Origin of the sequence: Roseobacter sp. CCS2, from assembly GCF_000169435.1 — a bacterium.
Taxonomy (GTDB): Bacteria; Pseudomonadota; Alphaproteobacteria; order Rhodobacterales; family Rhodobacteraceae; genus Yoonia.
Map to the genome: position 1 here is coordinate 911,084 of NZ_AAYB01000001.1, position 55,340 is coordinate 966,423.

The following is a 55,340-nucleotide window of genomic DNA, read 5'->3' on the forward strand; positions in this document are numbered from 1 at the left end:
TTGCCTGAGTCGCCGCTTTCAAAACTCCATCATGTGCTTGATCTTGAAAAGCAGGCACTCATGGGGGCGAATTTTGAACCGCTTGCGCAGCTCTTGCAGCAAAAAGAAGAACTACTGACGCAACTGGCCCCGATGAAACCTGCCAAGGATGTATTGCGCGGGGTAAAGCAGAAAATGGACGAGAATCAAACTTTGCTGGGTGCGGCAATCAAAGGTGTTGCCGCGGCAGGTGAACGCCTTGAGGCGCTCAATAACGTCCAGAAAACACTAAGTGTCTATGATCCATCAGGTCGTGTCGAACTGGTGAGTAAGCATAGCAATCACCTTGAAAAGAAGGCGTAATTTCACTCAAATTCTTTGTATTTGATGTGATCGGATTAACGGGTTGTTCAGGCTGGTTTGGTTATCTGTCGGCATCGCCAAAAGGGCGCATCGACACAATGTGATCGGTGGTTTTCGTCAGAATGACGCTTCAAACCGCAGGAAATCTGCGGGTTTTCCAACCAACCCGGTGCAAAGCGCCATACACAAAGGACCATAAAACATGGCCAGTATTCTGACTAACAATAGCGCGATGGTCGCGCTGCAAACACTGAAATCCATCAACAACGACCTGTCCAAAACCCAATCGATGATCTCAACGGGTAAAGAAGTCGCGTCAGCCAAGGACAACTCGGCCGTCTGGGCGATCTCCAAGGTGATGGAGTCCGATGTCAAAGGTTTCAAGGCGATCTCTGAAAGCCTGTCTTTGGGTGAATCTTCTGTTGCAGTTGCCCGAAATGGCGCTGAAACCGTGACTGACCTTCTCAACGACATGAAAGAGAAAATTGTCGCGTCGCAGGGTGAAAACGTCGACCGAACCAAGTTGCAGGCAGACGTTGACGCGATCACTGATCAAATCGCATCTGTTGTTGGCGCTGCTCAGTTCAACGGACTGAACATGTTGTCGGGCACCGACAGCGTGAACATCCTGTCATCACTTGATCGCGGCAGCGATGGCACCGTGTCTTCATCTAACATTACCGTTGCAAGACAAGACTTGAGCACTGACGCAGGTGTCTTTGGCACAGGTACAGACCTGGCTGCAAACGTTGCGACGACCCTGGGTGGCAACATTGCCGCAGATGGTACAGGCGACGCGTTCTCAAATGGCGCAAACGTGCTGGGGGCTACAGTTGCCGGTACAGTGACCATTGGTGAGACGTACAATGTTCAGGTCGCTGGTGAAACGGTCAGCTTCACGACTACCGCCGCAACAACAGCAAACCTTGCCGAAGGCCTTACAGCAGCACTCAATACTGCTGGTATCGAGGATATCACAGCTTCGTTTACTGGCTCTGTGATCAGCATTAGTTCGACATCAAAGTTTGATGATGTTGAGGTCAACACCAGCGGTAACGGTGCTGCAACGTTCGCGCTGCAAGCGAACAACGTTACAGCAGCGGTTGGCACAACGGCGTCGCAGACCATTGGTTCCCGTGCATCCGAAATTGCATTCTCAGCCACGGCTGGTGTCGCTGACGGCGACGGGTATCGTGCAACGATCGGTGGCGTGAACTTCGACTATGTCGCCGGTCCAGGTGAGATTTTTGAAGATGTCGCACGCGGCCTCAAGACCGTCATTGATGGTGCCGGTGTTGAAAACATCTCAACCAACGTAAAGCAGGATGAGACCACCGGTGCGTGGGTTCTGCAGATTGACAATGATGGTGCTGTCCAATCGCTGGTAGAAGCAGGTGCCGCTGGCGGTACTGCGACAGGTGGTCTTGTTGGCCTTGATAAGCTGGACGTGACGACAGACGAGGGGACTGAGGCTGCTTTGGCCAACATCGAAACCTACATCAATACCACCATTGATGCTGCAGCTGACTTTGGTTCCAGCCAAGGCCGGATTGAAACACAGTCTGACTTCATTTCGAAGCTAACAGATTCGTTGAAGTCCGGTATCGGCGCATTGGTTGATGCCGATCTGGAAGAAACTTCGGCACGTTTGCAGGCGCTTCAGGTGCAACAGCAGTTGGGCGTGCAATCTCTGTCGATTGCAAACCAGGCACCGCAGACGATTTTGTCGCTGTTCCGGTAAACTTAAGCGGTGGCGCCAAACCCTTGGCGCCACCCTTCTCAAGGTCGCGATAAAATCGGGCCTCGTTCCACATTGCGCCGGAAAGGACCCACGCGTGAACGTTACTGAACAAGCAAGGCAAGCCTATGCCCCGACTCAAGTCGCGGTACGCACCACCCGATCGGTCGAAGCACAGCTGATTACGCAGATCACGTCTCGTCTGCAACGGCTGAGCAAGATGCCCACCCCGGATTTTCCAAAACTCATGGCCGCAATCCACGACAATCGCCGGATGTGGACCACAATGGCCGTTGATGTCGCCGACAAAGGCAACGCCCTACCAAAGGAGCTGCGCGCGCAGATTTTCTATCTGGCCGAATTTACTGATCATCACAGCCAGCAGGTTATTCGCGGCAAAGCCGATCCGGCTGCGCTGATTGATATCAATATGGCGGTCCTCAAGGGCTTAAACGGGCAGGACGCATCCTGATGTCCGGTCTTGTCCTCAAGCTCAACCCCAGAGAGCGGGTACTGGTCAACGGTGCTGTCATCGAAAATGGTGATCGCCGCAGTCGTTTGTCAATTCTGACGCCTAACGCAAACATCTTACGTTTGCGCGACGCTATTCGCCCTGACGAGGTGAACACACCTGTCAGACGCGTCTGCTACATTGCACAACTGGTTTTGTCAGGTGATGTCGCGGAGGATGATGCCAAACATCAAATCCTGCGCGGAATTGAGCAGCTTAGCCAAGCACTGCGTGACGATGACAGTCGGACCCACCTTGATAGCGCAACAGACGCTGTTGCGCGGCTCGACTTTTATCGCACACTCAAGGCTTTGCGAAACTTGCTGCCGCGCGAAGCCCGTTTACTGGGGACAGCCGCACAATGAGTTTCCAACCAGTGCTTCCTTTGCAAGGCTATATCGGCTGGCGCTTTCTTGAGCGCACGGCCGAGGCCCAGCAAACGGCATTCTCCAACAGCGCACCGATCCAGCGCGCGACCGACTATTTTCGTGAAAACATCGGTGATGTTCGCACGGCCAGCGACCTGGTCAATGATCGGCAGCTTTTGTCGATCGCACTTGGTGCCTTTGGCTTGGACGATGACATCAACAATCGCGCCTTTATTCAAAAAATCCTGGAAGATGGTACTGTGGCGCAGGATGCTCTTGCCAATCGTCTGGCGGACAATCGATATGCTGATTTTAGCGCGGCCTTTGGATTTGGCGATAGCCCCATACCGCGCACTGTTCTGGGCCGCTTTCCGACTGAAATTATTGACCGCTTTGAAGCCCAACAATTCGCCCGTGCGATCGGAGAGCAAAACAACGATATGCGCCTTGCAAGCAACGTAAATTCTGGCGTTGCAGACATTGTTGCAGGCAATGCGACCAACACCGGGCGATGGTTTTCCATCATGGGAAATGCCCCACTGCGCGAGGTTTTTCAGACCGCACTCGGTCTGCCGAACAGTCTTGCAGGTATTGATATCGACAAGCAGCGCGAAGTTTTCCAAGAACGCGCCCTTTCTGTTTTTGGCACCGATGACGTTGCACAGATCGCAACACCCAAACAAGAAGAAAAACTGATCCGTTTGTTCCTGATCCGATCTGAAGCAAATGATCTGGCTGCCAGTTCTGCTGGAACAACCGCTTTGACCCTCTTGCAATCCGCGCCACGCCTGTTCGCCTAAAAGCCAGCGCCGGCCTGCGCATCAGGTCGCATAGGTGAGGACGCAATCGCCTGACGCAGTTTCGCAAAATGCGCCATCGTGCCGCGTGTATCTTTGATTGTCAGAAAATCTTCCAGTGCTGGTTGCGCAGCGATCGCAGCATCCAGCAACGGGTCAGATCCTGATACATAAAGACCCGCTTGCACCATCATTTCTGATCGGACGTATGTGCCTAGCAAGCTTCGTGCTTTGGCGATGATTTCATTTTCTTTCTCGTTGGCTGCGTCGGGCAACGCACGCGACACAGATCGCACCACATCCACAGCTGGGAACCGTCCACGTTCCGCAATTTCGCGATCTAGCACGATATGGCCGTCCAACACCCCGCGCAGCATATCAGCCACAGGTTCATCCATGTCAGAGCCCGCCACCAAAACCGAAAACACAGCCGTGATATCCCCTGACGCACCTGCCCCGGGTCCGGCTCGTTCACACAGGCGTGCGATAGCAGGCCCGGTTGAGGCAGGGTATCCTCGTAAATTTGCGCTTTCGCCGCTGGCCACGGCCAATTCGCGATGCGCCTCGCAAAAGCGGGTCACTGAATCGATCAAGAGCAACACATGTAGCCCGGCATCACGAAACGATTCGGCCACAACCATCGCTGATAGCGCGCAACGCCGGCGGACCTGTGGCCCGGTGTCTGAGGTCGCGGCAACCACGACCGCCCGCCCCATCCCATCCGCGCCGAGCACATCCTGCACAAAATGCCCTACTTCGCGGCCGCGTTCGCCAACCAAGGCAATAACAATCACATCCGCCTGTACCCCGCGCGCCAGATCGGCAAGCAGTGTTGATTTACCAACGCCGGAGCCCGCGAAAAGCCCGACGCGCTGACCACGAACCAATGGAAGTAGCGTGTTAAATACAGCCAGACCTGTTTCCAACCGCGCGCCCAAGCCGCGCCGTTCGTGCGACGATGGCGGTGACCTATTCAGGTCACCGTTCTGCGCACCCGGTAACAAAGGCTGGCCATCCAGCGGCCTGCCGTCGGGGTCAATAACCCGTCCGATCCAACCTGTATGCGGAGCGAATATCGGCGCGCGCTGAAACACAACTGGATCATTGATTGACACCCCATCGGTCGCGCCATCGACCAACAAATGCGCACCCACCTGATCAAGTTTAACCACCTCAGCCATGCGTTTGCCCGCTGCTGTGTGCAGTGTCGCCCGGTCACCCACCCGCGTTTCGCCTTGTGTACAAGCCGAATGGACTGTCCCCGCGGACACCCCAATCACCCGTCCTGCGGTATGAATATAGCTTAGCTGATCAACCGCGCGCCGCATCTGATCGAGAAGATTTTCTTGCATTAACGTCATCCATTCAAATGCCACACACTTCTTTTTAAGGAATCACCCTTAATCCTTCGTTGAAAGCAACCGAGGGAGAATCCCCGATGTATAATTCTTTGGATTTATTCCAAACCGCAGGCGCAATGGCGCGCCACGCTGGCACCAGACAGGCGGTCGTGGCGCGCAATATCGCCAATGCAGATACGCCTGACTTTCAGGCGCAGGCAATAGCGCCTTTCAAAGATGTTTATCAGGACAACGGTGGTGCAATGATGCGCGCCACCCGCCCCAGCCACATCAGTGGCGCCGACGCACAGCCAAATATCCGCATGCAGCAAGCCACGGTTGGGGATCCATCCCCCAATGGCAATACGGTCTCAATCGAGGATGAGATGCTGCACAGTGTTGACGTGGCCCGCGAACATAGTCGCGCACTGATGGTTTATCGACATGCAATGACGGTGCTGCGCACCAGCCTTGGCAGAAGTTAAGGAGACGATATGACTGATTTTAGCGATGCCATTTCTGTCGCGACCAGCGGGATGAAAGCACAGGCCAGCAGGTTGCGCCATGTCTCTGAAAATATTGCGAACACGGACACGCCGGGATACCGGCGCAAGGCGATCACATTTGAGGAATTGGTGACCCAAGGCCGCACAACCGGCGCGGTTGAAACCGGTCCATTGCGCTTGGATCAGACTGAGCTCAAGCGTGTTTATGACCCGTCTCATCCGCTGGCCGACGATACCGGCCACTATAATGGATCTAACGTGAACCTGTTGATCGAGATTGCGGACGCCCGAGAAGCGCAACGCAGCTATGAAGCTAACCTCAAAATGTTCGATCAGGTGCGACAGATGTCGTCTGCCCTGAACGATTTACTTCGCAGATAAGGAATAGACACCATGGATATCAGTGCACTTGTTGCCCAGAATTACGCGGCAAGCAAAACCGCGACAGCGCCTGACGCAGGGGGTGCCAGCAGCGCCTTTGGGACGGCCGCAAACAGCTTTATGACTACGCTGCAGGCCAGTGAAAACACCGCAATGCAGGCGATGACAAGCGGGGCTGACCCGCACGCCTTGGTCGAAGCCTTGGCCCAGACCGAACTGGCCGTCCAAACCGCGGTCACCGTGCGGGACCGCGTGGTTGAGGCATATCAGGAAATTCTGCGGATGCCTGTCTGATGTCTGAAACGCTGTTCTATGACACGCTGCGACAAGGGCTTTGGGTCGCGTTTGTGATCTCAATACCTATTTTGTCAGTGGCGCTCGCCTCTGGCTTGTTGGTTGGTTTGTTTCAGGCGCTGACATCAATACAGGAAATGACCCTAACTTTCGTGCCCAAACTGGCCGCAATCATCGCGGTCTTCTGGATCACGATGGCATTTATGTCTGAAAAACTGGTCGCACTGTTTCAGAACACTTTGATCCCGATCATTGCCGGGGGGGGCTGATGGACAACGCCTCTTACACCGCGCTGACGCGTCAATCAGGTTTGCTAAATGAAATGCAGACGCTGGCGAACAACATCGCCAATGCCTCGACCACCGGCTTTCGGGCCGAGGGGATCATTTTCGCTGAGCATGTAAAAACCATCGGGCCAGACGCCCCATCGCTATCTATGGCCACGGCAAATGTGCGCAATACCGTGATGACGCAAGGCGCATTGGCACAAACCGGCGGTACCTTTGATCTAGCGATCGAGGGTGACGGGTTCTTTCTAGTTGAAACACCGGGTGGGCCGCGATTGACCCGTGCGGGTGCTTTTGGCCCAAATGAAAACGGTGATCTGGTCACAGCTGACGGATACGCCGTGCTTGATGCCGGCGGCGCGCCAGTCTTTGTGCCACAGGGTCTTGGTCCTGTCGGGATCGGACCGGACGGAACCATAAGCGCTGGCGGACAACCGATTGGCCAAGTTGGGTTGGTGATCCCAACCGACCCGCTGCAAATGGTCCGGGAAGGTAGCGTGATGTTCGACGCACGCGGCGGGTTTGAGGCGGCGCCTGACGGGCGCATGTTGCAAGGGTTTCTTGAAGGATCGAACGTGAACCCGATTCTGCAAATCGGGCGCATGATCGAAGTGCAGCGCGCCTATGAACTGGGCCAAAGTTTTTTAGACAAAGAGGATGAACGCATTCGAAGCGTCATTCAGGCCATCCGCACATAAAGGAGACGACATATGCGCGCACTCAAGATTGCAGCGGCAGGCATGACTGCCCAACAAATGCGGGTCGAGGTGATTTCAAACAACCTCGCCAATATGAACACAACCGGGTACAACCCCCGGCGTGCCGAATTTGCCGACCTGCATTACCAGCAACTGGTACGACCCGGCACAATCAACGCATCTGATGGCACGGTATTGCCGACCGGCATTCAACTGGGGCTAGGCGTGCGCCCAAGTGCGATTTCGGTGATGCTCAGCCAGGGTGCGTTGGGTGCAACAGGCGGCGATCTGGACCTCGCGATTGAAGGGGACGGCTATCTTGAGGTCACGCTACCATCGGGCGCGTCGGCCTATACTCGCGACGGGGCGCTCAAGCTGACGGGCGATGGTTTGATCGTCACATCCGATGGCTATCCAGTCGTGCCCGACCTGACAGTGCCACGCGACACCCGGTCACTATCAATCAACGCCGAAGGCGAGGTATTTGGTTACTTCATTGATGAAATCCAGCCTCAACTTTTGGGGCAGTTCAGCCTGGCAGGTTTTACCAATGCCAAGGGACTTGAGGCGATAGGATCAAACCTATTTTTGGAAACACCGGCCTCTGGCCCATCAGTCGTCGGAACACCGGGCGAAGATGGATTGGGCGTGTTGCGACAAGGCTACCTTGAAGACAGCTCAGTCGATCCGGTTCGAGAGGTGACAGACCTGATTGAAGCGCAACGCGGATATGAACTGAATTCCAAAGTGATCACCGCCGCCGATCAGATGCTAAGTGCGATGGTGCAGTTACGATGATCCGTGCACTGCTTGCCCTATTGCTGAGCGTATCTCCGGCAGCCGCTGAAACCGTCGTTGCGGCGCGCACAATACGGGCGCAATCGGTGATCACGGTTGATGATATCATCATTAACGAAGAAACAACCGCCGCCGCCATTGACGCCGCGAGAGCCATCATCGGCATGGAGGCGCGCGTCGCCCTTTTTGTGGGGCGCCCCATACTGCCGGGTGATGTTGGCCAGCCGGCAGTCGTTGAACGCAACCAGATTATCCCATTGCTGTTTGAAAAGAATGGCTTGGTCATTTCGACCGATGGGCGCGCCTTGGGTCGGGCCGGGCCGGGCGAGGTGATCCGCGTGATGAATGTCGGATCACGCGCAACGGTTTCGGCTATGATTGGCAATGATGGGGCAGCCTATGTGCAAAGGTAAATTTTTCGCAGTCGTTCTTATGCTGCTGGTGACTGGTTGCGGCGTCAGTGACATTGGCACACCACCCCGCTTTTCGCCACCAGCGCAAAACACCGAACGTGCAGCAATGCTGAACCCCAGTATGCCCACGCCAATTGCCGCCAGCGCGCTTGGACCTTCCTCACATGCGTCGTTGTGGACAGGCGCGCGCGGGTCATTGTTGGGCGATCGCCGCGCGATGCAACGCGGCGACATTATGACAGTTGTGATCGAAATTGATGACAGGGCTGAAATATCAAACTCGAGCGACAGGTCGCGCTCTGCCTCGCAGCAGGCGGGTGTGCCGCAATTGTTTGGCATCCCGCAGCGTATTAACAGAGCTTTGCCAGAGGGTGCATCCTCGGCTGCAATTGTCGATCTCAATTCACAAAGCTCTGCATCTGGCGACGGTTCGGTGCGGCGAAACGAGCGGCTGACACTGCGGGTGGCTGTGACCATCACAGATGTGCTGCCCAATGGGGTGCTCGCCATTGTCGGTCAACAAGAAGTGCGCGTGAATTTTGAATTGCGCGAACTGATTGTCACCGGTTACGTCCGGCCAGAGGATATTACACGTCAAAATGAAATCACCTACGACAAGATCGCGTCTGCGCGCATCTCGTACGGTGGGCGCGGCCAGATCACGAACATGCAGCAACCCCGTCTTGGTCACCAAGTCCTTGAATCTGTACTCCCATTTTAAACAAAGGCGGGGCTTGCGATGAAAGCTTTTCTTCTTCCTGTGATATTATTGCTGGCTGGCACAGGTGCCGGGGTCGGCGCTGGGCTGTTTCTGACACCAGAACCGGTCGAAGACGCCGCAGTTGATACGCATGATTGCCCGACGCCGGACACCACCATGGATGCCACGGCGGTGACCGCAGCAGTCGAAGTGACCCCAGAGCGCGAATATGCAAAGCTGAACAACCAATTTATCATCCCCGTGATTGAGGACGAAAAGGTCGCAGCGTTGGTTGTGATGTCGCTCAACCTGGAAGTTACAGTGGGCAGCCGAACTGCTGTTTTTGCGGCAGAACCAAAACTGCGTGATCGTTTTCTTCAGGTCATGTTTGATCACGCCAACAACGGCGGGTTTTCCGGTAATTTCACAACTGGAACAAAAATGCGGGCACTACGCAATGAACTGCTGCGCGTGGCCCAAGATATCAGCGGTCCCCGGATCACCGATGTTCTGGTGATTGATCTGGTCCGTCAGGATTCGTAAAGCGCCTTGCGCGCTACGGCTATCCGGGCAGTCGCCTGCGATGTCTGATACAGCCGTTGTGCTGCCTGATCCTTGCCAAACGACCGACGTAACTTAGCAGTCAGCTCTTCTTTTTCCGCCAACACTCTGGCCAGTTCCGCATTGATGATAGTGCGGCGCTGATCAATCCAAAGCTGCCAATTCAAGTCTGCGATAGCCACAGACGCCGCATCACCCCCATCTTGGGGCGTATCAAGGCGTTGTTTGCGCTGATGGGCAAGATCTTGAAGGGTTTGACGCAAATCATTCTCTTTCGACAATACGACCGCAAGGTTGGCCCGATCTGCCTGCAGACGCAATTGCGTGATCTGCTGCAGGTGCTGTGTCTTGCTCATCGTCGCGCCGCCTTCTTGCGAATACCTTCGGCAAATCGGATCGCTGCCGCCACTGCGCGATAGTGATGCTGCGAAATCTCTTGCCCCAACGTCACCTCTGCATGAAGCGCACGTGCTGTTGGCGGGTCAGAGTGCATCGGAACGGCACTTTCGGCTGCAATTTCACGAATACGCGCTGCAACCTCATCCACGCCTTTGGCAACACAAATAGGTGCCATGGCCTGTGACCGATCCCATTTCAGCGCGATTGCATAATGTGTCGGGTTCACGATGACAACGTCGGCTGTGGGCACATCCAGCAACATCTTGTTTGTCGCAATGTCGTGCCCGCGCTGGCGTCGTTGTTGCTTGATGAAGGGATCGCCTTCGGACTGCTTCAGTTCGTCCATCATTTCCTTACGGCTCATCCGGTTTTTCCGGGTATGTTCGGCGCGCTGCCACAGAAAATCGATTGTGCCCAAAGCCAGCGATATCAGTAAAACAATGCCCATCAGCGCCAACAGCATATGGCCCAATTCAGCGATGATCAGCCGCGGAGGCAACTGCATGCTGCCGATGATCCGCTCAATCTGGCCAACCAAAAAGAACCCAAGCACAACACAGTAGATTGTCAATTTGGTGCTACTTTTTGCGAATTCAAACAGGCCTTGTCGTCCAAACTTGTTTTTGACGCCAGAGATCGGCGATATCCGGTTCAGCTTGGGCACAAGCTTGCTTCCGGTAAATAAGAACCCCCGCTGCAAAATAACACTGACGATTGCAAGCACCGCCGGGACGGCAAACCAAGGCGCGACGCCCCAGGCAACTTCGCGCAATATCCCGCCGTGCAGCGCCGTGCCGCCACCAGCAAAGGCGAGAGAAGACAGGTCATTGGACTGTTCCAGCAAGATCGATAACGATGTGGATAGATCAAGCAAGGCGACGGGGCCAATTGTCAGCATCGCCAGCAGCAACCCCGCATATGCCGCGGCTGTTGTCAGGTCCGCAGATCGTGCGATTTCGCCCTTTTTACGCGCATCATCAAGCTTTTTCTGGCTTGGCTCATATTGCTTGTCGCTGTCTTCTTCTTCCTGCCCACTCATGGCCAGACACCAAAAGGCATCCCCATGAAATCTGAAAACGCCGCCACCCAGATCGCCAGCATGATCGGTGCTGTCAGGAAGAATAGAAAAAGACCACCAGCCGTCAGCGCGGGCGCACCGACGAAGGATACCATCAGCTGCGGCATCGCCCGGTTGATGACCCCTAGGACAACATTGTAAATCAAGGATGCGATCAGAAAAGGTGCGGCCAACATAAAGCCAAAACCAAAGGTGCGCCCCACTTCGGCCACCCCGACCTCTGCCACCAGACTACGTTCTAACCCTGCACCGAAAGGCACCAGCGTATAGGTATGGATCATATAGCTGGCCGCTTGAATGTGCAGACCCGACAAAGCCGCAAGCGCTGTGCCTGACACAACAAGCATGTGACCAATCGCTGGCTGAGGGTCAACAGCCGCGGTACCCCCAAAAATCTGCGACAGCGACGTTGATTGCGCGGCAATTGATCCCGCAATTTGCAGCACCAGAATGAAAAATCGTAAAAAGATACCAAAAAACAGGCCTGTCAGCGCCTCCATCGCAAGGATACCGAAACCCGCTAACAGCGCCGTTGGGACCGTTTCGAAACTTGGCGCAACTGCCGGGGCCACAATAAGGGTGAACATCACAGCAAGCACCAGACGCACCCGTGTGGGGACAGGCTGGTCGCCGAAAGCGGGTAAAACGGCCATGACGGCCCCAATCCGGGTGAACACCGCAAACAAAGTCCATAGTGCAGCTTGCGAATAAGGTAACAATGCCATCACCAGATCCATCAGGCAGGCACCAAGCCAACCAATGCGGGGCGGGCATCGATGCCAATCTCTTCAAATGACAAAACCGGGTTCATAATACCCTTCGCAGCCATCACCGTGCGCAGGAAACGGCGGCGACGCGTCGATGTTACAACGGCAGCATAGGCCCCGGTGTTGGCAGCCTGACCAAGTTTTTCAGCGATGCTATCAGCCAGTTGATTGAAACTATCCGGCGGCAAGGCAACATCACCACCGCCCCGATCCGTCCGCACTTCATAGGTGGCAAAGGTGTCTTCCCATTCCGGGGCCAGCTGAACCAAAGGAATGGTCCCGTCGGGTCTGCGCATTTTGGCAACCAGTTGAAACCCTAACCGCTGTCGGACATGTTCTGTGATGGTATCCGCACTTTGATAAAGCTGACGCCCTTCGGCGACCGCTTCAATAATCAGTGAAAGGTTGCGGATCGATACCCTTTCTTCAAGCAGCAGGCGCAATACCGATAACAAGACATCGAGTGGCACCTTATCCGGCACCAATTCATCCAGCATCCGCCGGTTCGCATCAGCGCGGTCCTGATCGCTAAGCCGTGTCATTTCATCAAGACGCCTGCGCAGGGCTTTGAAGGTCAGCAGACGTGCAAAGTTACGCTTCACAATTTCGAGCAGATGCGTCGCCAAAACCTCGGCTGGCTGCACCGTGGTCAGCCCGGCAATGGCGGCTTGTTCTTGATCAGTCGGCGCAATCCACCGGGCCGGTGCGCCATAAACCGGTTCATTAACCATTTCGCCAACAAGGTCGTCTGTATCGGTTTCATTTATCAACGCCAGAACCAAATCCGGCTGCAGCCTATCGCGTACCTGTTCGACCCCTTGAACGTGCACAACGTAGTATCCCGGTGGCAAGGCAGGATTATCAGTCAGCCTGATTTCGGGCAGCATGACCCCGTAATCAGTTGCCACATGATTACGCATATTCGCGATGCGTGCATCCAGACCCGTGCCTGGATCCAGCACCATATCCACGAGGTCGGGCGCAAACTCCACATGAATATCGTCCAGATCAAGCATATCCCCCATCGCATTCTTTGATGGCGTGACTTCTGCGGTCGTTTCCAGTTCTGGGATTGCGTCATCAGCCCCATGCGCGGATCGCGCCATATATGCAGCGCATCCTCCCAATACCAATGCACCCACGATAAACGGCACGAATGGCAATCCGGGCACGAGCGCAAGCAGCCCCAACAAGATCGCAACAGTGGCAAGCGCTGCGGGATGCCGCCCCAGTTGCGCGACCAATGCAACGTCGGTTGCTCCGCTCGCACCTCCGCGCGCCAAAAGTAAAGCGGACGCCACAGATATAACAACAGCAGGTATTTGCGATACCAAACCATCACCAACCGTCAAAATAGCATATGTTTTAAATGCACGGCCAATAGGCATATCGTGCACCATAATTCCGATCAAAAGCCCCATGATCAGGTTCAGCGCAGTGATCAGCAGCCCGGCAATTGCATCGCCCTTAACAAATTTAGACGCGCCATCAAGTGAGCCAAAAAACGTCGTCTCGGCCTGCTCGCGTTCGCGTCTTTCCTTGGCCTCCTGATGGTCGATTGCGCCCGCTGCGACATCACTGTCAATCGCCAACTGTTTACCCGGCATCGCATCCAGGGCAAATCGCGCACCCACTTCGGCCATGCGTGTCGCACCTTTGTTGATAACGACGAAGTTGACGATCAGCAAAACGCAAAAGATTACCAAGCCAAGAATGACACTGCCACCCATGACGAACATTGCAAAGCCTTCGATCACCTCGCCCGCAGCGCTGGTTCCGGTGTGCCCTTCACCAATGATCAGTTTGGTAGACGATACATTCAGCGAAAGGCGCAACACCAAAGATGCCAGCAAAACCGTCGGGAAGGCTGAAAAATCCAGCGGCCTGTCAATGAAAAGCGTCACCGTGAACATCAGGATCGCAAGGGCAAAGGATGCAGCCAATCCGATATCAAGAACCCATGCTGGCATTGGCAAAATCATCATCACGATGACCGCCATCAACGCCATGGCCAGTAGGATGGTTGGTTGAAAAATATCTCTGAATGAAAAACCCGTCATCTTGGCCTGCCGTCAGATTTTAAATCAGATATCCGGCACGCCAAGGCGGTAACCCATGGGTTAGCTAAACCACATACACAGCTATAGTGCACGTCTGCGTCATCATGCTTTTGCACGTCTGGCATTCTGCCCGCCCCGATTGATGTCATTCAGACACGTCAGATCCCGTGTAATTTGAATTGATTTAAAAATAGTAAGCGTTTCTAAAAATCGGTCGGTGCTGGAAAAGTCTCTAGAAGCGCGCGAATTGTTGCCCGTGATTGTTCCGCGCTTTCAATCAATGTACGGCCATTCAACAAAGTCGCACTCCCTATTGAAAGCATGTCAGGTGACTGCGGCACATCAGCCGACGCAGCGCTTGTAATCGCATTGGTATCCGGGGTGGGCTGTTGTGCCGCCGCCTGGCGTAGTGCCTGTTCACGTAACGCGTCTTGTTGCGCTGCCAGCGCACCAATTGCGTCACCAGTCATGACTGTCATCGCCTGCATTGGAAAGTCTAACGCGAGCAGGTGGGCCGCCACTGTATTCTGGGTTTCGACGCTGTCTTGATCCAGATTTTCTTGCCACACGAGCTCTAGAAACGCGGCATCCGGCATGCGTTGCGTGGCTTGCCGGAAAAGCTGCTCACGGTACGATGCCCACTGCTCAGCAGATAAATCACTGGCGCGCTTTTGAAGTAAATCGCGCGCGTCCTCAAATCGATCTACGGAAAGATAGGCGCCAAACTGTGCCTCAACGAGGGTTGTTGCCACACCCGAATCCATGTTCTCAAAACGCAATGCATCTGCCAGTAAGAAATCAGCGTCCGAAAATGCAACCCCGCTTGCAGCACCTTCCTCGAAAAATCGCATCATCGCCTCTGGGTTAGTGCGCCGATCATTTCGTGCAACATCCGTCACTTTTTCAATTGCTGCGGCATCATCGCCCAGCGCGTCCGATAACGCCGCGTTGGCCAAGGCCAGGGCTACATCATTTCGCGGTATAGTAGACTGCCCACCAAGCACCTGCATTGCTTCATCTTCTGCGGCGATAGACAGTAACGCCTCCGCCAATCTTGGTGCAATCGGCTGCTGCACATATACAGGTAACGCGCGGTACGCATTGATCACTGCTGTGCGATCAACCTGCGCGTCCAAGGGTGACTGCGGCTGCGCCAAAAGTGCCCAAAGTGCCACTGGCGACGGGCAGCTGACCTGACCGGCAAACAGGTCTTGCGCGACAGGTTCTTCATCAATGATCCGCGCAATAGCCCGCAAATGTATGCGATCCCGCGACTGGACGCCGTCCAAATCAAGCGTCTGTCGGGCTTCATGTCCAAAACCGAGATGTATATAAAGCTGGGCCAATGCGCGCAGCGCCCCATCTTCAAACTGATCGGCGGGCTTTATCAGCGCGCTGCGTGCATTGCGTAACTGTATATGTGGCGCACGGTCATCGCCCCAAGAAGCAATATCAAAATTGCTATCAGGCAAACAGGTCTGTCCGATCTGCGTTTGCGGCTGTGCCGCTGAAAGGCCAACCGCCAATGGGTCAATGCCCGTTCGGGCATTGAGCCCAGGAAGCGATGCGCCATCCTCCAATACAAAAGCATGATCCGGCTCAACGACTGTCCCATCATCACTGCCGGTCGTCAGATCCTCTTGCAAGAGGCCGTCAGACAGCCCACGCCCGAGGCTTTCTCCGAGCGCTTGCGCGATCATTTGCAACGCCGTATCGGTGTCTGCTTTGTGTTGTTCCTCGTCAGTTGTGGCCTTTGTAATTGGCTGATCCAATACTGGATCGGCGTTCACCGACTGTGTAGTCTCAACAGACTGCTCCTCTTGTCGGAAACGGGGTGTAATCAAAGGCAACACTGAACTGCGCGCAATCCGGAAAGTCGCACCGCTGGGTTGCGGCGGTGCCGGATCGGGCGTTACCGAAGCATTTTGTGACAAGGCCAATTCAAAAGGTGAAACCGAGGGTGCAGGGCCATCACGAATATCAATCACCAAATAGTTGGATCGATACATCGCCGCTTGTGCATGGCATTGGCAATCAACACGTATCAGCAATTCTCCGGCGCTCGGACTTTGTGAAACATCGACAATTCGCTCGCGCGGGATCAGGTCAAAGAACTGGTCCAAAACGAAACCATCTTGTGTTGGCAAACGTAACAGGTAGCCTTCGTTCGTGCGACCTAGCTGCCAATCAATGTCGCGTGGTACACCGATAACGACCCTGGTAAATGTTGCATGCTCACCTGTTTGAACCCGCAGTGGACTAGCATGTGCCAGCACAGGCATAAGTATCAGCCAAAAAAACAAAACAATGCCTCTCATGCGGCATCCTGTTTGGTGGCTTTCAGCGCATCTTCCATGTCTGCAAAGCTGGGACGATACCTGCCGGGCATATTTTGACGGCCCACTTCAACGCAAATGTTAGGCGCGTGTGCATAAAGGTTCGCGACCAAAACTTCGCGGATCAGCTGATGGAAATGCGCGTCTTCTTCGACAACGGCCTTCACCTTCACGGCGAAGGGACCTACAAAACCATAAGCTAAAAATACGCCCAGAAATGTACCGACCAGCGCACCACCAATCAGCTTACCCAGAACCTCTGGTGGTTGGTCAATTGACGCCATCGTTTTGATCACCCCAAGCACCGCCGCAACAATTCCCAATGCAGGTAGGCCATCAGCCACAACTTGAAGGGCATGCGTTGAATGCATTTTATGGTGTAATGTCGCCTCGATCCGTTTTTCCAAGATTTCCTCAACCTGATGCGGATCATCATAATTCATAGAGGCTGATCGCAGCGTGTCGCAGATCAGGGCAATCGCCTCAGCATCATCAAGGATTTTAGGGTACTTGCCAAAGATGGTCGATGTATCCGGCGCCTCAATATGGCTTTCCAAAGCAACCGGGTTTGTTTTCGCAACGCGCAATAATTCAAACAGCATACATAGCAGGTCACGGTAGTCTTCCGCTTTCCATTTTGGTCCTTTGACGATCTTTCCCAAATCCTTCACCGTATGCTTGATAGCAGAGCCATCATTGCTGATCGCAAAGGCACCAATTGCGGCGCCACAAATCATCAGCATTTCAAACGGTAGGGCCTTAAGGATAATTCCCATTTTGCCGCCAGCCAGCAAATAGCCCCCAAAAACGGTCACAAACACCACGACAATACCAATCAGACCGATCATGTGGCGAATTTCCTTACAGTGTCGTTTTCTAACGGGTTGCGAATCTCTTGTAAGGCGAAGGGATTAAGGATTTGTCAGCGGCGCATCAGTTGGGACATCAGCGTTACGACCTGCAAGGACAACGCTAAAGGAATAGGCAATTTCCGGGTCCAGTTCCGTCATGATCAGTGCAGCAGCATCCGGGCGCATCAAGCCAAGAAACCCGGCGGCGAATCGTGGCGGCATCTGTGCAAATAAATCCGCAGCTTCTTTCGGCTTCATGTTTTCATAAACCGTCGTAAGCTGTGCCACATCCGTCTCAGCGGCGGTATCAGCGCGTGCAATCGTTGCACTTAATGCAGTTTCAGCCTGAACAAGCGTCTCTAGCTTCTCTTCTATTTGCTCTTCTGCACTGCGCAAAGCCTGCATCCGGTTTTGCAGCTGCGCCTCACGTTCTGTCAGTCTTTGTTCGCGCGCCTGCAGGGCAGCCAGCAATGTTTGCGTTTCGCTGGCCACCACGGGCGATGCTGGCTGTTGTGCAATTTCCACAGACGCCTCATTGGCCATCGCAGGAGCAACCTCTGTCGCGAACCGCAACACAGCCGACGCGATTAGCAGACTTGTGATAACGTGTAATGCACCAAACCCGCGGTTTTTGTTGGAATGTCGTGCCATTATTTGGCTTCAGCGTCGGCACTGCGTCGCACGAAAAAAGGGCTGGCGGCAATACTTGGCGCAGCTTTTTCTGGCACATCATGCAAGGATGCGATTGAAAGTTCGAGCTTTTTATGCGCCACCTCAGCCCGGGCGCTGACCGCATCAAGCTGCGTAACGGATTCCTTTGCAGACGTCTGCGCCTTGGTCAGAATTTCGGTCAATTCATCTACCTGCACTGACAAGACCGCAACCGCACCGCCCACACCCTTTTCAAGGTCCGTAAAGCGGCGCAGCCGACGTGACAGAACATAGCAATATAATGCCGCCCCCAACGCACCTGCGGCCAAAAGAATATCGGCGATCATTGTCATAAAGGTGCCTTTCTAGCTCAGTACAAATTCCATGATCAGGATGTCATCAACCCGCCCCGGGCCCGTAACAACCTGAATGCGCCGCAACATCTGCGCGCGCAGACGCGGCAATGTCGCCGGGTCCTCAAGCGAGGCGATGTCAATCGCACGCAGATACCCGTTAAGCACATCAACAATGCGCGGCCTAATCGCCTCAACTTCAGCGGCATGATCAGGACGCACTTCAAGCTGTGCGGCAAAACGCAAATGATCGCGCCCGCCCTGCCCCGGCAACGAAATGACAAGCGGATCAATGGCAACAAAAGCCACATCCAATTCTGTGTTGGATGTTTCAGACGCGGATTCTTTTTCGGCTGCATCGCTACTGTCTGATCCGCTTAAGACACCGGATTGGACAGCATAAAACCCACCACCCGCACCGAGAATGGCAAGAACAAACCCAAAAACCAAAGGCAGTTTTGACGCTTTACGCGGCGCATCTTCGGCAACATCAGCATCTGCAGTCATCACGGCTCTCCGGTGAATTTCATTTTTTATTGAATAAACCGAAAAGCCCTAACCGATTGTTAAGCCTCATGGGGCAAACAAAGAATACAGGCAGAACGCCTTTCGGATGGAGAACCCAACTTGGAAAACCTTGGCAAGGTCTGGTCAGCGTTAAGTATACAGCGCCGGATCATATTGATCGTTGTGACAGGCGTCGTATTTATGGCCGTACTTCTGCTGGCGCGTGGCGCTGGCACAAAGGATATGTCGCTTTTGTTCGGCGGGTTAGAGCCACGGGCAGCGGGTGATGTTGTGACAGCACTGGATCAACAAGGCGTCGCCTATGAGGTCAGAGGAAATGCGATTTATGTACCCACCGTACAGCGCGATGGGCTACGTATGGCCCTTGCCGGACAGGGGCTGCCTGCGACCGGCAGCCAAGGGTACGAATTGCTTGATTCGCTATCCGGGTTCAGCACGACAGCGCAGATGTTTGACGCTGCCTACTGGCGCGCCAAGGAAGGGGAGCTCGCGCGTACCATCGTGGCCAGCCCACATATTCGCGCAGCACGGGTGCACATCTCAACCCCGTCCCAGCGCCCGTTTCAAGCTGCACAAAGCCAAACCGCAGCTGTGACCGTCACAATGGCCGGGACGACGCTGTCGACCCAGCATCTTAAGGCGTTGCAGTTTCTGATCGGCGCTGCGGTGCCAGGTCTGTCACCTGCAGATGTGGCCGTCATTGACGATGAAGGGGGGCTGCTGTCCGAAGCAGATACAAACAGTGCTGGCATGAATGGTGACAATCACGCTGAAAACCTGCGAAAGCGGGCAGAACGGCTTTTGGCGGCCCGCGTTGGGGTAGGCAATGCTGTGGTTGAGGTTTCGGTCGATCAAGTATTGGAAACCGAAATGATCACTGAAAGGCGTGTCGATCCCGATAGCCGTATTGCGATCAGCACGGACGTCACAGAAAGTTCAGGCAACTCGACCGACAGTCGGGGTGGCGATGTCACAGTGGCCTCAAATCTGCCAGACGGTGACGCAGGTGCACGCAGCGGCAGTGCCAGCAATGAAAACAGCGAAAGCCGCACGCTGACCAATTACGAAGTGTCGCAAACAGAACGTCAGCTCACCAAAGCACCCGGTGCAATCAGACGGCTTACTGTGGCGGTTTTGGTGAATGATTTGGTTGACACCGCAGCGGATGGCACAACCACAACCACACCGCGGACGGAAGGTGAACTGGCGGCCCTTGAAGACTTGGTCGCGTCTGCCGTTGGATTAGACGTGGATCGTGGCGATGTTCTGACGCTTCGATCAATGCCATTTGAACCTTTTGAACCCGTTGGCACCGCTGCGACAGGACCTGCTGCATCGCTTCCTCTTGATATGATGCAACTAATCCAGATTGGTGTTTTGGCTGCTGTCGCCCTTATTTTAGGACTATTTGTTGTGCGCCCTATACTGGCGTCCAGCGGTGCCAGCGCGGCACAGTTAAGTATTGAGGAACAAGCAGAACCTATCGACATTAGCCCGCCTATGGCAATGGCCATGGATGACAACGCGCTAGGTGATTTCATCGATAACGGCCTTCTGGGTATGGACGCGGATGATGATCCTGTTGCGCGCCTTAAACGCATCATTGCAGATCGGGAACCAGAGACACTTCAGGTCCTGCAAAACTGGATTGAAGAACCGACTGCAAAGGCAAGTTCCTAAGTTATGGCACAAGTCAAACTCGAGTCATTTGAAAGCGACTCCTTGTTGGCAGAAAAGCCAGATGAGGGGTTCGCACAGGGCTTTACCGAAGGCCACGCCGCGGGTCTTGTCGCCGCACAGGCGGCGCAAGCCACGCTGACACAAGAGATGGTCCAAAGCGTCGCAGATCTGCAGTTCAAATATGAGGAGGCCCGCGGTGAGATCACGCAGGCCATGGGGCCACTTCTGACCACTTTGGCCTATAAGATCTTTCCGCAATATATCGCTGATGGTTTTGCAGATCAGATCGTGACACTTTTGCTGGATGCCGCCACAAATGATGCGGCTGGACAATTCACCCTACGCATCCATCCCGACAACCATGAAGCGGTATCAGCGGCCATCGCATCAGCGCCGCTAGACGCCAATGTCGTCGCTGACGAGGCGGTGCAACTGAACGCTGCCTGGATCCAATATGAGGCAGGCACCCTTCACATCGACTGCGACCAATTGCTTGCCGATATCAAGGCGATCATATCGTCAATCGACCTCATTCAACCAAGGAGCGAAACGCATGGATAATTCTATTGAGCAGAGTGACAAGTCGCATCCGCTTCACAACATCCCGATCGAAATTTCGGTGACGGTAGGCAAAGCGCGGCCGTTGGTGCGCGATTTGCTGCAGCTCTCTGAAAACGCGATTCTGCCACTTGATAGTAAGATAGAGGACCCCGTTGAAATCTATATTGGTGACCGGTTGATCGCGCGTGGTGAATTGCAAGAAGCCGATGGCGCTGAACCAGGGCAACTGGCCGTTCGGTTGACCGAAGTCGCCCATGACAAGGGTGATCTGTCCTAGGATGCGACGCGCGCTGATCATCGCGGCGGTCCTGATGGTGGCGCTCTCCGGGCCGGCCATCGCGCAAGAGGTTTCAATCACCTTTGACGACGACGGTTCATTGGCGACGCGGTCTATTCAACTTCTCATTCTGATTACGGTGCTCAGCCTTGTGCCAGGCATTGCAATCATGGTGACCTGCTTTCCCTTTATCATTACGGTGTTTGCCATCCTGCGGCAGGCGATCGGCTTGCAACAGTCACCGCCAAACATGCTGATTGTGAGTCTCGCACTTTTTTTAACATATTTTGTTATGGAACCCGTCTTTCGTGAAGCATGGTCCAATGGGATCGACCCATTAATCCAAGGCCAAATCGCGCTGGAAGAGGGTTTTGTTCGCACGATAGAGCCGTTGCAAGTTTTCATGCTGACCCGCATTGACCCCGATACGTTTACAGCTTTGGCCGATTTACGACCAGACGTGAGCGGCAATGGACCTGCATCTGATGCACCACTTTCTATTGTTGTTCCCTCATTCTTACTTAGCGAGATGGAGCGCGCATTTCAGGTTGGCTTTCTTATTTTTATGCCGTTTTTGATCATTGATCTGGTTGTTGCTGCAGTTTTGATGTCGATGGGCATGATGATGGTGCCGCCCGCGATTGTTTCATTGCCCTTCAAACTGGCCTTCTTTGTTGTGGCGGACGGCTGGACACTGATCGCCACAAGTCTGGTCCAAGGCTACGGCACATAACTTCGCCGGCCTGGCATTGACTGCCACTGCTAACAAATTACGCTGAAATCATGAACTTTGCGGTCTGTTTAATCTTCGCGTTGCACCATCAAGCCATCAAGCCATCAAGCCATCAAGCTATATCGCTTTGTCCTCTTGGAATGACCAATAGGCAAGGCATCTCGGTGGCGGCACAAAGTGACGAAATATATGCTTGACCGCGCAAAACGCGCAACATCTTAACCAATTGTTTTTGATTACCCGTCGACTTGACCGGATAGCGCAAGCTTAGCCAAATATCAGCCGCTAGTCCGCTATGGTTTATCATTATGTGCAAGTCCACATAGGCAGTTAGCGCACAATGAACTCGGCATGTAATGCACCGCTTGCTTTGATACTTTTGAGGATGTCGATCATATCGCGCGGCGCAACACCAAGCGCGTTCAGACCAGCGACAACCTCGCTCAACGATGTTCCGCCGTCAACTTCCGCAAGGCCAATACCAGGCTCCTCGATGACATCGACATCAGTTCTTGGGACAATCACCGTTTCACCCTCAGCGAAGGGATTAGGCTGGGCAACGAGCGGCGCTTCTTGGATACGCAAAGTCAAGTTTCCCTGACTGACAGCAACCCGGCTGATCCGCACATCTTCCCCCATGACAATTGTCCCTGAGCGCTGATCAACAACAACGCGGGCGCGTCGTTCAGGTTGGACCATGATGTTTTCGACACGTACCAGCGCATGCGCAGGAGAGCGCATTTTTGTGGCAGGAATGCTTAGCTCAACCGTACCTGCATCAAGCATCACAGCGACAGCGCCAGAAAATTCAGCATTTATTGCCCGTTCAATCCGATCAGCAGTCGTAAAATCTGGCGTGCGCAGCGCCATGCGTATGGTGTGCAGGCTAGAGAAATCAAAGGTGATCTCTCGTTCTATTGTCGCACCAGATGGGATAACCCCCGCCGTGGGCACGCCCTGAATAACAGCGGCGCCATCACCCGCAGCGGACGCGCCACCGGCAATAATCGTTCCTTGAGCCACTGCGTAAATATCACCATCAGCGGCTTTCATGGGGGTCATGATCAATGTCCCACCCAGCAGGCTATCTGCATCTCCTATGGCTGATACTGTGATATCCAGCGCGCTACCGGCCCGGGCAAAGGGAGGCAGTTCACCTGTCACCAGAACGGCCGCAACGTTATTGGGGCGAAACTGTTCCCCTGTCACGTTGACGCCCAGTCGTTCCAACACATTGCCAAGGATATCTTCAGTGAACGGCGAATTGCGCAAGCCATCGCCAGTCCCATTCAGTCCCACAACAAGCCCATAACCAACCAGATCATTTGACCTGACGCCATCAAACTCAACCAGATCTTTGATCCGTACGGGATTTGCCGCCGTCAAATTCGGCAGCAGCAAAGCAACGAAAAGACACAGGGACTGTAAAAGTCGCATTTAAATAAACCTCAGCAGGCTGAGTTGTGATAGTCGTGCGGTCAAACTGAAAAATGTCTCTAACTGTGTCTGCTGCGCCTGAAGACGCGATGCAGTTTCAAATGGATCAGCCAGAGAGAGGTCATTGGCAACCTGTCGCAGTGTCGTTTGCTGCGCGCCAGTCTCGGTCTGCGCGCGGGCCACACTGTTTTCAGCGAAGCCAACGCGCGCCTGGACAGCAACCAGACTGCTCGCAGAGCCATAAAGCTGGGACGCTGCATTTGTGAGCAGATCAACCTTAGCCGCGCGATCCAGTCCCGGCAGCATATCGGCAAGGGCCGCAAGCGCTGCACCTTGCAATACCTGCTTAACAGCAGGATCATCAGCGCGCGCATCGATACGGATTGATTGATCTTCGGTCACCCGCCGTTCGATGGGACCGCCAGTATCACCCTGATAGCCGGTTGCGGCGAACCCCCCAGCGGGATCATTGAACCACGTATCAACCGTCGCAATAATCGTCGCCGGGTCAAGGGAAGCCCCAATTGCGGTTTGCAAACCGGCCAGCATATCGTCAGCGGCGACCAAAGGTGTTGTATTCACGCTATTCCCGCTCATCAACGCGCGGTCGGCAATTCGAGTGTTCAGTGCTGTGACCATTTCTTCGAAACTGCTTTGCGATGCACGTGCGGCTTCGTCGACTTGCGCTGTCGTACTGCTCTCATTGACCAGCAGCAGGCTTTCGACCGTCCGCGCCCGCGTGTTATCGACTTTATTAAGGATAATCTGGATATTGCCGAGGGTCTGTTCTGTCTCGGACGCGACCTGAAGATACCCATCCAGTTGCGTCAAACTATATTGAACCCCGGAAAACCGTGCCGTATCACCGTTCAAGCTTTTGGTTAGATCAGCGACCTTACCGGAGCTAAGGCTTTCAGCAAGTTCAAACAACTCTGATTTAATCGCGCTCCCATCACGCAAAGACGTGAATTGCCGCGCCATATCACCTATTGAGACTACAGTCATTTATAGCTCCATCAGTCTTTGCATCATGAAATCGACCGTTTGAATAACCTTTGCATTGGCCGCGTAGGCCTGCTCAATTTGCAGCAACCTTTGCAGCTCCACATCTGTATCAATACCGTCCGCGAGTTCGGCCTCGCGCAAGGTTTCCCATCTGGCGGTCGTAAAACTCAGCTGTTCCTGAGCCATCAGTCGCGTGGTGCCTACCTCTGACACATATGCTGCGATGCGGCCCGATGCAGATGCGAGCGTCGCACCCGGCACATCCATGCGTGGTGTATCCAATGCTGCAATCCAACGGTTGATCTGTGCCGCATCGCCAGTCGGGCCGGGGGTGGTGGCGTTTAACCCGTCACGCAGCAATGCAAGATTGCCACCCTGCGCGGGAACAATGGCAGGATTCACCGAAATGCGACCCGCCAGACCCGATAAGTCCGAAAGATCCAGCGGATTACCCTGATCCGTCAAAAGTCCGATATCGCCAGGCATTAGTGATGGGTCATTTGTACTATCCTGAAAGCGCGCAACCAGATCGGCTGTAATCCCGTCCAATGCGCTTTGCGCTTGTACAAGTGTTTGGTCGCGCAGCACAAAGGCAGCCCCCAGTGTGCCCCCATCAAGACGCCCAACCCCTGTTGCGAGATCCAATGCAACGCCATCTAACTTAATCGCGCCCAATGCACCACTTGCCAAAGTCATATCGGCAGTGATGGTCAGTGTATTTTGAAAGCCAAACTCCCGCGGTCTTGAATCCAAAAGCGTTGTCCCGCTTGTCGTCATCAAGCCAATGCTGCCATTATCGCGGGGCATCTCACGCACAGGCACGATTCCAGCGATCTGGTCGACCGCACGTTGCCGTGCATCCAACAGCGCAGATGGATCATCCCCTGAACCGCTGATCCGCAAAATATCTTTGTTGAGGGCATCGACCTGCTGAAGCGCACCATTCAGCACATCAATATCGCGTGCAATCGCGACATCTGCATCCTGACGCAACGCCTGGACACTGGCGGTATTGGCTTTCAACGTACCCGCTACACCCTCAAGCCGCGCTACAACCGATGCAAGTCGAAGTTCCGATGCGGGGTCACTACCGGCTGCGATCAAGGCGCGCTCAAATTCTGCTAGCCGTGCACCAAGACCCGCTGCATCATCTGGTCCACCGATGGCTTGCTCTAGTCGCATCACAAGATCGACGCTGCGTTCCTGCCCGCTAAGCGCGGCGTCAGCCAACCGCCGGTCCGCCAACAGACCAGCATCAACAAAGCGATTAATGCTATCAACGCGCACACCGCCACCGCGGCCACCAACCTGCACAGACGACAGTTCAACCCCGCGACGGCCATATCCCTCTGTCAGCGCATTCGACAGGTTAGAAGAGACCACCTCTGCCATCCGCGACGTGGCAGTCAGGCCGGTAACAGCATTATTCAGTGCGCTGGACATACTCATATCAGTCTACTCCAGTCAGGATCAGCGTTTAATGTTGGTGGTCTCTTGCAGCATCTCGTCAACAGTCTGGATCACCTTGGCGTTCGAAGAATAGGCCCGCTGTGTTTGAATCAATTCCGTCAGTTCACCTGCAACATCCGTTGCGGATTCTTCACGTGCAAAGCCAACAATATCGCCCGTTGGTCCATCACCGGCATCCCAAAGAAAGAAGGAACCACTATCAGGGGTCACGCGATAGCTTTGTTGATCAAGTGTTTCGAGCCCGTTGACGTTTGGAACATCAACCAGCGGGATTTGATACAGCACCCGGTTGATCCCAATATCAAAAGAAGCCCGCACAAAGCCGTTTTGATCAACTTCAATCGAGGTCAGACTGCCCACAGGCGTCCCGTTCTTGGAAATTGATACCGGAGCGAATGCATCAGATAGCTGCGTCAGGCCAATAGAACTGCCCAATTCGCCAATGTTGATCTCCATCGGTCCGCCGTCCACATTGATGCTAAGCGCACCTGTAATCGGATCATAGGCACCACCAACAGGTGCGGCAGGGTCGGCGAAATCCACATTCGCCAATGTACCGCCACCGCCGCGCGTGGCATCAAATGTCAAAGTGTATTCACCAACAACGTCGGGGATCCCGTCTGCATCAACGTCAGATTCACTATCCCTGATTTCCATTGTCCATTCATTGGATGCGCCATTTGCCGGCACAGTTGGCGTGAAAGTAAAGCTTAGGTTTGAAGAAGCGCCAAGATTGTCAAAATACTCAACCGACAGCGACTCACTTTCGCCAGAAGCCCCTTCCCGCGTGGAGGTTGCGGGCAAATTCACTGACAGGTCGACCCGCGTCGTTGCTTCGCCGGCGAACTGGTTGGCGTTGATCTGCACGGGCACCAACCCGTCAATCGAATCCCTTGGATAGTTGGGGATTGTGCCATCCGCCGCCGCAGGCACGCCCAATAGGACCAACCCCCCGGGTGATCGCAAATACCCTTGCGCGTCTGGGCGGAATGACCCCGTTGTTGTTAGAAACAGCGGATTATCCCCGTTATCAACCGTAACAGATGTTTCTGATGTCACAGGCAGCATCCCACGCCCGCGCACAGCCAGGTCTGTTGGGTTCGATGTCGACACCAACGCCCCACGTTCATCAATTAAACGCGATGTCGTGGTGCGGACGCCCCCGGCAGAATAGGTGCCTTGCCCACTTTCGATCACCATCGACTGAAAATCCGTCACAGCCCGCTTATAACCATACGTAGAAGAATTCGAGATATTGTCAGAGATCGTTGCAAGCCGCGTCGCATTTGCCGCCAAGCCCGCAACACTCGCGTTCAAAGAAGAGGAAATCGTCATATGGTTGAGCCTTTCTGCATCAGAGATGACACTAAGTTTCACAACCACCTAAACCCTCAGCCTTAACGCCCCCCTAATGTCTAAAATTCGAGTAATCTGTATTCAGATGTCAGATCGCAGCAAGATCACCTCAATCCGATTATTGCGCGGCGCTGTCGCATCACGCACGGCAGGTTCGCGATCACCCGCACCGGACTGGCGCACGATCCGCATCGGATCAAGGCCACCACTTTGCAACATCAGCCGCATTTGCACAGCGCGCCCGGTCGACAGTTCCCAAACCGGGTTATCAATTTGCAGTGGTGATTTCGCGCTTAGGTGTCCTTTGACGGCCACGTCGTTGCTGACTGTGGTAAACATGCGCGCCATGATAGTTGCAATTTCCGCAGTCACCGGGTTTGGCACGGTAGTATCATCCACAAAAAGCGTGACCTCGGGCAGATCATAAATCTCAATCACAAGACCTTCGTCCGTAAGCCGCGTAATGATGTGCCGCAGCGCCTGATCTGACAGCATGCTTTCGCCGCCCTGCCCCATCAGCACAGCCTCGATATCGCGCAAGGCAGCAACCTGTGCGGCCACGGCTGCAGCGGCCTCTGCATCGGTTTCGCTTTGCACCGGGTCCATACCGATTGTCGGCTGACTGATGCCTGTCCCGCTTTGAGCCAGCGTTTGTTCCGTAAAGATATTGTCACCGCCAAATGCACCCGAACCGCCGCCAGACACGCGGTTAATGGGGATCGTAGGGGCGAAATAGTCAGCAAGGCCTTTGCGCTGCTGTTCAGTTGTGGCGTTCAACAGCCACATCAGCATGAAAAACGCCATCATCGCCGTAACAAAATCAGCATAAGCCACCTTCCAGGCCCCGCCGTGATGGCCACCGCCTGCTATGACTTTCTTGCGTTTAATAATCGTTGGTGCGTTTGATCCTACGGTCATACTACTACCTCATGTCTTCACCCAGAACGGGCTTAAAACAGCGGAAGTGAAAGCAGGCTTAACGGAACAATTCGATGAAAATCACTTGGTTAGAGGATTTGATCAGACAACGCATCGGCGCGTTGCCGTAGCACTTTGCCAGAGTGACAAGATGGCACAGTGTCAACACACCTTTACACTTGCCCAGAACAGGTATGTCACTTTAAACTGACAATATGAGTGTCACGTCAGATTTACAGATTAGCGAGACGGCACGCCGCTGGCCAGAGCCACGCGCGATGCTGCGTTTGATCAAACCCGTGACATGGTTTCCACCGATGTGGGCTTACTTGTGCGGGGTCGTATCATCTGGCGCAAGCCCCTCTGATCATTGGTTTTTAGTCATTCTTGGCATCGTTCTTGCCGGGCCGATCGTCTGCGGAATGTCACAAGCAGCAAACGACTGGTGCGACCGGCATGTGGATGCCATCAATGAACCTGACCGCCCGATTCCATCAGGACGTATTCCGGGGCGCTGGGGGCTTTATATTGCGCTGGCGATGACAGTTCTTGGGCTGGTCGTTGGCTATCAGTTGGGCCCTTGGGGCTTTGGTGCGACAATTCTTGCCGTTGCTGCAGCATGGGCATACTCCGCTGAACCGATCCGCGCGAAAAAATCTGGCTGGTGGGGTCCGGGGCTTTGCGGCCTTGCATATGAAACACTGCCTTGGATCACGGGTGCCGCCGTCGTTGCGGCAGCTGCACCCAACCCGCAAGTCATTCTGATCGCCGTTCTCTATGGTCTTGGCGCGCATGGGATCATGACACTCAACGATTTCAAAGCGATCGAAGGCGACCGGGCCACTGGCCTGCGGTCCCTGCCTGTCACACTTGGCCCTGATCGCGCGGCACGCGTTGCCTGCTGGATTATGGCCATACCGCAAGCCATCGTGATTGGCCTGCTGACCTATTGGGACAAACCCGGTTTTGCGCTGGGCGTCATGGCGATGCTGGCCGTGCAACTGGGTGCGATGCGCGTGCTGCTGCGCGACCCCGAAGGCAAGACGCCTTGGTATCAGGGCATGGGCATTCTTTTCTACATCAGCGGCATGATGATTGCTGCCGTTGCCCTGCGCGGGATCGGAGGCTGAGATGACACTTTCATGGTTCCAAATTGTCCGGCTAGGCTTTGTGCAAATGGCATTGGGCGCGATTGTGGTTCTGACAACGTCGACGCTAAACCGGTTAATGGTTGTAGAACTGTCGTTACCCGCCATCCTACCCGGCCTGTTGGTTGGCCTGCACTATGGCATCCAACTGACACGCCCGCATTGGGGGTTCTATTCAGACACCGGCGGACACCGCACGCGGTGGATCATCGGCGGAATGTTTACATTGGCATTGGGCGCATTCTTGGCCGCTTACGGCGTGGTGGCATTCGCACAATCCTTTGCGCTTGGCCTCACGATTTCGATCATCGCTTATACATTGATCGGCTTAGGCGTTGGCGCATCGGGCACGTCACTGCTGGCCCTTCTTGCAACAACCACAGCACCGCATCGTCGCGCTGCTGCGGCAACAATCACATGGCTGATGATGATCTTCGGGATCGCAATGACCGCCGGGATTGTAGGGCAATTCATTGATCCCTATACGCCTGCTCTTTTGCTTAAGATTGTCGGCATCGTCGTCACGATCGCCGTGTTGATCACCTGCCTTGCTGTTTGGCGCATTGAACGTAATCTGATCGCTGTACGCGAACCTGACCCAACACCCTTCATGGATGGGCTGCGCGAGGTCTGGTCCGAACGCAAAGCGCGCAACTTTACTATCTTCGTTTTCCTGTCGATGACCGCCTATTTCATGCAAGAACTGATCCTTGAACCCTATGCCGGCCTTGTCTTCGGTTTCACACCGGGACAATCCACATCGCTATCGGGTGCGCAGAACGGTGGCGTCTTTATCGGCATGCTCGCCGTTGGCATCCTTGCCACTGGTTTCAAGATTGGTGCATTGCGCAACTGGGTTATGACGGGCTGTGTAGGGTCTGCTTGTGCGCTGATCCTGATCACCTTCCTTGGGCCCATCGGGCCAAGCGCCCCACTTGTCCCTGCGGTCGTCTTTCTGGGCTTTTTCAACGGCATGTTCGCTGTCGCTGCCATAGGATCAATGATGGCACTGGCTGCCGAAGGGGCCGAGCGCCGCGAAGGCACGCGCATGGGTCTTTGGGGTGCTGCTCAGGCTATCGCCGCAGGCTTTGGCGGGCTGGTCGGTGCCGCCATGGTCGACGTGTTGCGCACCACAATGACCGACACCCAAGCCTTCGGGTCCGTCTTCATCGCCGAAGCCGCCCTCTTTATCGCAGCCACCGCTATGGCCGCCAAAATCATGGACCGCAAAATGCCGTCCGCCACCCTCGTTCCGGGAGAATGAAAATGCAATATGATGTTGTTGTCGTGGGCGCAGGCCCATCCGGGGCCACCGCCGCCGAAGACCTCGCGCGGTCTGGTCACAAAGTTGCGTTCATCGACCGGGATGGGCGGATCAAACCTTGCGGCGGCGCCGTACCCCCCCGCTTGATCGAGGATTTCTTTATTCCAGACGAACAGATCGTGGCCAAGGTGAACACCGCGCGTATGATCTCGCCCACTGGCAGGCATGTTGATATCCCGATTGAGAATGGCTTCGTCGGCATGGTGGATCGCGAACACTTTGACGAATTCCTGCGCAAGCGTGCAAAGGACGCCGGCGCGCATCGCTACACCGGCACCTTCACCAAGATCGAGCGGGACGCGGACGGCACGCATGTCATCTACCGCGACAAGATCAGCGGGAACGAGATGAAGCTGGATACCAAACTGGTCATCGGCGCGGATGGCGCACGATCAAACGTGGCGCGGGCAGAGGTCAAAGACGGGGACAAAATCCCCTATGTGATCGCCTATCACGAGATTATCGAAGCGCCCGAACCAACACCAAGCTATGATCCCGCGCGCTGCGATGTCGTCTATGACGGTAAAATCTCGCCTGATTTCTATGGCTGGGTCTTTCCCCATGGCGGGCAAGCCAGCGTTGGCATGGGGTCAATGATCAAATCGGTCGATGTCAAACAGGCAACAGCAGACCTGCGCGCTGCCTCTGGCCTTACCGATTGCAAGACGATCCGCAAGGAAGGCGCACCCATTCCTCTCAAACCGCTCGACTGTTGGGACAATGGCAGCGATGTCGTGCTGGCAGGTGATGCGGCAGGTGTCGTCGCCCCCTCATCCGGCGAAGGCATCTATTACGCGATGGTTGGAGGACGCGTTGCGGCCACGGCTGCCGCTGCGTGCCTTTCAACGGGACGGGCGAAAGACCTGCAACTGGCCCGTAAACTTTTCATGCGCGAACATAAACAGGTTTTCCGGGTTCTGGGCGCAATGCAAAACGCCTATTACCGCAGTGACGAACGGCGCGAGCGGTTCGTGTCCCTGTGTCATGATGTCGACGTGCAAAAGCTGACGTTTGAGGCCTATATGAACAAGAAATTGGTAAAGGCACGGCCCATGGCACACCTGAAAATCGGCATCAAGAACCTTGCGCATCTGACGCGACTGGTCTCGCCTTTGCGCACATGACGATCATGATCCCGGCCTGGGAAAACGGCACGCTGAAACCGGTGGAAAAGCTGGACGCGCATTTGCGTGGACTGAAACACAAGGCAGTCAGCGTCTTTGTGATGAACCGCGGGCGTGTGCTGATCCAACAGCGGGCGATGGACAAATATCATACGCCCGGGCTTTGGGCGAACACGTGTTGCACGCACCCCGAATGGGACGAAGACCCTACTGATTGCGCTGTGCGCCGTCTGAACGAAGAGCTTGGGATCAAAGGCCTGTACCCATCACACCGTGACCAGATCGAGTATCGCGCCGATGTCGGTGGTGGGCTTATCGAACATGAGGTTGTGCAGGTCTATGTGGCTGACGCGCCCAATGATCTACAGATTGCTCCAAACCCCGAAGAGGTCATGAACACCCGTTGGGTCGACTTCTACGATCTGTCAGCAGACGTGGCACGACACCCGGCCCAATATACGCCTTGGCTGCGGATTTATCTGCAGGAACATACAAACGCGATCTTTGGCGATATGATGCGGGTCGGTTAAACCCCTTTCCGTTTGACGCAATTCAGTGTTTATGACCCCTGCAAGACAGGGGTCTGAACATGGCGTTTTGGGTATTTGGATATGGATCATTGTTGTGGAACCCCGGTTTCACACCCGTCCGGCAGGTCAAGGCGCGGTTGCACGACTATCACCGTAGCTTTTGCATGCTCTCAATCCACCACCGAGGTTCCGAAGAAGACCCGGGGCTTGTTCTTGCGCTTGACGCGCAAGCAGGCGGACAATGCACCGGTGTCGCTTTTCAAATAGCCGACAAAGACGCCGATCAAGTGCACGAAGAACTTCGGGCGCGCGAGTTGATTTCATCTGCCTATTACGAAGACACAGTCGAACTGGTCAGCGATGACGGCGAAAAGATCCCGGCGCTGGCCTACATCATCAATCGCGATCACGTGCAATACTGCCAATTCGATCTGGAAAAACAGGCGCAAATCATCGCGCAGGCGGTCGGTGGGCGCGGACCGAACACGGAATATCTGTTCAACACAGCGGCCCATCTGACCGAACTTGGGATCAAAGACGCTGACATGGAATGGCTTGCCACCCGCGTGCGTGCTTTGACAGCAACATAAAGCCACCCCGATTTTGTTTGGGTTTGCGCACATCCGCCCATATGGTGTTATGCGAGCAGAACAATCACACAATATGAGGACTCCCTCCTTTGTCGGATAAACGGGAACCCAAGGCACAGCCGCAATTTTCACAGCCTCTCCGTCAGCTTCTATTCATGCTGATCGTGCTTGGCCTTGTCAGCGCTGGTTTTTATCTTGGGCTAGAGCAGATCACAGCGATCTACCAATCGAACATCTACCTCAATGGGGTGATCCTTGGGGTCTTTGTACTGGGCGTCTTGTCCTGCTTTAATCAGGTCTTCCTGCTAATGAACTCTGTGCGCTGGATCGAACGGTTCGCGCAAGATGCGGGCGGGCATTCGTATAGCACAGCACCATCATTGCTCGCGCCACTAGCAACGCTACTGCGGTCACGGGGCGCACGCACACAAGTCTCATCCAGTTCCGGGCGGTCGATCCTCGATTCAGTCGCGCAGCGGATCGACGAAGACCGCGAAATCACACGCTATATCGGCAACGTTTTGATTTTCCTTGGCCTTTTGGGTACGTTTTATGGCCTTGCCACGACTGTACCTGCCTTGGTCGAAACCATCCGTTCCCTAAATCCCGGCGAAGGCGAAAGCGGCGCAGATATCTTTGCCCGCCTCCAGTCCGGGCTGGAAGCACAGTTAGGCGGCATGGGCACGGCATTCTCAAGCTCGCTCATGGGTCTTGCTGGATCACTGATTGTTGGCCTTCTTGAACTTTTCGCAGGCCATGGCCAGAACCGTTTCTACCGTGAATTGGAAGAATGGTTGTCCACGATCACACGCGTCGGCATTGACGGCGAAGAAGGCAGCGGCGGCGCTGACCTCAGCGCGATGGGCCCCTTTGTCGACCAGTTGGGCGAATTGATGGACACCATCCAAATGCAAATGGGCCAGACCGACGCTGATCGCGAAGAAAATGATAGGCGCTTTGCATCGCTCGCCACCGCCATCGAAAAACTGGCGCAAGCGTCGGCAACAAACACCAATACGAACGTGTTAGAACGCGTGGCCATTGGCCAAGAAGCGCTGATCCAGAAGATGGACGAAAACGGCATGGATGGGATCGATGCAGAAAGCCGGATGCGTTTGCGATCCATCGACGTGCAACTACTGCGCATTTTGGAAGAAATGTCCGCCGGTCGTCAGGAAAGCGTCAGCGATCTGCGCAATGAGATCGCCAACCTGACAAACGCGATCAAAGGCAGAGGCTGATCCATGGCGCTGAGCCGCAGATCATCAAACCGCTTTCAAAACGCGATCTGGCCGGGTTTTGTGGATGCGATGACCGGCCTTTTGCTGGTGCTGATGTTTGTGTTGACGATCTTTATGGTTATCCAATTCGTACTGCGCCAGCAGATCACCGGACAAGAAACACAGCTGGACGCGCTGAGTGACGAAGTGGCGGCACTGACAGCGACGCTTGGGCTGGAGCGGGATACAAACGCAGCACTCACATCTGATCTGGAAACAGCCAATGCCGAAGCCACACAACAGGCCGGCAGGATCGCCGCGCTGATCGCGGAACGCGAAGCGCAGGATCAGGCGTTGTCGCAAGCGCAAAGCGAGATCACCCAGTTTGAGGCGCAAGTCGCCGGATTGCTGAGTGAACGCAACGATGCACGCGCGAATATCGCCAGTTTGGAGGCCGAGCAAGAACAGCTCTTAACAGAGCAAGAGGCGTTGAACCTCGCGTTGGCGCAAGCGCGCACCGAGATTGACGAAGGCGTTGAAGCTGCACGTCTTGCCGCCGCAAGGCGCGAGGCGCTGGAAGCCTTGGTCACCGACCTAGAGACTGAAAACGACACACAAACGGCCCGTATTACAGAACTCGAAGCTGACCAAATCACAAGCGCCGCCGCGGCAGAGGCGTTGCGCGAACGGCTTGCCAATGCAGATACCGAGTTAACCGCGATGACGCTGAACTTGGAACGCCAGCGGCAAGAGGCGGAAGATACCTTGACGCTATTGGCAGCCGCGCGCGCGGCACAGGCAGAGCTGGAAGCCCTGCGCGGAACCCTGAACGAGGATAATCAAGAAGCTGCCGCGCAAGCCGCGTTGCTTGCTCTTGCGAATGAAGAATTGGCCGCGCAAGAGGCATTGTCCGCCGAAAGCCAGCGTCAGGTAACCTTGCTGAACGAACAAATCACCGAACTGCGCACCCAAGTCAGCAGCCTGCAATCACTGCTGAACCTTGCCGAAGAAGCTGACCGCGAGGCGCAGGTGCAAATCGAAACGCTAGGCGCACAGTTGAACACCGCCCTTGCAAGGGTCGTATCAGAAGAACGCCAACGCCGCACTTTGGAAGAGGCAGAGCGGATCAGACTAGAGGCCGAAGCAGAACGCCTTGCCGCAGAAGCAGAGGACCTTGCGCGCTTCAAATCCACCTTCTTTGGTGAGTTGCGCCAAATCCTGGAAGGTCAAGACCGCATCCGGGTCGAAGGCGACCGTTTCATCTTTAACTCCGAGGTTTTGTTTCAACCCGGCAGTGCGACCCTATCGCCCGCTGGCGAAGCTGAAATCGCCAATATCGCCGATATCCTTCGCAGTATCGCTGCCGATATCCCCGAAGGGATCGACTGGGTGATCCGCGTTGATGGTCACACCGATAACGTCCCTATTGGCAGTAACAGCCGTTTTGCCGATAACTGGGAACTTAGCCAGGCGCGCGCATTATCCGTGGTGCGGTTCATGTCCGAAGACTTGGGGATTGATCCGCGCAGGCTGGCGGCGAATGGCTTTGGTGAGTTCCAGCCTCTCAACCCGCTGAACACGGCAGAGGCCCGGGCCCAAAACCGCCGGATCGAGCTGAAACTGACAGAGCGCTAGGCGCCGACATACCGCATAAGATACCCGCGCAAATCAATTTGTGCGCCAAGTTGGCTGGCCAGCAGAAACATGCCCCCAAACTTGCGCTGCAAAAGTAAAACGTCAATCGGTAGCGGGGGCGGGACAAAACCATCTTCTGCCAGCGCCATGCCAGCCTCTTGCATCGCGCGCGGCAATACTTTGTCGGTAAAATCAAAAGGGGCATCTTTGCGCAGCGCATCAAAGGCCATACCCATCATATCCATGATCGCGGTGTGGTGATGGGGTGCGGTATCGCGTGCAACAAAACCAATCTCTTCAGCAATGGCAGCTATCGCCGTTTGATCATCAGCCAACCCGGCTGCCAGCAAACGCCGATATTGATCAACCACCTTCGGATCAAGCACACGGGTCGCCCCGAAATCCAGCAATATAATCTTACCAGTCGCCGGATCATACCGATAGTTGGCAAAATTCGGGTCGGTCTGCATCAACCCGTCATCGAATAATTCACGCAACGTCAGTCCAATCAAAGCATCAGCCACCCGGTCGCGCTCTGCCTTTGGCTGCGCAAAGGCTGCCTCTATTGGCGTACCCTCGACGAACGACATGGCAAGAACTTCGCGAGTGCTCCAATCTGGAAAGTGGGTAGGCACTGTGAATGCGGGCGCATCCGCCAACAACTGGCCAAATCGCGCAAGGTTTTCACCCTCATGCGCATAATCAGTCTCTAAATGCAGCTGCTTGCGCGCCTCTTCCAGATAGGGGGCCAGTTCAAACCCTTTTGGCAATAGTCCCGACATTCGTAACAAGGCTTCTACATTCGCCACATCACTGTCGATGCTTTGGGCCACACCGGGGTATTGCACCTTGATCGCCAGATCCGTCCCATCCTTCAGCCGCGCACGATGCACCTGACCGATGGACGCTGCTGCGATGGGGCGCACATCAAACTTCGCAAACTGCCCCAACCAGCCATCCGGCCAATTCGCATTCAGCACCTTTTTCAACTGGGCAGGCGGCATAATATGCGCGTCATCACGCAGCCGCGCCATGATCTGTGCCAGCTCTGGCGGCAGAAATTCACCCGTGTCCATGGACATCAACTGTCCGATTTTCATCGCGGCACCGCGCATCTGCGCCAGCTTTTCAGTCACCCGCGTGATATTCTGTGGCGTCATCAGCAGATCACGCATGGCAGGACGCTGGCCTTGGGCCAATTGGCTCAGGCCGTTGACCGCCATATTGCCCGCAACCCCGGCCGTCATCGTGCCCAGACGGGTAAACCGGGACATGCGGCCCGATGGTACGGCAAGTTCGCGCGGCAAGTTACGATTATCTGTCATTTATAGTTTTCCCGCCGATCCCCAAAATCGCGTACACGTTTGCGCCACGCGCGGTAACTGCCGGGTTTCAGATTGTCCCGCATCAACGCTTTGACGTCCTTTTCGGCAACGCCGTATTCGCGGCGAATATCCTGAAAACTGACGTGATCAGATAGCGCCATCTGAATAATGTCGCTAACGTGGGCTGGGGTAAGTTGGGGCGTCTTGGTCATACCTGTGAGATAGAGGCATCCCTACTTAAGGCAACCTGCGACGAATATGCAGACCCTATCGCTTTTTGTTTTCACTGACCTACCTGCGATTTATGCATAACACGTCACCATCCCCCTTCAGGCGTCTACTGACACTCGCGCTTGGCACTTTAAGGCCACCGCCGGGGCGAAAACGCATTACGATCGCTTTGCTCTATGGCTTCATATGCCACCTGATCTTTGCTGCGGCTGTCATTGCCATGATCACCGCGATGTTTTTTGGGATGAGCGAAAGCCTTGGGCGCTTGCCTGCCCCATGGAGCTATCTGGCCAACGCGCTGCTGATCGCGCAATTCCCGCTCATGCACTCTGCTTTGCTCAGCGCGCGCGGGTCGGTGATATTGCGCAAACTTGGCCCCGCTGCATATAGCGGGACACTTTCCACCACGACCTATGCGATTATTGCGTCTATCCAGCTTTTGTTGCTGTTTGCACTTTGGACACCCAGCGGGATCATTTGGTGGCAAGCCGAAGGAGCTGCATTCTTTATCATCTGCATACTTTATGCCGTGTCTTGGGCGCTTTTGATCAAGGCCAGCTATGATGCGGGTGCTGAGGTGCAATCTGGCGCGCTTGGCTGGATGTCACTCGCACAAAACATCAAACCCGTTTTCCCCGATATGCCGACCACCGGTTTGTTCCGACTGATCCGGCAACCGATCTATGTCGCCTTTGCGCTGACACTTTGGACAGTTCCGGTTTGGACACCTGACCAACTGGCCCTTGCAACTACATTGACGGCCTATTGTTTACTGGCACCACGATTAAAAGAACGCAGGTTCGCCAAACGCTATGGCGACCGCTTTTCCGCGTACCAAAAGGCGGTCCCCTACGCGTTACCAGCCCTCCGCCGGCGACAGAAATAGGTCAGCTGCGCCGCTTATGCTGCCGGTGCGGCAATCCGTCCTCTGCGCAGGGGCATTCCGCACCCTATCTCTGTCAAAACATAAGGAATGTCAGATGTCTTTGATTGACCAAGTCCCCGCCCAATCCATGATCAATACCGCGAAAGAAACCGCTGCAGAATGGCGCGGGTACTTTTTCCCGGTCAGTACAGAAGCAAAAATTGTTCTTACGATCCTTGCCGTTGTCGCCCTTTGGGGATTGGCCATTTTTACCTTCGGCGTGCCTGCATTGGTCTGGCCGATGAAACTGATCGTGCCTGGCTTGATCCTTAGTTTGGTATTGCTGACCTGGGGCATGTGAACATCGCCCAAAGCGAAAACGAAAAAGCCCGCTGCTTGATTTAAGCAGCGGGCTTTTCTTTTGTCTGAGCGATATCTAGTCCGCAGTCAGCAGCGGCGGCTTATCCCCGCCCCCGGCAATCCGGCCTTGGGCTGGTGCCTCATATTTCAGGTCCAATTCACCCTTCTTGACGCCGACCTTGACGATCCCGCCTTTAACCAGTTTGCCAAACAGCAGTTCTTCGGCCAGCGGTTTCTTGATGTGTTCCTGAATGACACGGCCCAGCGGACGCGCACCCATTTTCGCATCGTATCCTTTGTCAGCCAGCCATTCAGCTGCGGCATTGGTCAATTCAATATGCACATTGCGGTCCATCAACTGCGCCTCAAGTTGCAGCACAAACTTTTCGACCACCTGCATGATCACTGGTTTCGGCAACGCGCCAAAGCTGATAATGGCATCCAGACGGTTGCGGAACTCAGGTGTGAATGTCCGCTCGATTGCAGCGGTGTCTTCACCAGTCCGTGCTTCGCGGCCAAAGCCCATGGCGTTCTTCGACATTTCAGCCGCACCTGCATTGGATGTCATGATGATGATCACATTACGGAAATCAGTGGTCCGCCCGTTGTGATCAGTCAGCTTACCGTGATCCATGACCTGCAACAGAATGTTGTAGACGTCAGGGTGCGCTTTTTCCATCTCGTCCAGCAGCAACACGCAATGCGGGTTCTGATCGACACCATCGGTCAGCATACCGCCTTGGTCAAACCCGACATAGCCGGGAGGGGCGCCAATCAAACGCGATACCGCGTGCTTTTCCATATATTCGGACATGTCAAAGCGCATCAGTTCCACACCCAGCGTATCCGCCAGTTGTTTCGCAACTTCGGTTTTACCCACACCGGTTGGCCCTGCGAAAAGGTAGTTACCAATTGGTTTTTCAGGTTCGCGCAAGCCAGCGCGCGCCAGTTTGATCGCAGATGACAGCGCTTCAATCGCCGTATCCTGACCAAACACAACGCGTTTCAGTGACTTTTCTAGGTCTTTGAGAACCTCGGCATCATCTTTCGACACGTTCTTGGGTGGAATGCGCGCAATCTTCGCCACGACATTCTCGATCTCTTTGGCACCGATTGTCTTACGACGTTTGCTTTCAGCGACCAGATGCTGGGCGGCACCCGCCTCATCAATCACGTCAATCGCCTTGTCAGGCAGTTTACGGTCGTTGATATAACGCGCCGACAGTTCTACAGCCGTTTTGATCGCGTCAGCCGTGTATTTGATGCTGTGATGCTCTTCAAAATAAGGCTTCAGACCCTGCAAAATCTTGATCGAGTCAGGGACAGACGGTTCTGTCACGTCAATCTTCTGGAATCGGCGTGATAACGCACGGTCCTTTTCAAAGTGCTGGCGGAACTCCTTGTAAGTGGTCGACCCCATGCAACGCAGCTTGCCACCCTGCAACGCAGGTTTCAGCAAGTTGGACGCATCCATCGCACCGCCAGAGGTCGCACCAGCACCGATCACCGTATGAATTTCGTCAATGAATAATACCGCATCAGGATGCTCTTCCATCTCGGTCATCACGGCCTTCAGACGTTCCTCAAAATCACCGCGGTAGCGTGTTCCGGCCAGCAATGCGCCCATATCCAGAGAATAGATCGTCGCTTTCGACAGCACCTCTGGCGTTTCACCGTTCACGATCTTGAACGCCAGACCTTCGGCAATTGCGGTTTTACCAACGCCGGGATCACCCACCAACAGTGGGTTATTTTTGCGGCGACGGCAAAGCACCTGAATGCAGCGTTCCACCTCATGCGCGCGGCCGATCAAAGGATCAACATCGCCCTTGGTGGCCTTTGCATTCAGATCAACGCAGTATTTTGCAAGCGCGCTTTCTTTTTCATCCGCCTCACCGGGGGCAATCGTTTCACCCTCTTCGGTCGAGCCGGTGACAGGACGCGCCTCACCAAAGGCGGGGTCTTTGGCGACGCCATGGGCGATAAAATTCACCGCATCATAGCGGGTCATATCCTGCTCTTGCAGGAAGTAAGCCGCATTGCTTTCACGTTCGGCAAAGATGGCGACCAGCACATTCGCACCGGTCACTTCGCTACGACCAGAGGATTGCACGTGGATCGCGGCACGTTGAATAACGCGCTGAAAAGCGGCTGTTGGAACAGCTTCGGATCCTTCGACATCCGTAATTAGTGTGGACAGATCATCTTCGATGAAACCTTCCAGATCCTTGCGCAGATCATCAAGGTTCACCGAACACGCCCGCATCACGCGGGCGGCATCTGGTTCATCAATCAATGCCAGTAGCAGGTGTTCCAGCGTGGCAAGTTCATGTTTGCGTTCATTGGCCAGCGCCAAGGCGCCGTGAATGGACTGCTCAAGTGTGGTCGAAAATGATGGCACGTCGTGTGCTCCTTCATATCGGGGGCTGGCGTGACCCAACCGTGGCCTCTTACCCTTAAGGTTTGGTTTTATTTGCCAACCTTCAAGAACTTTTTTCGTATTTGGCATCACAAAACGCGTGATGCTAAGAAATTGACCCGCTTTTCACCATGCTTTCACACAATCGTGGTCAAAACTTGTCTTTTTGCGCCCGTGTGTAAGTGAACACATCCACAGCTGATGCGTCACTCATATCAATGGCGGCTTTGAATTCGGGAACATCAGCGCGCAAAAACGGGTTCGTGCGCTTCTCTTCGGTCAATGTGGATGGGACCGTTAGCTGCCCAGCTGCGCGCGCCATTTCAATCCGCTTGATACGAGAGATAAGGTCTGAATTGTCCGGGTCAAGGGATGCGGCGAAACGCGCATTGGCCGCTGTATATTCATGGCCAGAACAAACCAGCGTATCATCAGGTAAGGCGCGCAGCTTTTGCAGACTGTCCCACATTTGCGCAGGCGTTCCTTCAAACAGGCGTCCGCAGCCCAGCGCCATCAGGCTATCAGCCGTAAAAACAAGCTGTGCAGCGGGCATATGAAAAGCAATATGACCAACCGTGTGGCCAGACACATCAAAAACCTCAGTTTGCTGTCCGCAGACGGTAATCTGATTGCCTTCCGTAACGGCAAGGTCCAGATCAGGCAGGCGGTGCGCATCTGCTTCTGCGCCTATGACACGGGCGTCACCGCGCAGGGCATCAACACCATCAATATGATCGTTGTGATGGTGGGTGATCAAAATATCGGTCAGCGTCCAACCGCGCGCATTCAGCTCTGCCTGAATGGGCTCAGCCTCGGGCGCATCAACCAACGCTGTCTCATCCGTCTCAGCGTTATGGATCAAAAAGGCATAGTTATCGCGCAGGCACGGCACCACAACCAATTCCACCGCAGATGTCTTTGTCATGGCAATGCCCTTTTCAGTTGATATGCTATGCCAACAGCTTTGCCCAAGGAGCAGCAAACCGCAATGCACCTCGATGTCCTTGATCTGCGAAACTTCTATTACCGCAGCGCACTGGGGCGCGCGGCGCAAAAGGTGATCCGTGACGAACTATGCACGATGTGGCCCGAGGCAAAGGGACAGATGGTTGTGGGCTTTGGATTTGCTCTGCCGTTGCTCAGGCCTTTTTTGAAAGATGCGCGCCGGGTCATCGGGCTGATGCCGGGGCCACAAGGCGTGATGCCGTGGCCCGCAGATGGCCAGAACGTCAGCGTTCTTTGTGAAGATACGCTTTGGCCGATTGAAACGGGGCATGTTGATAAGCTGGTGATGTTGCATGGCTTGGAAACCACCGAACAACCGTCACTGCTGCTTGACGAAGCATGGCGGGTGTTGGGGCCAGGCGGACGGGCCGTATTTATCGTTCCAAACCGCGCCGGACTATGGTCGCGATCTGATGCCACACCGTTTGGCTATGGGCGGCCCTACTCGCTCAGCCAGTTGGACGCACAACTGCGGCGGCATCAATTCGTGACAGAGCGAACGATGTCGGCCCTGTATCAGCCGCCATCTGCGCGCAAGATCTGGCGCAAGTCAGCCAGTTTTCTGGAAAAGATCGGACATAATGTGCCGGTTGTGGCAGCAGGCGGCGTTTTGATCGTCGAGGTAAGCAAACAAATGGCCGCCCCGACCAGACCAGGATTGACTGAAGCCGTCAAAAAACCGCTCAAAGCGCTGGAAGGTATCGCAAAGCCGAAACCCAAACCAGAGGCCGCACCATCACGGGTGATCGTTAAATAAAGCCGCGGTTACTGTTCTGCGGCCAGCAGCAAAACCCAATAAGGCCCGCGATTGCTGTCTGCTTTGGCAAGGGCAAAGTCCTCAAAGCGCGGATTGACGTTATTGCGCTGATGGCCCGGTGAATTCACCCAAGCATTCAAAACAGCACGTTCGTCTTGCTGACCGCGCGCGATGTTTTCGCCCCAAGTGCGCCAGTTATATCCGGCATCAGTGATGCGATCCCCACCAGAAGATCCATCGCTGCCCGTATGAGAGAAAAAGTTATTCGCAGCCATGTCGTTGGCATGACGGCGGGCCGCGGTCCCTAAACGCGCATCATAGCTGACCGATTCAGCGCCGTTGTCGGCCCGCACACCGTTCAACATGCCCGCGAATGTATTGCTGGGGCTGCCAGAGGTGGCAATCGAGGGTGTGTTTGACGACGGTGCTGGCGGCGCGGCTGACGTCACGCTGGGGTCTGACATACTACCGCCAGCGCCACCGCAGGCAGCGACAAAGCAAAGTGCTACAACGGAAATAATAGGCTTCATGCGGGTACTCCAATTCTTGATCTCATCCAGCTATGGCGTTCTGACTTCGTTACTCAATCAAAGAACACAAACCACTGTCAGATCAGCAGAAAACTGCTTGCGTTCTGACACCAACAGAGAAAAAGCGCTGAAGTTTGGAAACATTCGGCGCAAAACTGAAACATAGTGAACGCACATGGAAACCAGCCGCTTATGCGTGTTTTCCATCGCGAAAACTTTGCATAGATAGCTGCAACACAAACCGGGACCGCGCGAGGCTGACAACAAAAATGCGACTGAATATACTGTGGCCTTTGTTGCTTGCTGCAACGACAGCCTACGCCCAACCCGCCTTTAATGATCTGCAAAAACAGGCCGAGGCCGCCTTGGTCGCCAACCAACCTGATCAGACGATACGTCTTGCGCAGCAAATGCTGGACGTGCAACCAGACAGTTTTGCAGCACTCTATCTGTTGGCATTGGCGCAGGCCGATTTGAACGATCTGCAAATGGCCGCGCAAACGGGGATGCAGGCCTATCACGTCGCCACTACTGAAGATCGCCGATTTCAGGCCGCGCGTTTTGTCGGTAGTGTGCGTTTTCAAGCGGCCCAATATACCCGGTCAGAAATGTGGCTGCGCCGTGCAGCAAACCACACGCAGACAAACGCAGAACTACAATCGGTTGCCGAAGCCTTTGCCATCAGCAAACAAGCCAACCCACTGTCCATGCGATTTGCCGGGTCTATTGCGCCCACAGACAACATTAACAATGGATCAAAGGACGGTGTTCTTAGATTGGAAGGCATCGACGTCACCTTTGTTTTACCCGAAGACCGCCGTTCGCTATCAGGTGTGGCCTTCACGGCAAGCACCGAATTGCGTTATCGGGTGGCGCAAAGCCCCGCGCAATCAACCACACTGATCGGCGCGATCTCTGGCGCGACATATGCCCTGTCCTCCGATGCCAAGGACCTGCTTGCCAGCTCTCCCAACCCTGATGTGCGGGCGGTTGATGGCAGCGATTTTGCAACGGTGACTGCCTTGGCGGGGGTGGAACGGCAACAGAACAATATCAGCCCACTGGGCCCGGTGCGTGCCGGGTTATCCTTTGGCAGCTACTGGGAAGGCGCAGAACGGCTTGTAGATTTTCATGATCTCAGCCTTGAACAGATCGTGCCGGTTGGCCGCGACCGCACATTCCGGCTGAAAGGTTTGGTGCGCGAACAATTGGCACGCACCCCTAACCTGCTTGATTCCACGCGCTATGATCTAATGGGCAGCTATGCACAGACGCTGCGCAACGGCGACCAATTACAACTCAGCCTTCAAACAAGCCGGGTCTTGGCAGGTGCGGAAAATTCATTCGATGAATACGAAGTTGGGGTCGGGTACGGGCTGGCGCAGCCCATCTTTGGTGTGCAACTTTATACATCACTGCAATTCGGCTATCGGACCTACGACGAATTCGTGACAACCCTTGATGGGCGTGATGACCATTTCATATCTGCCGATGCCACCGCGACATTCCAAGACGTCAGCTATTTCGGGTTTTCGCCCAGCATCACGGTGTCATCATCGCGCACCGTCTCAACAGCAGAAGAAAATACGACATCAGCTGTTCAGGTGCTGTTCGGTGTGACCTCAAATTTCTGAAAAATTCTTTGGCGTTTGCATACCAGCTACAAAGCCCAGTATGCACCTGCCATGACAGCACCCTTTGACATCTTCATGGTCGCGACACCGGGCCTTGAACAGGCATTGTTGGCCGAAGCACGTGCCAATGGTTTCGACGAAGCGGAAATCACCCCCGGCGGGATCACCTTTACCGGCACGTGGCAAGACGTCTGGCGGGCCAATCTGGTCATGCGCGGGGCGACGCGCGTACTGGCGCGAGTAGGCAGCTTTATGGCGTTTCATCTGGCGCAGTTGGACAAGCGGTCGCGCAAGTTTCCATGGGGTGATATTTTGCGTCCTGATGTCCCCATGCGGGTCGAGGTCAGCACATCAAAAAAGTCCAAAATCTACCATGCCGGGGCCGCGACCCAACGGATCGAAACGGCGCTGAAAGACAGCCATGGCATGACAATCGCCGCCGACGCGCCTGTTGTGATCAAAGTGCGGATTGACGACAACCGGGTCACGATCAGCGTCGATACCTCTGGGATCAGCCTGCACAAACGAGGACATAAAGAGGCGGTGGGCAAAGCACCAATGCGCGAAACACTGGCCGCGCTGATGCTGCGCGAATGTGGGTATGATGGGTCAGAGCCGGTACTGGATCCGATGTGCGGTTCAGGCACCTTTTTGATTGAAGCGGCAGAAATTGCGATGGGGCTTTACCCTGGCCGGACGCGGAACTTTGCCTTCGAACAGCTCGCCACGTTTGATCACAGCATCTGGGATGAATTGCGTAAGGTGAATGCAATCCAACCCCCCTCCCAGCATTTCCATGGCAGCGACCGCGACGCAGGCGCCATCCGTATGGCCACCGCCAATGCCGAACGGGCCGGGGTTGGTGATCACATCACCTTCCAAAACCTCTCTGCCGCCGATATCAAACGGCCCGATGGCCCACCCGGCCTGATCATCTGCAACCCTCCCTATGGTGGACGGATCGGCAACCAAAATATGCTTTATGGTGTCTACGCAGGCTTAGGCGACGCAATCAAACGCGAGTTTTCTGGCTGGCGGGTGGGGATGGTCACCAGCGAGGCGGGGTTAGCGAAGGCAGCGGGGTTACCGTTCAAACCAAAGGGTGCACCGATCCCGCATGGTGGGTTGAAGGTGTGGCTGTTTCAAACAGGGCCGCTGTAAATGCCCGCTCTATTCCAAAACTGATCTGACCAATGCACGCTGATCGCCCGGCGTCAAACCACCCAGAACCACAAGTGATGCGCTGATGGCTTGCACGGCGCTCAGATTATCGGGCGCTAAAAATGTATCGGCCAAGATCGAAACTGAAATGACTGTGCTTTCCAGAAATTCTGCGCCCGGCTCGCGCCCACCAGAAGCGACTAAGTTTTGCGGCCCGCGCGACAACATAACAATCGCGCAAACAAGGCGTATGCGCTGCTCGATGGGGTCTTCAAGCCATTGCCCAATCGCATAGTCGCGCAGCCTATCTTGCGGGACGTAGCAGTTCGAACGGCTAAATAACTCGCCAGCTTCGCCAGAATAGTACATCTCTAACGGGAAGGGGCGCGCATTGACGCCAGCGACTTCTTCCTGCGGAGTGAAGGGGATATCGACATTCACTTCATGGGCTTGAACGCCGAAAGGGACCAGGGCGAGCGTCGCGATAAACGGGGCCATCTGGCGGATGGTTGTCATACTAGCAAATAGATTTTTCAAACCCCAACCTCAACCCGCTTCACTTCAATCCCAGCCGCCTGCATCGCCGTCGCGGCAACATCCACCGCGGTCAGCCCTGCATCTGCATACATCGCATCAGGTGACGCGTGATCGATGTACCGATCCGGCAGCGTCATCGTCCGCACCTGGCAGCATCCATCCAGCAATCCGTCATTGGCCAGATCATGCAGCACCATCGCGCCGAAACCGCCCCGCGACCCCTGCTCGACCGTGATCAGTGCTTTGTGGTTGCGCAGCAATTGCCGGATCAGCGCGCGGTCCAGTGGTTTGGCAAAGCGTGCGTCAGCGATTGTAGTGCTGACACCTTGCGCCGCCAGTTTTTCCGCAGCCTTGCGACACTCCGCCAGATGCGCCCCAAAGGACAGGATCGCTACATCTGATCCCTCTTGCACGATCCGGCCTTTGCCGATCTCAATAAGCTCACCGCGTTCTGGCAGGTCAATGCCCTCGCCCTCGCCACGCGGATACCGGAACGCAATCGGCCCGTCGTCATAGGCGGCAGCGGTGCGCACCATATGCATCAATTCAAGCTCGTCTCCGGCGGCCATGACCACCATATTGGGCAATGCTGACATATAACCAATGTCAAAAGCCCCTGCATGCGTCGGCCCATCAGCGCCCACCAATCCTGCCCGGTCAATCGCAAAGCGGACAGGCAGGTTTTGCAAGGCCACATCATGGACCACCTGATCATAGCCGCGTTGCAGAAACGTCGAATAGATCGCGCAGAACGGTTTCAGTCCGCTTGCCGCCATACCAGCGGCGAAGGTCACGCCATGCTGTTCGGCGATGCCCACGTCGAAAACGCGATCCTTGAACCGCGCACCCATGATATCGACACCAGTGCCAGAAGGCATCGCGGCGGTCACTGCAACAATGCTTGGGTCCGCCTGTGCTTCGGTCGTCAACGCTGACCCGAAAACCTTGGTGTAACTGGGCGCATTTGGCTTTGATTTGGCCTGCGCACCTGTGGCCAAGTCAAACTTTGACACCCCATGCCCACAATCGGCGCTATCTTCGGCAGGGGCATATCCCTTGCCCTTGGTCGTGCAAACATGGATCAGAACCGGGCCAGTCGCGCGGGTTCGTGCCGCACGCAGCACAGGCAAAAGCTGGGTCATGTCATGGCCATCAATGGGGCCTACGTAGGAAAAGCCAAGCTCTTCGAACAGCGTACCTGAACCGCCCGTTTGCATACCCGTCACAAGACTGCGCGCCCGGCGCGCATGATCACGTAGCGGGCCTGGCAAAGCGGCCTCAAACCCTTCGGCCATTTTATGCAACTCGCCCATGGGCGAGGCATAGAGACCGGATAGATATTTCGACATGGCACCCACAGGCGGGGCAATCGACATCTCATTATCGTTGAGAATCACAAACAATCTGCGCCCTTCGGCACCTGCGTTATTCAGCGCCTCATAGGCCATGCCCGCACTGATGGATCCATCACCAATCACGGCAATTGCATCGCCTGTGGGCATCCCCATGTCGCGGCCCACGGTGAAACCCAAAGCCGCAGAAATTGACGTGCTAGAGTGCGCAGCCCCAAACGGGTCATACTCGCTTTCGGCGCGCTTGGTAAAACCAGACAAACCACCCTCTTGGCGCAGTGTACGGATACGGTCCCGCCTGCCGGTCAGAACCTTATGCGGATAACACTGGTGCCCCACATCAAAGACGACCTTATCGCGCGGCGTATCAAAAACAGCATGGATCGCCGTTGTCAGTTCCACCACACCCAAAGACGACCCCAGATGGCCACCTGTTTCAGACACCGCAGAGATGACTTCAGCACGTACATCATCAGCCAGATTGGCGATAGCGGTGTCATTCATGCGACGGATATCAGCGGGGCCCGCGATGCTATCAAGGAAGGGCGTATGGGGGCGATTGGTCATCTTGGCACCTTTGTGGTAATAAAAAAGCGCCGCAAATGGGTGAAACCCAATTGCGACGCTAGTCTCCTGTAGCCAACAGGAAGGGAACTGGGGTCGAAACCCCAATATCGGGCCAGCCAGGGAGGGTAGCCCGATGGCATAGAATCAGGCGGTGCGTCGCGCGCCGCCTGATCCAATCTCACTCAGACGTGCACAGCCTCTTCGACCACTTCGATCATCAGCGATGACCGGTTGATCGGGTCGGGCGTTTCACGGCTTTGTTCCGGCAGGATGCGCCCGATAAAGGCCATCGCAGCAATCACGAACCACAAGGCAAGGACAAACACAGCCGCGTAACCTGCACCTTTGAGCATCAAGAGCGTGATATCGGCGGTTAGCCTGCTCTTTTCGCTCATGTCGAGGATGTTATCGTTTTTCATCATCTCTCTCCTTAGTTCACTGGGGCATAGCCGTGGACTTGCGCCCAAACGAACCAGTTATCAACAACCGTGCCGGTCAACAGGATCCCGATACCGCCTGTCAGCGTTGTCAGGACTGCGAACCACCACGCCCAGCGGTGGATACCTTCCATGGTGGCGTTAAAGCCCATGGTCCAGCGCCAGAACAGTGCAGCACGCTCGGTCGCAGTGCCGCGGTCAACGATCTGTTCAATCTCGCGTTCGCCGCCGAAACGGCTGACCGCAAGGATTGTTGCACCGTGCATCGCAAACAGCAGGGCTGATCCATAAAGGAACACAATGCTCAAAGCGTGGAACGGATTGTAGAACAGGTTGCCATATGTGATCGAAAACAGGTTCGTCCAATCAAGGTGCGAGAACACACCGTAAGGCACCATCTCTGACCAGTCGCCCATCAGGATCGGACGGAACAGACCCAGCACAAGGAACAGCCAGATCGCAGAGGCAAAGGCCCATGCAACATGTTTCCCCATACCCAGTGCTTCGGCCCGCAGGTACGTGCGCACCCACCATGTGATCACAGAAATCAGCAAGAAGAACGACGCGATCATGAAGTAGCCGCCGTCATTCATGGGTGGCATACTTAGACCATAGCCCGGTGAAGGCGGATCCAGCGACAGCCAAAATAGATCCCGCAAAAAGATTGCCGGGTTATAGTCAGCCTGCGCCCAGAAGGACAAACCCACCATGACAAACCAGATCAAACCGGTCGCCAGTGAAATCACCCCGAAAGAGCCCAGATAGATCGGCCCCAACTGTGCGTTCCCGAACAAGCCTGCAAGTTTTGAGAAACCTGCACCCTTGCCCCGGTCAATTGCGGCACCATCGTATCCGTCGATGCCCATTTCAGGTGGTCCTTGGACCTGAACCTGCGTGAAGATGTTTTGATATTCAGCCATTGTTCATATCCTCCTACAGATCGACCCACCAAGGGAGTTCATAGTACCAGTCCCACCAGATGATCCATTCTTCGAACCAGACGGTGCCGGAAATCACGATACAAATCGCAGACCAGAAACCAGCGTTCAGCGCCAGAAACAGGCCGAGGCGGTGAATCCCCAGTGGCCCGATCGAGTAGCCGATCAAATCACGAAAGTACGTATCTTCATGATCAGGTGACTTGATCTCTTGGCCTTTGGGCGGGTTCACTGCCGACAATACCAAGGAACCGTGCAGCGCAAGTGCAAGCGTGGTCGTGAAGAAGAACGTGATCGCGATCATATGCGCGGGGTTGTAGTGAAAGTTGCCATAAGCATAGCCCACGTTGTTGACCCAATCGAGGTGGCTGAAAATGCCATATGGGAAACCATGCCCCCAGGCACCCAGAAGCACAGGGCGGATCACGACAAGTGTGACATAGGCAAAGATCGCAACGCCAAAGGCAAAGGGTACGTGATATCCAATGCCCAATTTGCGGCATATCTCGACCTCGCGCATCATCCAGCTGACGAATGCGCCGACCGCACAGATCGTGATGATCTGCCAAAGGCCGCCTTCCATCAGCGGTGCAGCACCCAAACCGTATTCAAGCGGCGGCGGGTCGATGGAAATCAACCACGGGTTCCATGTGGGGCCTTGGCTGGCCCCGTAAAAAATCAATATCGTCCCAAGGACGGCGAAAAAGAACGTCGTGACCCCGAAGAAGCCCACATAAAATGGCCCCACCCAAAAGTCGAACAGATCACCGCCTACCAATGTCCCGCCACGGACCCGGTATTTTCTCTCGAAGCTGAGCTGTGCCATCTTCCAATCTCCATTCATCGACAGGCCCTGCATCCCCAATGGGTGCGCCCCGTCATCGTCAATGTCGGTGTTTGCTACGGGCGGAACGTGCCCGCCCGCAGCTTATTTTTGCGGCAAAAGCCGATTACATTCCGCCACCAAAGGCGAGTTGGAACCAGTTTGTGCTTTCATTGCTCAGCAGGACGAGGTGAATCATCGCTGCGAGAAGGAACAGGAATACGCCCTGAGCCACGAAAACGCGGCGTGGGTCGAATACCAGCCAGATCTTGTAGAACTGTGCCATGTGCTATTCCTCCTACCAGCTGAACCAAGGAAGCTTGATGTACGTCAGCACGTGAGCAACGACGGCAACGATCGTGAAGATCGTAAACCCGCTCATGTAGACTGCGTGCAGCTCTTGGGCCTGCTCGTCAGTGAGACCTGTGAAAGACAGGTCAGATTTGTCAGCCATGTTTTGTCTCCAAAATAAAGTACTGACGCCGCGCACCCCCCGCGGCCGGGTTACGACAGAAGCTCTTCCTCTGCCCCAATCCATCACCCCGGGGGGGAATGATGAACATCGGATGCCCTTGCGGGCAAATGTCATACCTGCGGATCAAGCGCTGAAGATCTGCGGCGTAATAATGCGGGCCTGTGTCCAGGCCTTTGCGAATGGGCCTTTAGCTGGCATTTCCATCCGGCGCGCCGCAGACAACACCCATGTCAGGATGCACAGCGGCAGCGTGGCCAGAAAGATCAGCCCGAAGTAGGCATAATATTCACGTTTTGGTGGTGCCGTACGTGCGCGCAGCACTGGGGCATCTGTTGTAAAATCGGTCATGTCCGTCCTCCCGAGGATGGTTGCAGTGTCTCGACGGTTTCCAGAACAACCCGGTCATTACCGGCATCGAGGGCCGCACGCTCTGCTGCGTCGCGCAGCGTTTTGGCGGCAGAAATACGGGTCAAGATCGGGTGTGTTGCCACGATCTCATCCAGTTTGGCTTGCGCATCAGGATCCCAAGGGAAATCACGGCGCAGCGGTGTCAGTGTGGCGTCGGTCGCATCCATATCGGTGCCCAACGGCAGGATATGGAACAGCGCATCAAACAATCCGTTGCAGACCTCTTGCAGCAGATAGGTCGCACCGGCGTAGCCCATAAACGGCGTGCCCGTGGCCCTGCGGATCGCAGCACCGGGAAAGCTGGCGGGAATGAATACCGGGCTGGGGCCGTGCCCCGCCTTCATCTCGGCCATATACATTTTTTCGTTGATAGAGCCCAAAACGATCAAAGGGCGCTTGGTATGCAGCAAGCTGCGCACTTCATCGTTGTTGGTTTTCTTGCCGCGTGTCCGGGCCACAGCGAAGGCACAGGGGAAACCTAGATCACCTTCAAGGAAGTGACGGACGCCACGGGCATAAGTTTCATTGGCAACAATCGCAAATTCAGCCGTTGCAAAGAAATCTTGCGTCACAGAGCGCCATAAATCCCAAACCGGTTTGATGGTGGAATGCTTCTCTTGCTCGATGAACGGTTCAGGGTCCAGACCCGTTAATTCACCCAGCTTGCGCAGGAATTTCGTGGTAGAATCAATGCCAAAGGGCGCTTGCAGATAGGGCTTGCCCAGCACCTCACACAGACCGCGACCGAACTCGCGGTACATCGTAACGTTCACATCGGCATTCACCAAATTACGCATCTCGGCCACATGGGCTCCCAGCGGCATCACCATGTTGATTTCAGCACCGATGCCTTCAACCAAACGGCGAATTTCAGCAAGATCGGATGGCATGTTAAACGCGCCATACATCGGCCCAAGGATATTTACCCGTGGCTTTGCACCTTCTTCGCGCTTCTTTTCCGGCGGCATCCGGCCTTTGGTCATACCAAATTCGGTAAAGATCCAGGTCATCGCACGGTCTGCACATTCCCACTGATCTTCATCAATGGTGCGGGGCAAAAAGCGTTGAATATTCGTGCCTTGTGGGGTCACACCACCGCCGATCATTTCAGCAATCGAGCCGGTGACAACAACGGCAGGCAAAGCCGGATCAAGGGTCTGCCAAGCACGCTTCATCGCTTCCTCAGTGCCTTCACCCATTTCGGTTTCGGCAAGACCGGTCACGACAATAGGCAACTCATGCGGTGGCAGACCGTCGGTATAGTGCAAAACGGAGGTCACAGGCAGGTTTTCACAACCGACCGGGCCGTCAATAACAACCTGCAAACCCTTCACGGCGCAGAATGCATAAACAGCACCCCAATATCCGCCTGCGCGATCATGATCGGTGACAAGCATCAGATCATCTCCTGCGCTTTGGCGGCGCGCGCCATTTTATCAAGCTTCTTCTGATGCGCGGCACGGAAATCAGGGCGCAGGTTCGGCGCGCCTTCCCAGACACCGGCGGTGTCTTCATTGCCTACGCCCTCAAAGAACGCGCGCATCGTGTCCATTTTCTCTTTCCCGGCAATCGCGGCATTCACGACCTGCGCCAATGAACCGGCACCGGCAGGGCCCATAAGTGGCCGTGCGGAAATGAGGTTGGTAAAGTAAAGCGACGGAATACCGTGTTCCTTGGCGTGTTGCACAACAGGTGTCGTGCCAATCGCCAGATCAGGTTTGATCGCATCGACGGCGGCCAGATCATCTTCAAGTGAGGCACGATAGACAACCTTCACGCCCTTCGCAGCAAGCCATTCAGCATCCGGGCGCGACCATTCTGTCTTGGGGCAAGCCGTACCGACATAAGGCACATCAGCGCCGCTTTCGATCAGCAGGCGCGCGACCAACAACTCGGACCCTTCGTAACCTGAAAGGGTCACGGTCCCATTAATCTTGGCGCCCTCAAAAGCCCCTTTTATCGCAGGCAAGAACGCATTCTGTGCCGCTGCAATCTGATCAGGCTTCACATTATAAGAATCACCAATCGCAGCCAGCCAGTCAGCCGTGCCGTCATGGCCAACAGGGGCAGAGCCCACAATTTTGCGACCAGCGCCCTGAAATTCACGGATAGCAGAGGTGTAGAACGGATGGATCGCCGCCGCGACACCACAATCGAGCGCTGCGTAAAGTTCGCGCCATTCACGTGTCGGCACAACCGGACCAGCGGCAAGGCCCATGGGGGCCAGCATCGCGCCGATCATCATTGGATCGGCTGGGAACATTTCGCCCAATAGCGCCACAGTCGGACGGTCTGACTTGCCACCAACGGGGGCTTGCACTGGGCCTGCGGCAATCTCTTCGCGGGCATAGGCCAGCATTGCACCAGCCAAGACATCCTTGGCCTCAGCGTGGGTCGGAATGCCAAATCCCGGCACATCAATGCCCACGATCCGCACGCCGTTAATCTCTTTGGGCAACAGCCGCAGCGGCACGCCAGACGCGGTGGGGACGCAAAGGTTCGTCACCACAATCGCGTCATAGCGATCAGGATCAGCCATATCATGCACACTCTCGCGGATGTCCTCGAACAGCTTACCGGTGACCAATGTCTCGGAATTAAACGGCACATAGCCGACAGACCGACGCGCACCGTAGAAGTGCGACACAAACGTCAGGCCATACACACAGCAGGCAGAGCCAGACAAAACCGTCGCAACACGCTTCATCCGCAGGCCAACGCGCAAAGACCCGAACGCAGGACACATGCTCTGCGGTTGATCGTGGGGACCTTGCGGATAATCCTTGGCGTATTGATCCAAAATATCAGATTTGCCAGCGGCACGCGCTGCGGCTTCCATTGACCCGGCACTTGCCGTGCAACCACCCTCGAGGGCAGTCGCCTGCGTGCCAGCGTCCAGCATGTCAGAGGTTTCTTCACGCGCAACACCCTCGATGATCTGAACTTGTCCAGCGTCATCATAGCCAACCTCATAGCCTTGGGTGTCAGCATCATGCGTCATACTTGACGGACTCCTTAGGCGTCGGGGTGGCGTTCAGAATGTCTTGAAGCAAGCGCAATGTCTGCGCACGCGTGGCGCGGGCCAGCATGTCTTGCACTTCCTTAAGAACGGCATTTTCGGTGCTAGGCATCATCATAAATGACCTCCAAGCTTTCCTTGGGGGCCGCGTTTTTGCCGCGCATATCGACGTCAGTGGCAGGCACCAGTTGATAGTCGCCACCGGTGTCCTTGGCATCGAACAGACCCAGCAAACCGTCTTGATCCAGTGGGGTCGGGCGGACAGGCGGGGCAATGCCCACGGCCTCTGCCAGACCCTCAAACATTGGACCCCATTGGCTCTCGTTCGTGCCAACGATCTGATAGTTCGCGGATTTCTTCCTCAGGTCATCGTCTTGTGGAATTGCAGCAAGGACCGGAATATTAACTGCCTCGGCGAAAGCCTGGGCTTCTCCGGTCCCGTCATCCTTGTTGATAACAAGCCCGGCCACCCCAACATTACCTCCAAGCTTACGGAAGTATTCGACTGCAGAGCAGACATTGTTAGCAACATATAAGGACTGCAGGTCATTCGATCCCACCAAAATCACTTTCTGCGCCATATCGCGCGCGATCGGCAGGCCGAAGCCGCCGCAGACCACGTCACCCAGAAAATCAAGCAGAACGTAGTCAAAGTCCCAGTCGTGGAACCCCAGTTTTTCAAGCAATTCAAACCCGTGGATAATCCCACGGCCACCACAGCCGCGACCCACT

At 55.1% G+C, this 55,340-nt stretch carries 63 protein-coding genes (2 of these 63 running past the window's edge); 31 read left to right on the top strand and 32 right to left on the bottom strand.

Annotated elements, in window-relative coordinates:
• The 6 genes from RCCS2_RS04630 to RCCS2_RS04655 form a co-directional block, all read left to right on the top strand.
• On the top strand, positions 1–8 hold the 3' end of the coding sequence (locus RCCS2_RS04630; RefSeq protein WP_008231783.1) for a rod-binding protein. The gene continues 286 nt to the left of window position 1, outside the view; only the last 8 of its 294 coding nucleotides appear in the window; the start codon falls outside the window, past its left edge; its stop codon occupies positions 6–8.
• A 25-nt stretch (positions 9–33) separates the two neighbouring features.
• A complete protein-coding gene (locus tag RCCS2_RS04635) occupies positions 34–342 on the top strand; it encodes a hypothetical protein (RefSeq protein ID WP_156788418.1) in 309 nt (102 codons plus the stop codon).
• Between the two features lie 202 nt (positions 343–544).
• Positions 545–2,083, top strand: coding sequence for a flagellin (locus tag RCCS2_RS18755; protein ID WP_008231789.1), 1,539 nt, complete (start codon positions 545–547; stop codon positions 2,081–2,083).
• Between the two features lie 94 nt (positions 2,084–2,177).
• Positions 2,178–2,552 carry a flagellar biosynthesis regulator FlaF gene (flaF, locus tag RCCS2_RS18525; RefSeq protein ID WP_037293188.1) on the top strand — a complete coding sequence of 125 codons (375 nt, stop codon included), beginning with the start codon at positions 2,178–2,180 and terminating at the stop codon, positions 2,550–2,552.
• Positions 2,552–2,956 (top strand): flagellar biosynthesis repressor FlbT, encoded by a 405-nt coding sequence (flbT, locus tag RCCS2_RS04650; protein ID WP_008231794.1) that lies wholly within the window; start codon positions 2,552–2,554, stop codon positions 2,954–2,956. The genes flaF and flbT overlap by 1 nt, the downstream gene beginning before the upstream one ends.
• On the top strand, positions 2,953–3,759 hold the full coding sequence (locus tag RCCS2_RS04655; RefSeq protein ID WP_008231797.1) for a DUF1217 domain-containing protein: 807 nt from the start codon (positions 2,953–2,955) through the stop codon (positions 3,757–3,759). The genes flbT and RCCS2_RS04655 overlap by 4 nt, the downstream gene beginning before the upstream one ends.
• Here the strand turns inward: RCCS2_RS04655 and RCCS2_RS04660 are convergent.
• On the bottom strand, positions 3,756–5,108 hold the full coding sequence (locus RCCS2_RS04660) for a FliI/YscN family ATPase (RefSeq protein WP_008231807.1): 1,353 nt from the start codon (positions 5,106–5,108) through the stop codon (positions 3,756–3,758). The two genes, RCCS2_RS04655 and RCCS2_RS04660, sit on opposite strands and share 4 nt — an antisense overlap.
• An 86-nt stretch (positions 5,109–5,194) precedes the next feature.
• Here RCCS2_RS04660 and RCCS2_RS04665 point away from each other — a divergent pair, with 86 nt between their 5' ends.
• The 9 genes from RCCS2_RS04665 to RCCS2_RS04705 are packed head-to-tail and all read left to right on the top strand — an operon-like array spanning position 5,195 to position 9,716.
• Positions 5,195–5,581 carry a FlgB family protein gene (locus tag RCCS2_RS04665; RefSeq protein WP_008231808.1) on the top strand — a complete coding sequence of 129 codons (387 nt, stop codon included), beginning with the start codon at positions 5,195–5,197 and terminating at the stop codon, positions 5,579–5,581.
• A 9-nt stretch (positions 5,582–5,590) separates the two neighbouring features.
• Complete coding sequence (flgC, locus tag RCCS2_RS04670; RefSeq protein WP_008231810.1) at positions 5,591–5,983, top strand: flagellar basal body rod protein FlgC; 393 nt, start codon at positions 5,591–5,593, stop codon at positions 5,981–5,983.
• A 12-nt stretch (positions 5,984–5,995) separates the two neighbouring features.
• Complete coding sequence (gene fliE, locus RCCS2_RS04675; protein WP_008231811.1) at positions 5,996–6,277, top strand: flagellar hook-basal body complex protein FliE; 282 nt, start codon at positions 5,996–5,998, stop codon at positions 6,275–6,277.
• Positions 6,277–6,546 carry a flagellar biosynthetic protein FliQ gene (locus tag RCCS2_RS04680; RefSeq protein ID WP_008231817.1) on the top strand — a complete coding sequence of 90 codons (270 nt, stop codon included), beginning with the start codon at positions 6,277–6,279 and terminating at the stop codon, positions 6,544–6,546. The genes fliE and RCCS2_RS04680 overlap by 1 nt, the downstream gene beginning before the upstream one ends.
• Positions 6,546–7,262 (top strand): flagellar hook-basal body complex protein, encoded by a 717-nt coding sequence (locus tag RCCS2_RS04685; protein ID WP_008231818.1) that lies wholly within the window; start codon positions 6,546–6,548, stop codon positions 7,260–7,262. Before RCCS2_RS04680 ends, RCCS2_RS04685 begins: the two co-directional genes overlap by 1 nt.
• A gap of 12 nt (positions 7,263–7,274) precedes the next feature.
• The gene (flgG, locus tag RCCS2_RS04690; RefSeq protein ID WP_008231820.1) at positions 7,275–8,060 is read left to right on the top strand and encodes a flagellar basal-body rod protein FlgG; all 786 of its coding nucleotides are present in this window, start codon (positions 7,275–7,277) and stop codon (positions 8,058–8,060) included.
• Positions 8,057–8,473: a flagellar basal body P-ring formation chaperone FlgA gene (gene flgA / locus RCCS2_RS04695; RefSeq protein ID WP_008231821.1), complete on the top strand. Its 417-nt coding sequence runs from the start codon at positions 8,057–8,059 to the stop codon at positions 8,471–8,473. Before flgG ends, flgA begins: the two co-directional genes overlap by 4 nt.
• Positions 8,460–9,194, top strand: coding sequence for a flagellar basal body L-ring protein FlgH (gene flgH, locus RCCS2_RS04700; protein ID WP_008231823.1), 735 nt, complete (start codon positions 8,460–8,462; stop codon positions 9,192–9,194). Before flgA ends, flgH begins: the two co-directional genes overlap by 14 nt.
• Before the next feature lie 18 nt (positions 9,195–9,212).
• A complete protein-coding gene (locus tag RCCS2_RS04705; RefSeq protein ID WP_008231825.1) occupies positions 9,213–9,716 on the top strand; it encodes a hypothetical protein in 504 nt (167 codons plus the stop codon).
• Here the strand turns inward: RCCS2_RS04705 and RCCS2_RS17835 are convergent.
• The 9 genes from RCCS2_RS17835 to RCCS2_RS04750 form a co-directional block, all read right to left on the bottom strand.
• Positions 9,704–10,090, bottom strand: a complete 387-nt coding sequence (locus RCCS2_RS17835; RefSeq protein WP_008231828.1) for a hypothetical protein — start codon at positions 10,088–10,090, stop codon at positions 9,704–9,706. The genes RCCS2_RS04705 and RCCS2_RS17835 overlap by 13 nt on opposite strands.
• The gene (locus RCCS2_RS04715; protein ID WP_008231829.1) at positions 10,087–11,172 is read right to left on the bottom strand and encodes an EscU/YscU/HrcU family type III secretion system export apparatus switch protein; all 1,086 of its coding nucleotides are present in this window, start codon (positions 11,170–11,172) and stop codon (positions 10,087–10,089) included. The genes RCCS2_RS17835 and RCCS2_RS04715 overlap by 4 nt, the downstream gene beginning before the upstream one ends.
• Entirely contained in the window at positions 11,169–11,936 is a 768-nt protein-coding gene (locus tag RCCS2_RS04720; RefSeq protein ID WP_232204229.1) for a flagellar biosynthetic protein FliR, read from the bottom strand. Before RCCS2_RS04720 ends, RCCS2_RS04715 begins: the two co-directional genes overlap by 4 nt.
• An 11-nt stretch (positions 11,937–11,947) precedes the next feature.
• Complete coding sequence (gene flhA / locus RCCS2_RS04725; RefSeq protein ID WP_037293192.1) at positions 11,948–14,038, bottom strand: flagellar biosynthesis protein FlhA; 2,091 nt, start codon at positions 14,036–14,038, stop codon at positions 11,948–11,950.
• Between the two features lie 203 nt (positions 14,039–14,241).
• The gene (locus RCCS2_RS04730; protein WP_008231841.1) at positions 14,242–16,356 is read right to left on the bottom strand and encodes a hypothetical protein; all 2,115 of its coding nucleotides are present in this window, start codon (positions 16,354–16,356) and stop codon (positions 14,242–14,244) included.
• Positions 16,353–17,222, bottom strand: coding sequence for a flagellar motor stator protein MotA (gene motA / locus RCCS2_RS04735; RefSeq protein ID WP_008231843.1), 870 nt, complete (start codon positions 17,220–17,222; stop codon positions 16,353–16,355). The genes RCCS2_RS04730 and motA overlap by 4 nt, the downstream gene beginning before the upstream one ends.
• A gap of 63 nt (positions 17,223–17,285) precedes the next feature.
• Positions 17,286–17,876 carry a MotE family protein gene (locus RCCS2_RS04740; RefSeq protein ID WP_008231845.1) on the bottom strand — a complete coding sequence of 197 codons (591 nt, stop codon included), beginning with the start codon at positions 17,874–17,876 and terminating at the stop codon, positions 17,286–17,288.
• The gene (locus tag RCCS2_RS04745; RefSeq protein ID WP_008231846.1) at positions 17,876–18,229 is read right to left on the bottom strand and encodes a hypothetical protein; all 354 of its coding nucleotides are present in this window, start codon (positions 18,227–18,229) and stop codon (positions 17,876–17,878) included. Before RCCS2_RS04745 ends, RCCS2_RS04740 begins: the two co-directional genes overlap by 1 nt.
• A 12-nt stretch (positions 18,230–18,241) precedes the next feature.
• Positions 18,242–18,736 carry a flagellar basal body-associated FliL family protein gene (locus RCCS2_RS04750; RefSeq protein WP_008231848.1) on the bottom strand — a complete coding sequence of 165 codons (495 nt, stop codon included), beginning with the start codon at positions 18,734–18,736 and terminating at the stop codon, positions 18,242–18,244.
• Between the two features lie 120 nt (positions 18,737–18,856).
• Here RCCS2_RS04750 and fliF point away from each other — a divergent pair, with 120 nt between their 5' ends.
• From fliF to fliP, 4 genes are read left to right on the top strand one after another with little or no spacing between them, the layout of a single operon-like run.
• A complete protein-coding gene (gene fliF, locus RCCS2_RS04755) occupies positions 18,857–20,437 on the top strand; it encodes a flagellar basal-body MS-ring/collar protein FliF (RefSeq protein WP_008231850.1) in 1,581 nt (526 codons plus the stop codon).
• A 3-nt stretch (positions 20,438–20,440) separates the two neighbouring features.
• A complete protein-coding gene (locus RCCS2_RS04760; protein ID WP_008231851.1) occupies positions 20,441–20,998 on the top strand; it encodes a FliH/SctL family protein in 558 nt (185 codons plus the stop codon).
• On the top strand, positions 20,991–21,275 hold the full coding sequence (locus RCCS2_RS04765) for a FliM/FliN family flagellar motor switch protein (protein ID WP_008231853.1): 285 nt from the start codon (positions 20,991–20,993) through the stop codon (positions 21,273–21,275). Before RCCS2_RS04760 ends, RCCS2_RS04765 begins: the two co-directional genes overlap by 8 nt.
• A 1-nt stretch (position 21,276) precedes the next feature.
• Positions 21,277–22,008 (top strand): flagellar type III secretion system pore protein FliP, encoded by a 732-nt coding sequence (fliP, locus tag RCCS2_RS04770; protein WP_008231855.1) that lies wholly within the window; start codon positions 21,277–21,279, stop codon positions 22,006–22,008.
• A gap of 330 nt (positions 22,009–22,338) precedes the next feature.
• On the opposite strand, the gene RCCS2_RS04775 is transcribed toward fliP, so the two are convergent.
• The 5 genes from RCCS2_RS04775 to RCCS2_RS04795 all read right to left on the bottom strand — a co-directional run bounded on the left by RCCS2_RS04775 (position 22,339) and on the right by RCCS2_RS04795 (position 28,194).
• On the bottom strand, positions 22,339–23,445 hold the full coding sequence (locus RCCS2_RS04775; RefSeq protein ID WP_008231863.1) for a flagellar basal body P-ring protein FlgI: 1,107 nt from the start codon (positions 23,443–23,445) through the stop codon (positions 22,339–22,341).
• A complete protein-coding gene (locus RCCS2_RS04780; protein WP_232204230.1) occupies positions 23,446–24,450 on the bottom strand; it encodes a flagellin in 1,005 nt (334 codons plus the stop codon).
• Positions 24,451–25,899 carry a flagellar hook-associated protein FlgK gene (flgK, locus tag RCCS2_RS04785; protein ID WP_037293197.1) on the bottom strand — a complete coding sequence of 483 codons (1,449 nt, stop codon included), beginning with the start codon at positions 25,897–25,899 and terminating at the stop codon, positions 24,451–24,453.
• Positions 25,900–25,920: 21 nt separating this feature from the next.
• Positions 25,921–27,255, bottom strand: coding sequence for a flagellar hook protein FlgE (locus tag RCCS2_RS04790; protein ID WP_008231869.1), 1,335 nt, complete (start codon positions 27,253–27,255; stop codon positions 25,921–25,923).
• A 102-nt stretch (positions 27,256–27,357) separates the two neighbouring features.
• The gene (locus RCCS2_RS04795) at positions 27,358–28,194 is read right to left on the bottom strand and encodes a flagellar motor protein MotB (RefSeq protein ID WP_008231871.1); all 837 of its coding nucleotides are present in this window, start codon (positions 28,192–28,194) and stop codon (positions 27,358–27,360) included.
• A gap of 215 nt (positions 28,195–28,409) precedes the next feature.
• Between RCCS2_RS04795 and chlG the strand changes: the two genes are divergently transcribed.
• From chlG to RCCS2_RS04830, 7 genes are all read left to right on the top strand, one after another.
• The gene (gene chlG, locus RCCS2_RS04800) at positions 28,410–29,324 is read left to right on the top strand and encodes a chlorophyll synthase ChlG (RefSeq protein WP_008231873.1); all 915 of its coding nucleotides are present in this window, start codon (positions 28,410–28,412) and stop codon (positions 29,322–29,324) included.
• Position 29,325: 1 nt separating this feature from the next.
• Positions 29,326–30,606 carry a BCD family MFS transporter gene (locus RCCS2_RS04805; RefSeq protein ID WP_008231874.1) on the top strand — a complete coding sequence of 427 codons (1,281 nt, stop codon included), beginning with the start codon at positions 29,326–29,328 and terminating at the stop codon, positions 30,604–30,606.
• 2 nt (positions 30,607–30,608) lie between these two features.
• Positions 30,609–31,790, top strand: a complete 1,182-nt coding sequence (locus RCCS2_RS04810) for a geranylgeranyl diphosphate reductase (RefSeq protein ID WP_037293531.1) — start codon at positions 30,609–30,611, stop codon at positions 31,788–31,790.
• Complete coding sequence (idi, locus tag RCCS2_RS04815) at positions 31,787–32,320, top strand: isopentenyl-diphosphate Delta-isomerase (protein ID WP_008231876.1); 534 nt, start codon at positions 31,787–31,789, stop codon at positions 32,318–32,320. Before RCCS2_RS04810 ends, idi begins: the two co-directional genes overlap by 4 nt.
• A gap of 59 nt (positions 32,321–32,379) precedes the next feature.
• A complete protein-coding gene (locus tag RCCS2_RS04820) occupies positions 32,380–32,910 on the top strand; it encodes a gamma-glutamylcyclotransferase (protein ID WP_008231877.1) in 531 nt (176 codons plus the stop codon).
• A 155-nt stretch (positions 32,911–33,065) separates the two neighbouring features.
• Positions 33,066–34,151 carry a hypothetical protein gene (locus RCCS2_RS04825; RefSeq protein ID WP_008231878.1) on the top strand — a complete coding sequence of 362 codons (1,086 nt, stop codon included), beginning with the start codon at positions 33,066–33,068 and terminating at the stop codon, positions 34,149–34,151.
• A 3-nt stretch (positions 34,152–34,154) separates the two neighbouring features.
• A complete protein-coding gene (locus RCCS2_RS04830; protein WP_008231879.1) occupies positions 34,155–35,765 on the top strand; it encodes a peptidoglycan -binding protein in 1,611 nt (536 codons plus the stop codon).
• On the opposite strand, the gene RCCS2_RS04835 is transcribed toward RCCS2_RS04830, so the two are convergent.
• Both RCCS2_RS04835 and RCCS2_RS04840 read right to left on the bottom strand, forming a co-directional pair.
• On the bottom strand, positions 35,762–37,090 hold the full coding sequence (locus RCCS2_RS04835; RefSeq protein WP_008231880.1) for an ABC1 kinase family protein: 1,329 nt from the start codon (positions 37,088–37,090) through the stop codon (positions 35,762–35,764). The two genes, RCCS2_RS04830 and RCCS2_RS04835, sit on opposite strands and share 4 nt — an antisense overlap.
• Entirely contained in the window at positions 37,087–37,302 is a 216-nt protein-coding gene (locus RCCS2_RS04840) for a DUF2805 domain-containing protein (RefSeq protein ID WP_008231882.1), read from the bottom strand. The genes RCCS2_RS04835 and RCCS2_RS04840 overlap by 4 nt, the downstream gene beginning before the upstream one ends.
• A 92-nt stretch (positions 37,303–37,394) precedes the next feature.
• On the opposite strand from RCCS2_RS04840, the gene RCCS2_RS04845 reads away from it, so the two are divergent.
• Both RCCS2_RS04845 and RCCS2_RS04850 read left to right on the top strand, forming a co-directional pair.
• Positions 37,395–38,207: a methyltransferase family protein gene (locus RCCS2_RS04845; protein WP_037293533.1), complete on the top strand. Its 813-nt coding sequence runs from the start codon at positions 37,395–37,397 to the stop codon at positions 38,205–38,207.
• A 94-nt stretch (positions 38,208–38,301) separates the two neighbouring features.
• The gene (locus RCCS2_RS04850) at positions 38,302–38,547 is read left to right on the top strand and encodes a hypothetical protein (protein ID WP_008231886.1); all 246 of its coding nucleotides are present in this window, start codon (positions 38,302–38,304) and stop codon (positions 38,545–38,547) included.
• A 75-nt stretch (positions 38,548–38,622) separates the two neighbouring features.
• Here RCCS2_RS04850 and clpA read toward each other — a convergent pair whose 3' ends face one another.
• Positions 38,623–40,947, bottom strand: coding sequence for an ATP-dependent Clp protease ATP-binding subunit ClpA (gene clpA / locus RCCS2_RS04855; protein ID WP_037293199.1), 2,325 nt, complete (start codon positions 40,945–40,947; stop codon positions 38,623–38,625).
• A gap of 169 nt (positions 40,948–41,116) precedes the next feature.
• Positions 41,117–41,890 (bottom strand): hydroxyacylglutathione hydrolase, encoded by a 774-nt coding sequence (gene gloB / locus RCCS2_RS04860; protein WP_008231891.1) that lies wholly within the window; start codon positions 41,888–41,890, stop codon positions 41,117–41,119.
• Between the two features lie 63 nt (positions 41,891–41,953).
• Between gloB and RCCS2_RS04865 the strand changes: the two genes are divergently transcribed.
• Complete coding sequence (locus RCCS2_RS04865; protein ID WP_037293535.1) at positions 41,954–42,727, top strand: class I SAM-dependent methyltransferase; 774 nt, start codon at positions 41,954–41,956, stop codon at positions 42,725–42,727.
• A gap of 8 nt (positions 42,728–42,735) precedes the next feature.
• Here RCCS2_RS04865 and RCCS2_RS04870 read toward each other — a convergent pair whose 3' ends face one another.
• The gene (locus RCCS2_RS04870) at positions 42,736–43,257 is read right to left on the bottom strand and encodes a CAP domain-containing protein (RefSeq protein WP_037293201.1); all 522 of its coding nucleotides are present in this window, start codon (positions 43,255–43,257) and stop codon (positions 42,736–42,738) included.
• Positions 43,258–43,526: 269 nt separating this feature from the next.
• Here RCCS2_RS04870 and RCCS2_RS04880 point away from each other — a divergent pair, with 269 nt between their 5' ends.
• The gene (locus RCCS2_RS04880; RefSeq protein ID WP_008231896.1) at positions 43,527–44,891 is read left to right on the top strand and encodes a hypothetical protein; all 1,365 of its coding nucleotides are present in this window, start codon (positions 43,527–43,529) and stop codon (positions 44,889–44,891) included.
• Between the two features lie 51 nt (positions 44,892–44,942).
• The gene (locus RCCS2_RS04885; protein WP_008231897.1) at positions 44,943–46,052 is read left to right on the top strand and encodes a THUMP domain-containing class I SAM-dependent RNA methyltransferase; all 1,110 of its coding nucleotides are present in this window, start codon (positions 44,943–44,945) and stop codon (positions 46,050–46,052) included.
• 9 nt (positions 46,053–46,061) lie between these two features.
• Here RCCS2_RS04885 and RCCS2_RS04890 read toward each other — a convergent pair whose 3' ends face one another.
• From RCCS2_RS04890 to RCCS2_RS04940, 12 genes are all read right to left on the bottom strand, one after another.
• A complete protein-coding gene (locus RCCS2_RS04890; RefSeq protein WP_008231898.1) occupies positions 46,062–46,568 on the bottom strand; it encodes a hypothetical protein in 507 nt (168 codons plus the stop codon).
• Positions 46,569–46,585: 17 nt separating this feature from the next.
• Complete coding sequence (gene dxs, locus RCCS2_RS04895; RefSeq protein ID WP_008231899.1) at positions 46,586–48,508, bottom strand: 1-deoxy-D-xylulose-5-phosphate synthase; 1,923 nt, start codon at positions 48,506–48,508, stop codon at positions 46,586–46,588.
• Between the two features lie 182 nt (positions 48,509–48,690).
• On the bottom strand, positions 48,691–48,930 hold the full coding sequence (gene pufX / locus RCCS2_RS04900; protein WP_008231900.1) for an RC-LH1 core complex protein PufX: 240 nt from the start codon (positions 48,928–48,930) through the stop codon (positions 48,691–48,693).
• A gap of 8 nt (positions 48,931–48,938) precedes the next feature.
• A complete protein-coding gene (gene pufM, locus RCCS2_RS04905; protein WP_008231901.1) occupies positions 48,939–49,865 on the bottom strand; it encodes a photosynthetic reaction center subunit M in 927 nt (308 codons plus the stop codon).
• A 13-nt stretch (positions 49,866–49,878) separates the two neighbouring features.
• Complete coding sequence (pufL, locus tag RCCS2_RS04910) at positions 49,879–50,709, bottom strand: photosynthetic reaction center subunit L (RefSeq protein ID WP_037293206.1); 831 nt, start codon at positions 50,707–50,709, stop codon at positions 49,879–49,881.
• A 124-nt stretch (positions 50,710–50,833) separates the two neighbouring features.
• Positions 50,834–50,992 carry a light-harvesting antenna LH1, alpha subunit gene (gene pufA, locus RCCS2_RS04915; protein WP_008231903.1) on the bottom strand — a complete coding sequence of 53 codons (159 nt, stop codon included), beginning with the start codon at positions 50,990–50,992 and terminating at the stop codon, positions 50,834–50,836.
• A 12-nt stretch (positions 50,993–51,004) separates the two neighbouring features.
• Positions 51,005–51,160, bottom strand: coding sequence for a light-harvesting antenna LH1, beta subunit (gene pufB, locus RCCS2_RS04920; protein ID WP_008231906.1), 156 nt, complete (start codon positions 51,158–51,160; stop codon positions 51,005–51,007).
• Between the two features lie 144 nt (positions 51,161–51,304).
• Positions 51,305–51,529, bottom strand: a complete 225-nt coding sequence (gene pufQ / locus RCCS2_RS04925) for a cytochrome PufQ (protein WP_008231908.1) — start codon at positions 51,527–51,529, stop codon at positions 51,305–51,307.
• Positions 51,526–52,986: a chlorophyllide a reductase subunit Z gene (gene bchZ, locus RCCS2_RS04930; RefSeq protein WP_008231909.1), complete on the bottom strand. Its 1,461-nt coding sequence runs from the start codon at positions 52,984–52,986 to the stop codon at positions 51,526–51,528. The genes pufQ and bchZ overlap by 4 nt, the downstream gene beginning before the upstream one ends.
• A complete protein-coding gene (gene bchY / locus RCCS2_RS04935; RefSeq protein ID WP_008231910.1) occupies positions 52,986–54,590 on the bottom strand; it encodes a chlorophyllide a reductase subunit Y in 1,605 nt (534 codons plus the stop codon). The genes bchZ and bchY overlap by 1 nt, the downstream gene beginning before the upstream one ends.
• Positions 54,580–54,726, bottom strand: a complete 147-nt coding sequence (locus RCCS2_RS18300; RefSeq protein WP_008231911.1) for a hypothetical protein — start codon at positions 54,724–54,726, stop codon at positions 54,580–54,582. The genes bchY and RCCS2_RS18300 overlap by 11 nt, the downstream gene beginning before the upstream one ends.
• Positions 54,713–55,340, bottom strand: the 3' portion of a protein-coding gene (locus RCCS2_RS04940; RefSeq protein ID WP_008231912.1) for a chlorophyllide a reductase iron protein subunit X. 377 nt of this gene lie beyond the right edge of the window; 628 of the gene's 1,005 nt are visible here — the last part of the coding sequence; its start codon lies beyond the right edge, outside the window; its stop codon occupies positions 54,713–54,715. Before RCCS2_RS04940 ends, RCCS2_RS18300 begins: the two co-directional genes overlap by 14 nt.

Bases quoted from the DNA above. Each gene is read 5' to 3' on its own strand.
- RCCS2_RS18755 (WP_008231789.1), top strand. From the start codon at position 545: ATGGCCAGTATTCTGACTAACAATAGCGCGATGGTCGCGCTGCAAACA.
- flbT (WP_008231794.1), top strand. From the start codon at position 2,552: ATGTCCGGTCTTGTCCTCAAGCTCAACCCCAGAGAGCGGGTACTGGTC.
- RCCS2_RS04655 (WP_008231797.1), top strand. From the start codon at position 2,953: ATGAGTTTCCAACCAGTGCTTCCTTTGCAAGGCTATATCGGCTGGCGC.
- RCCS2_RS04660 (WP_008231807.1), bottom strand. From the start codon at position 5,108: ATGCAAGAAAATCTTCTCGATCAGATGCGGCGCGCGGTTGATCAGCTA.
- RCCS2_RS04665 (WP_008231808.1), top strand. From the start codon at position 5,195: ATGTATAATTCTTTGGATTTATTCCAAACCGCAGGCGCAATGGCGCGC.
- flgC (WP_008231810.1), top strand. From the start codon at position 5,591: ATGACTGATTTTAGCGATGCCATTTCTGTCGCGACCAGCGGGATGAAA.
- fliE (WP_008231811.1), top strand. From the start codon at position 5,996: ATGGATATCAGTGCACTTGTTGCCCAGAATTACGCGGCAAGCAAAACC.
- RCCS2_RS04680 (WP_008231817.1), top strand. From the start codon at position 6,277: ATGTCTGAAACGCTGTTCTATGACACGCTGCGACAAGGGCTTTGGGTC.
- RCCS2_RS04685 (WP_008231818.1), top strand. From the start codon at position 6,546: ATGGACAACGCCTCTTACACCGCGCTGACGCGTCAATCAGGTTTGCTA.
- flgG (WP_008231820.1), top strand. From the start codon at position 7,275: ATGCGCGCACTCAAGATTGCAGCGGCAGGCATGACTGCCCAACAAATG.
- flgA (WP_008231821.1), top strand. From the start codon at position 8,057: ATGATCCGTGCACTGCTTGCCCTATTGCTGAGCGTATCTCCGGCAGCC.
- flgH (WP_008231823.1), top strand. From the start codon at position 8,460: ATGTGCAAAGGTAAATTTTTCGCAGTCGTTCTTATGCTGCTGGTGACT.
- RCCS2_RS04705 (WP_008231825.1), top strand. From the start codon at position 9,213: ATGAAAGCTTTTCTTCTTCCTGTGATATTATTGCTGGCTGGCACAGGT.
- RCCS2_RS17835 (WP_008231828.1), bottom strand. From the start codon at position 10,090: ATGAGCAAGACACAGCACCTGCAGCAGATCACGCAATTGCGTCTGCAG.
- RCCS2_RS04715 (WP_008231829.1), bottom strand. From the start codon at position 11,172: ATGAGTGGGCAGGAAGAAGAAGACAGCGACAAGCAATATGAGCCAAGC.
- RCCS2_RS04720 (WP_232204229.1), bottom strand. From the start codon at position 11,936: ATGGCATTGTTACCTTATTCGCAAGCTGCACTATGGACTTTGTTTGCG.
- flhA (WP_037293192.1), bottom strand. From the start codon at position 14,038: ATGACGGGTTTTTCATTCAGAGATATTTTTCAACCAACCATCCTACTG.
- RCCS2_RS04730 (WP_008231841.1), bottom strand. From the start codon at position 16,356: ATGAGAGGCATTGTTTTGTTTTTTTGGCTGATACTTATGCCTGTGCTG.
- motA (WP_008231843.1), bottom strand. From the start codon at position 17,222: ATGATCGGTCTGATTGGTATTGTCGTGGTGTTTGTGACCGTTTTTGGG.
- RCCS2_RS04740 (WP_008231845.1), bottom strand. From the start codon at position 17,876: ATGGCACGACATTCCAACAAAAACCGCGGGTTTGGTGCATTACACGTT.
- RCCS2_RS04745 (WP_008231846.1), bottom strand. From the start codon at position 18,229: ATGACAATGATCGCCGATATTCTTTTGGCCGCAGGTGCGTTGGGGGCG.
- RCCS2_RS04750 (WP_008231848.1), bottom strand. From the start codon at position 18,736: ATGACTGCAGATGCTGATGTTGCCGAAGATGCGCCGCGTAAAGCGTCA.
- RCCS2_RS04760 (WP_008231851.1), top strand. From the start codon at position 20,441: ATGGCACAAGTCAAACTCGAGTCATTTGAAAGCGACTCCTTGTTGGCA.
- RCCS2_RS04765 (WP_008231853.1), top strand. From the start codon at position 20,991: ATGGATAATTCTATTGAGCAGAGTGACAAGTCGCATCCGCTTCACAAC.
- fliP (WP_008231855.1), top strand. From the start codon at position 21,277: ATGCGACGCGCGCTGATCATCGCGGCGGTCCTGATGGTGGCGCTCTCC.
- RCCS2_RS04775 (WP_008231863.1), bottom strand. From the start codon at position 23,445: ATGCGACTTTTACAGTCCCTGTGTCTTTTCGTTGCTTTGCTGCTGCCG.
- RCCS2_RS04780 (WP_232204230.1), bottom strand. From the start codon at position 24,450: ATGACTGTAGTCTCAATAGGTGATATGGCGCGGCAATTCACGTCTTTG.
- flgK (WP_037293197.1), bottom strand. From the start codon at position 25,899: ATGAGTATGTCCAGCGCACTGAATAATGCTGTTACCGGCCTGACTGCC.
- RCCS2_RS04790 (WP_008231869.1), bottom strand. From the start codon at position 27,255: ATGACGATTTCCTCTTCTTTGAACGCGAGTGTTGCGGGCTTGGCGGCA.
- RCCS2_RS04795 (WP_008231871.1), bottom strand. From the start codon at position 28,194: ATGACCGTAGGATCAAACGCACCAACGATTATTAAACGCAAGAAAGTC.
- chlG (WP_008231873.1), top strand. From the start codon at position 28,410: ATGAGTGTCACGTCAGATTTACAGATTAGCGAGACGGCACGCCGCTGG.
- RCCS2_RS04805 (WP_008231874.1), top strand. From the start codon at position 29,326: ATGACACTTTCATGGTTCCAAATTGTCCGGCTAGGCTTTGTGCAAATG.
- RCCS2_RS04810 (WP_037293531.1), top strand. From the start codon at position 30,609: ATGCAATATGATGTTGTTGTCGTGGGCGCAGGCCCATCCGGGGCCACC.
- idi (WP_008231876.1), top strand. From the start codon at position 31,787: ATGACGATCATGATCCCGGCCTGGGAAAACGGCACGCTGAAACCGGTG.
- RCCS2_RS04820 (WP_008231877.1), top strand. From the start codon at position 32,380: ATGGCGTTTTGGGTATTTGGATATGGATCATTGTTGTGGAACCCCGGT.
- RCCS2_RS04825 (WP_008231878.1), top strand. From the start codon at position 33,066: ATGCTGATCGTGCTTGGCCTTGTCAGCGCTGGTTTTTATCTTGGGCTA.
- RCCS2_RS04830 (WP_008231879.1), top strand. From the start codon at position 34,155: ATGGCGCTGAGCCGCAGATCATCAAACCGCTTTCAAAACGCGATCTGG.
- RCCS2_RS04835 (WP_008231880.1), bottom strand. From the start codon at position 37,090: ATGACAGATAATCGTAACTTGCCGCGCGAACTTGCCGTACCATCGGGC.
- RCCS2_RS04840 (WP_008231882.1), bottom strand. From the start codon at position 37,302: ATGACCAAGACGCCCCAACTTACCCCAGCCCACGTTAGCGACATTATT.
- RCCS2_RS04845 (WP_037293533.1), top strand. From the start codon at position 37,395: ATGCATAACACGTCACCATCCCCCTTCAGGCGTCTACTGACACTCGCG.
- RCCS2_RS04850 (WP_008231886.1), top strand. From the start codon at position 38,302: ATGTCTTTGATTGACCAAGTCCCCGCCCAATCCATGATCAATACCGCG.
- gloB (WP_008231891.1), bottom strand. From the start codon at position 41,890: ATGACAAAGACATCTGCGGTGGAATTGGTTGTGGTGCCGTGCCTGCGC.
- RCCS2_RS04865 (WP_037293535.1), top strand. From the start codon at position 41,954: ATGCACCTCGATGTCCTTGATCTGCGAAACTTCTATTACCGCAGCGCA.
- RCCS2_RS04870 (WP_037293201.1), bottom strand. From the start codon at position 43,257: ATGAAGCCTATTATTTCCGTTGTAGCACTTTGCTTTGTCGCTGCCTGC.
- RCCS2_RS04880 (WP_008231896.1), top strand. From the start codon at position 43,527: ATGCGACTGAATATACTGTGGCCTTTGTTGCTTGCTGCAACGACAGCC.
- RCCS2_RS04885 (WP_008231897.1), top strand. From the start codon at position 44,943: ATGACAGCACCCTTTGACATCTTCATGGTCGCGACACCGGGCCTTGAA.
- RCCS2_RS04890 (WP_008231898.1), bottom strand. From the start codon at position 46,568: ATGACAACCATCCGCCAGATGGCCCCGTTTATCGCGACGCTCGCCCTG.
- dxs (WP_008231899.1), bottom strand. From the start codon at position 48,508: ATGACCAATCGCCCCCATACGCCCTTCCTTGATAGCATCGCGGGCCCC.
- pufX (WP_008231900.1), bottom strand. From the start codon at position 48,930: ATGATGAAAAACGATAACATCCTCGACATGAGCGAAAAGAGCAGGCTA.
- pufM (WP_008231901.1), bottom strand. From the start codon at position 49,865: ATGGCTGAATATCAAAACATCTTCACGCAGGTTCAGGTCCAAGGACCA.
- pufL (WP_037293206.1), bottom strand. From the start codon at position 50,709: ATGGCACAGCTCAGCTTCGAGAGAAAATACCGGGTCCGTGGCGGGACA.
- pufA (WP_008231903.1), bottom strand. From the start codon at position 50,992: ATGGCACAGTTCTACAAGATCTGGCTGGTATTCGACCCACGCCGCGTT.
- pufB (WP_008231906.1), bottom strand. From the start codon at position 51,160: ATGGCTGACAAATCTGACCTGTCTTTCACAGGTCTCACTGACGAGCAG.
- pufQ (WP_008231908.1), bottom strand. From the start codon at position 51,529: ATGACCGATTTTACAACAGATGCCCCAGTGCTGCGCGCACGTACGGCA.
- bchZ (WP_008231909.1), bottom strand. From the start codon at position 52,986: ATGCTTGTCACCGATCATGATCGCGCAGGCGGATATTGGGGTGCTGTT.
- bchY (WP_008231910.1), bottom strand. From the start codon at position 54,590: ATGACGCATGATGCTGACACCCAAGGCTATGAGGTTGGCTATGATGAC.
- RCCS2_RS18300 (WP_008231911.1), bottom strand. From the start codon at position 54,726: ATGATGATGCCTAGCACCGAAAATGCCGTTCTTAAGGAAGTGCAAGAC.